The following is a 46,117-nucleotide window of genomic DNA, read 5'->3' as shown; positions in this document are numbered from 1 at the left end:
TACGGCCAACGCGGACGTGAACGCGGCATGCAACATCGCGGCTGGACGGGCCGTGACCGCGCGGGGAGGGGCGGCGTCGGTCACGCCCGCGAACCGCGAACCTCAACACTCCACACCTCCTCTGGTGGGTGTGTAGGAGTTGGAATCCCCCGCGTTCACGCGGGGGAGGACGTCAAGCGTGCGGGCTCCTTCTTCTACTCGGGCTGCTCAGGCGGACAGGACGGGCGGCTGGACACGGGCGCAGGCCCGCGACGAGCCGGGGCGCGGCTGGTGGGTCACTGGGCGAGCAGCCGGCCGCGTGCGGGCCGGTCGCCGTCCGCCCGCCGGCCCCGCAGGTAGGTCGCCAGAACGAGGCCGTCAAGCGTTCGCCCAGCGTAGGGCGTGAGCGGATGGCGGTGGTGCAGCAGGGACGGCTCGACGACGAACGTGGCGTCAGGGTCGAAGATCACAAGGTCGGCGTCGGCGCCGACGGCGATGCGTCCCTTGGTGCCGCTCGGTGCGGCGCCCGCCCCGCCGGTGCCGAGCCCCGGCGCGCCCAGCCCGACCAGGTCGGCGGGGCCGGAGCACATCCACCGGACGACGTCGACGAGGCCGTGCCCGCGGCGGCGTGCCTGGGTCCACACCGCGGCCAGGCCCAGCTGGACGGAGGCGATGCCACCCCAGGCCGTCCCGAAGTCACCGGTCTCGACGGATTTCAGCGCCGGGGTGGCTGGCGAGTGGTCGGTGACGACGCCGGCGAACAGGCCGGCGGCCAGGCCGTCCCAGAGCCGGTCCAGGTTCGCGCGTTCCCGGATGGGCGGCGCGCACTTGAAGACGGTCGCGCCGTCGGGGACCTCCTCGGCGGTGAAGGTCAGGTAGTGCGGGCAGGTCTCGACGGTCATGGGCAGGCCGGCCTCGCGGGCGGAGACGACGTCGTCGAGCGCCTGGGCCGCCGCCAGGTGCAGGACGTGCAAACGCGCGCCTGTCGAGGCGGTGAGCGCCGCGAGCGAGGCCACCGCGGCTTTCTCGGCGGCCGGCGGGCGGGAGCGCAGCCAGCTGGCGAACGTGCGGCCGGCCGCCTCAGGCGCCTCGGCGAGCACGGAGGGCGACTCGGCGTGGACGACGGTGAGGGCGTCCATCCGGGCGGTGTGCCGGGAGGCGGCGGCGAGCACGTCGAGGCTCACGTGCGGGAACTCCTCGACCCCTGAGGGTGCCAGGAACGCCTTGAACCCGAACACTCCGGCGTCGTGCAGCGCGGCGAGGTCGTCGAGCCGGCGGGCGTCGGCGCCGATGATCCCGCCCCAGAAACCGACGTCGACGGCGACCCGGCCCTCGGCCGCCGCCCGCTTGGCGGCCAGCGCGTCCAGCGAGGTGGTGGGGGGGATCGAGTTCAGCGGCATGTCGATGATCGTCGTCACGCCGCCGGCCGCCGCGGCCCGGGTGGCGCTGGCGAAGCCCTCCCACTCGGTCCGGCCGGGCTCGTTGACGTGGACATGCGTGTCGACCACGCCGGGCATGAGCACGAGGTCGCCGAGATCGGTGACGGCGACGCCGGATGGCACCTCGCCCGGCGCGGTGACCGCGGTGATCCGGCCGTCGACGACGTGGACGGCCGCGGTGCGCTCGCCGTCGGGCAGTACGACCCGACGCGACCGGATCACCTCGACGGCGTCCGGCGGCGTCGCGACACCGGCCTGCCCACCACTCATCCGCTCATCCGCGTTCCATCTCCCCAGGCTGCCTTATTCCCCAGATACGGAGCACCGCCCAGCGGATCGACCGGATCCGCGAGATCGACGAGGTCCACCGGGCGGACCGGTACCCGGCGCAGGTCCCGCCCGACCGCCGCCCGGACGGCGGCGAGGACCGCGGCGGTCGCCGTGCAGGTCGGGGTCTCCCCGACGCCCTTCACCCCGTAAGGCGCGTCCGGCTGCGGGTGGGTGAGTGCCACGAAGTCCAGCGCGGGGACGTCCGCCGTGGTGGGCAGCAGGTAGTCGTGCAGCGTCGGGTTGGTCACCACGCCGTCCACGGTCACCAGCTCCTCCATCACGGCCAGGCCGAGTCCCTGTGCGGTGCCGCCCTCGACCTGCCCGCGCAGCGACAGCGGGTTCAGCACGGTGCCGCAGTCCTGCGCGAGCGCCATCGACACGACGCGGACGAGCCCGAGGTCGAGGTCGACGTCCACCACGGCCCGGTGCGCCGCCGCGGCGAAGGCCACGTGCGGATCGCCCTGACCGTGCGCGTCCAGCGCGGTGGTGCGCCGGTGGTGGAAGGTGTGCTCGGCTTCGACCGGTCCCGCGGCGAGCGCCTCGGCCAGCGTGAGCCGGGTCCCCGTCTCGGCGCCGACGATCTCACCCCCGGTGATCACCAGGGCGCGCCGGGGTGCCTCGACGACCTCCGGCGGCAGGCCCAGCCGACGTGCCACCCGGGCCAGCAGCCGGTCGACCACCGCCACGCACGCACCGCGCACGGCGCCGCCGCTCATCCAGGTCTGGCGGGACGCGCTCGTCGACCCGGCGCTGCCCACCCCGGTGTCGGCGGGGCGCAGCACGACCTCGTCGACACCGAGCTCGGTCCGCGCGATCTGCCCGGCGACCGTGACGAACCCCTGCCCGACCTCGGCACACGCACTGTGGATCGTGGCGACCGGCCGGCCGTCCGCGTCAAGCTCGAGCCGCGCCCGCGCGGTGGAGGAGTCGTCGAAGCCCTCGGAGAACAGAAGGTTCTTGTAGGCCAGGGCGTATCCGACGCCGCGGCGGACGCGGGCGAGGTCCGCGTGCGCGCCGCGCCCCCCGGGACGGGCCGTCACCGGCGAGGCGGCGGTGAGCGCCGCCGGCAGCGGGCGCGCCGCGACCGCCTCGATCGCCTCCCGCGCCGGCAGCGGCGGCCCGAGGACCTGACCGGTGGGCAGGACGTCGCCGGGCCGCAGTGCGTTGCGCACCCGCAGCTCGACCGGGTCCATCCGGAGGCGGTCCGCGAGCCGGTCCATCTGCGCCTCGTGTCCGATCGTGACCTGCGGGACCCCGAACCCGCGCATCGCCCCGCACGGCGGGTTGTTGGTGCGCACGACGAGCCCGTCCAGCCGCGCGTTCGGCACCCGGTACGGCCCGGCGGCGTGCGTGACGGCGTTGGCGATCACCGCGGGGGACGACGACGCGTACGCCCCACCGTCCATGACGATCCGCGCGTGCACGCTGATCAGGTCACCCGCCTCGGTCGCGGTGTGGCGGAACCACATCCGGGCGGGATGGCGATGCGGATGGCCCAGGAAGGACTCGACCCGGTCGTAGGCGATGCGGACCGGCGTCCCGGTGGCCCGGGCGAGCAGCGCGCCGTGGACCTGCAGCGTGACGTCCTCGCGGCCGCCGAACGCGCCGCCGACGCCGGCGAGCTCGAGCCGGACCAGCTCCTCGGGCAGCCCCAGGCAGGCGGCGATCTGTTCGCGGTCGGAGTGCAGCCACTGGGTGGCCAGCCACATGTCGACGCCCCCGTCGGCGGCCGGCACGACCAGCGCCGCCTCCGGCGCGAGGAAGGCCTGGTCCTGCATGCCGACGAGGTAGCTGTCCTCGACGACCACCGGGCCGGCGGCGTCGGGATCGCCGTGTCTCAGGGTGATCTCACGGAACACGTTGCCGTCCGGGTGGAGCGGTTCGGCACCCGGCCCGGCGGCCACCTCGGGATCGACGAGGGGCGGCAGCGGCTCGTACTCGACCTCGACGGCCGCCAGCGCGCGCCGGGCGGTCGGCGCGTCGACCGCGGCGACGGCGGCGACCGGCTCGCCGGCGTAACGGGTCTCGGTGGCGGCGAAGACCGGCTGGTCGGCCACGATGAGGCCGTAGGTCGCCACACCGGGGACGTCCACCGCCGTCACCACCGCGGCGACTCCCGGGATGCGCAGGGCCGCGGCGGTGTCGACCCGCCGGATGCGCGCCCGCGGGTGGGGCGAGCGCAGGGTCCGGGCGTGCAGCATGCCGGGGGCGCTGAGGTCGCCGGCGTAGACGAACGTCCCGCCGGCCTTGGCCAACCCGTCGGGACGGAGCACCGACCCCCCGACGCCTCGCGCCCGGCCGGTCATGCCCACCCGGGCGGGCCGCCCCGCCCCGCCTGGACGGCGCGGACCGCCGCGAGGATGCGGCCGTACCCGGTGCACCGGCAGATGTTGCCCGCCAGTGTCTCCTGAATCTCATCCTCGTCGGCGCCCGGTCGGCGGGCGAGCAGGTCGGTGACCGCCACGACCAGGCCTGGGGTGCAGAAGCCGCACTGGACCGCCCCGTGCGCGACGAAGGCGGCACGCACCGCGGCGGCCGGCCCACCCGGGCCCAGCCCGGCCACGGTGACCACGCGGGCGTCGGCGGCGTCGGCGGCGAGGACGGTGCAGGCCGTGACCAGCCGGCCGTCCAGCAGCACCGAGCAGGCCCCGCACCGGCCCTGCTCGCAGGCGTCCTTCACGGAGGTGACGTCGAGCCGCTCCCGCAGGACCGTCAGCAGCGACTCCTCGAGCCGCGCCCCGGTAACGGCGCGCCGGGCGCCGTCGATGCTCAGGTGGTAGGAAAGCCGGCGCTCCCCGCCCAGGGGACCAGGCACGCCGCCGCTCACGGGGCGCTCTCACGCCGCGGCGCCGACCGGGCCGTGAGGCATCGAGCGAAGGCCCGGGCGGCCAGCACGCCGGCCGCGTGCACCCGGTACTCCAGGGGATGGCGCGGGTCCTCTCCCAGCGGCGGCGCCGCGCGGACACCGGCCGCGGCCAGCTCACCGAAGCGCCGTGCCAGGGCGGCCGGGGCCGTCCCGGTGGACCAGTCGACGTCGGCGGCGGCCAGCCGCTCGGCCTCGGCCACCCGCCACGGCCGGGCAGCCACGCCGCCCACGGCGCAGCAGACCCGCTCGCGGACCCGGTCGACGAGCAACGCGCAGGACACCAGCGACGGGAACGCGGCCTGCCGGCCACCGATCTTGAGGTAGGTCTGCGGGCCGCTCGGGCGGGGCACCCGGACCGCCGTCACCAGCTCGCCCGGCAGGCGGCCGGCGCTCAGGAAGTCGTCCAGGCCCGCGGCACGCGACCCGTCCTCGGAGGTGAGCAGTACCTCGGCCTGGGCCGCGGTGAGGAACGTGAGGAGGTCGCCGCGCGGGTTGGCGGAGCCGAGCGCCCCGCCGACCGTCCCGCAGTTGCGGATCTGGACGGACCCGACCACCCGGGACGTCGCCGCCAGGCCGGGCGAGAGTGACCATCCGGCCAGCTCGGTGTAGGTGACCCCGGCGCCGATCGTGAGGGTGTCCGCGCCTGCCCCGCGCACCCGCAGCTCCAGCACCCGGCGCAGCGCGACGATCGCCGCCGGCGGGCGCGTCCCGGTGCGCAGCGCGGGCACCAGATCGGTGCCGCCGGCCAGCAGCTCGACCGGCCGGCCCGCCCGTGCCTCGGCGGCGAGGGCGGCGACGGCCTCGCCGACCGTCCCGGGCCGGTGCAGAGCGGTGGACGGACCGCCGGGCGTCGTCATGGGCCCGACGATAGTGGTGGGACGTTACGTCGATGTTCAACGAACACTGCTCTACGTATCTTTGTGTTCACTGTTGAGAGTCGCCGGAGGCGACCCGGTACGCACGGACGACGACCACCCCTCGAAATGTCACGGAGTGACACACATCGGGCGCCCGCCCGAAACCCCGGATCGCTTCGGTGATGGGATGGCGCCGAGAACCGGAGCCGACCGGAGTCGACCGGAGCCGAGACCGGAGCGAAGACAGGGACGGATACCGGAGCGGGAGATCTGACCGCCGGGAGGCAAACTCGATGACCGGTCGCCTGACCAACACCGACCCGGCGCTGCGGCACGGCTGGCACCCGGTCGCCCGGTCGTCCGAACTCGCCGACGAGCCGATCGCCGTCCGGCTGCTCGGCGAGCCGTGGGTGCTGGCCCGGCTCGACGACCAGGTGGCGGCCTTCGCCGACCGGTGCCCGCACCGGCTCGCCCCGCTGTCGGCGGGACGGGTCGAGGGCCACGAGATCATCTGCGGCTACCACGGATGGCGGTTCGTCGCGTCCGGGGAGTGCACCGCGGTACCGGCGCTCGGCCCGGGGATACCGGCGCCGCGGCGGGCCCGCGCCATCCCGCCGTGGGGGGTGACCGAGCGGCACGGGCTGGTGTGGATCGCGCCCGCGGAGCCGTTCGCCGACATCATCGAGCTGCCGGAGGCGGCCGAGGACGGGTTCGACGACGCCTGGCTGCCCGCCGCGCGCACGACGGCCTGCGCCGGCCTGCTCGCCGACAACTTCCTCGACACCGCGCACTTCCCGTTCGTGCACGCCGCCACCATCGGCGCCGGCGAGGAGACCGTCGTCGCGCCGTACCGGGTGGACGCCGACGGCGACGGCTTCCTGGTCCGGATGGACCAGGAGGTCGCCAACCCGGAGGATCCGGGGGTCGCGGCCGGGCTCCGCCCGCTCATCCAACGCCGCACGTCGACGTACGTGTACCGCCCGCCGTTCATGCTGCGGCTGCGGCTGGAGTACCCCGACGCCGGGATCACCAACACGATCCTGTTCTGCCTGCAGCCCGAGAACGCCGCCGCGACCCGCGTCTACACCCGCATCCTGCGCGACGACCTGGACGGTGATCCCGCCCGGCTGGCCGAGGCCGTCCGCTTCGAGCAGGCGGTGCTCGACGAGGACCTCGCCCTGCAGGAGCGCTTCACCGTCGACGGACTCCCGCTGATCTCCGGGGACGGGGGGACGGCCGCGGAGGTCAGCATCCGCGCGGACGCGGCTGGCGTGGCGCTGCGCCGGGTGCTGGCCGCTGTCGTCGCCAGGGCAGCCCGCAGCTCTCCCACCAGGGCAGCGGATATCCGACACTGAAGCCGGCACGGCGGACGACGGCACCGACCTACCATGTGATCAGGCAGGTGGCCGACGTGACAGTGGCCGACATGAAGGGGGCCGACGTGACAGTGGCCGACTTCGCCGCGAGCGTCTCGGCGGCGAGCTGGGACGACCTTGACCCGCGCGAGTTCGACCGGTTGCGCCGGCTGGTCGGTGCCGCCGGGGGCCGCGGCGACAGCACGCTCGCCGCGATGTCGGACGAGCAGATCGCGCGGTCACTGGGCGTCGCGCTGGTCGAGGACGGCCGCACCCACCTCTGCGCGGGGGCGGTGCTGCTGTTCGGGCAGCCCGAGGCGCTGCGGGCGCACGTGCCGAACCACGAGGCCGCCATCCAGGTCATCGGGCCGGAGACCGGCGAGCCCACGGACGGGATGAACGACTTCTTCCGCTGGCCGCTGCTGCGTCTCACCGAGGAGCTGCTGGCCCGTTTCCGGGCCCGCAATCCCGAGCGCGAGATCCGTTACGAGCTGGTGCGCACCGGCGTGCCCGCCTACGCCGAGCAGGCGTTCCGCGAGCTGCTCGCCAACGCCTTCGTCCACCGCGACTACACCGCGCCCGGTGCCGTCCACGTGCAGTGGACCGGTGAGGGCGTCGAGATCTCCAGCCCCGGTGGCTACGCCGACGCGGTGCGCGACCCCGCCGCTCGGCTGCTCGCGCGGCCCCCGCGGCCGCGCAGCCCGCTGCTGGCGGACGCGTTCCGCCGGGCGGGGATCACCGACCGCTCCGGACGGGGGATCCGCCGGGCGCACGCCGCCCAGCTCCGCAACGGCCTGGCCGCGCCGGACCACACCGGCTCGACCGCCGACACCGTGGTCGCCGTGTTGCCCAGGCAACCCGCGGATCTCGCGTTCGCGCTGTTCGCCGTCGGCCGGGAGTACGGCGGACGTCCGCTGGCGCTGCCGGACCTGCTGGTTCTCACCGCCGGGCTGGGCGGGCGCACGCTGCGGACGGCCGACGTCGCCGAGCTTCTCGGCACCGACAAGGACCGGGCACGCCGGCACCTGACGGACATGGTTCACAACGGCCTGATGGACGTCGCCAGCGGAGGCGGCGTGCGGATCTGGGTGCCGTCCGCCCAGGTACGCCGCGCGCTGCGGGATGACGCGAGCCAGCTGCACGCGCGTTCGCCGCGCCCCGCGGGGCGCGGCGAACGCGCCGGGTCCACGACGGCGGCCGCGGACGCGCCGCGCGGCTCCGCGACGGCCAGCGCAGGCGCGCCGCGAGGGTCGGCAGCCGCGGCGCACCCCGCGCTGCGGGGCTGGGCCATCCCGGAGGGCGGCCCGGCGCTGCCGGCGCGGCGCGTCTCGGACGGCTGACCACCGCGTCAGGGCCGGACGTACAGCTCCCTACCGAGCTGGGCGATCAGACGAAGCGGCGAGGCGAGCCGGCAGCCGAGGTCGCGGGCCGCGGTGTCGACGGCCGCGAGCTGGCCGAGCACCGCCTCCCAGGGGGCGTCGCTCATCAGGCCCGCCACCGGCAGCGGGCAGGCGGCCAGCACCCAGCCGCGCTCGACGACGACGAACCCGCCTCCCATCCCCTCCAGCGCCCGGGCCGCGGTCAGCATGTCCGCGTCGCCGGCACCGACGATCACCACGTCGCCGGGGGCGGCCCCGGCGGTCGTTCCCAGCGCCCCCCGGGTGAGCCCGAGGCCGCGAACCATCCCGACCCGCACACGGTCGGCCCGGCCGGACCGGTCGAGCACCGCCGACTTGAGCAGGTCTCGGGACGGGTCGGCGACGACGACACCGTCACGCAGGGTCGGTTCCACCCGGGTGACGGTCACCCGCGGCGGCTCCCCGCCCGCGCCGAGCGGCCCGAGCCCGACCGAGGACGCCGAGACCCTCGAAACCCCGATCGGGGCCGCCGGGCTGGTGGCGACGGCGGGGGCCCGCACGTCGACGATGGTGAGTCGGGTGTCGCGCCGGCCGCTCCAGTGCATGCAGGGTGAGGTGAACGAACCGGTGTAGAGGCCGGCGGGCAGGCGCACCGAGGATGACGCCCACATCGGGGCCACGTCGAAGTTGTCGAACAGCGCGCGGCCGCGCTCGGCCGCGATCCGCCCACCGGCCACCACGACGTCCGGGGGGAGCCGCGCGGTCAGGTCCTGCACGATCTGCAGGTCGGCGAGCCGGGCCGGAGCGATCGAGCCGAGCACGTGGTCGAGGCCGAAGGCGCGCGCGGGGGTGAGGGTGGCGTCCCGGACGACACGGACGGCGGCGCCGCCCGCTCGGATCTCCTCCCGTACCCGGTCGTCGAGGTGATCGGAGATCAGACCGCCACCCACCGGCGGCATCTCGGCTCCGGCGGGCCCGCCGACGAGATGGGCGGCGCCCGGCAGGAACGCGGCGGGCCCGGCGCTCCCGATGAACGGGCCGGGCACCCCCGTCAGCGGGCTCACCTGCCGGGGGACGGCACGCGCGACGTCCACGGCCTCGACGGTGGCCTGGTGCGGCGCGGTGGCCTCGTACGGCGTGGTCGCTTCATATGGCCCGGTGGTGTCGTAGGGCGCGCTGCCCTCGTGCGGCGCGGCGGGACGGGACGGGCCGGCGAGCCCGTCGCGGGTGCCGGCGGGGCCGCGGGGCAGGACACGCAGCGGTGTGCCGGTGCGCAGCACGAGCGAGCGGCCGCGCGGGCCGTGGATCTGCTCGATCTCGGCGAGGTCGGTCAGCACCGTCACCGTGCCGCGCGGGACGACGAGCCGGGCGAGCTCCCCCGGGCCGAGCAGCGTCCGCTCGACCGACGCGCGGGCGTCGACGTAGGCCGGGAGCACGAACCGGCCGGCCGCGTCCAGGCTGCGGCGGGCGCCCACGGCGCTCGGCCGGGTCACCGCGGCGATGTAGCGGCCGGCGATGAGAATGTCGCGCCGCATCATCTCGCCGGACTGGACGACGAAGACCACCCCGCCGCGGATCGCGAAGTCGGCCTCGGCGCGGCCGGTGGCGATGTCGCGCAGCCGCTCGAGCTCGTCCGGGGTGGGGGTGAGGGGCTCGCGCAGCGGAGTGGGCACCGTCACCGGGCGGGGGGCCCGGCTGCCGCGCGCGGCGCCGGCGCGGCCGGGGACGGGCGTCGCCCGGCGGCGGCCGGGCACCCGCGCCACCGCGGGCGCGGCGAGCGGCGGAAGCGACCGCAACGGCCCGGCAGGCACCACCCCCGGCGCGGCCGGCCCTGGTGTCACCGGCACGGGTGCGGCCGGGAGCGCGTGGGAGGGGACGGCGTCGACCGTACGGTCGACGTCCCGCTCAGCGGTCATGACGCCCTCCGGAACTCACCGGTCGACGCCGCCGACCGCCCGGCCACGGACCCGCGCAGCGAGCCCCGCAGCGGCCGGGCCGACCTCGACCCCGCCACGACGCGACCACACCCGCACGTTCCGACGCATTGCTGTACAACCGCATTCTCGTACGGGAGCGACACGTCGCGTGGTGGGGTGTCAGGAAGCAAGCAGTGCCAGGTGCGCCACATCACAGCCCGTGACCTGCGGTTGCGCACTCGGACGGCCGCCGGCTGCCCGCCGCGGGGTGCCACGCCGCTCACCCGCGCCGGGTCGGGCCGGGCCCGTACCGGGCGAGCACGACGGCCTCGGCGAGGCCCACCAGGGCGTAGACCGCAACACTGGCGGCGGTGATCACGACCACCGAGGCCCACACCCCGCCGTAGTCGAACGTCTGTTGCGCGCGTTGCATGAAGTAGCCCAGGCCCTTGCCGGTGGCCAACCATTCCGCGAGCAGCGCGCCGATGATCGCGCCAGGTACCGAGATGCGCGCCGAGACGAACAGCGCGGGCAGGGAGCTCGGGAGCGCCACCTTGCGCAGCACCGTGAACGGCCCGCCGCCGTGGGCGACGACGAGGTCGGCGGCGGCCGCGGGCCCGGAGCGCAGCCCGAACACCAGGTTCACCAGGGACGGGAAGAACACGACGATCCCGGCGATCACCGAGACCGCCAGCAGGCCGCGGCCGAAGACGAGGGTGAGCAGCGGTGTCATCGCGACCAGGGGCACCGAGCGCAGCATCATCGCCACCGGCATCAGCGACTGCTCGACCGCGCGGTTCAGCACGAACGCGACGGCCACGCCGAGCGCGGCGAGGGTGCCGGCGACGTAGCCGACCGCGGCGTCGCCGAGGGTGTGCCACAGGCCGTCCAGGATGACGGAACGGTTCTGGGCGGCGTCCGGCTCGGTGAACAGGTACTTCCAGACCGCCCCGGGGTCCTTGGCGACGAGGGCGTTGAGGTCGAAGACCTCGATGAAGGCGTACCAGAGCCCGACGATCACCGCGGTGGACGCGACGACCGAGAGCAGGGTCCGCCCGGCCCGCGCGGCAATCGCCCCCGCCACCCGGCTGCCACGGCCGCCGGACGATGCGGTGTCCGGCGTCACGGTGCTCATCGGGCGCCTCCAGGGTTACCGCGGGGGGCCCAGGGCGTCAGCAGCCGGGCCAGCAGCGCGGTCAGGGCGTAGCCGAGACCGGCGATGGTGGAGGCGACCAGGGCCAGCGCCCAGGTGCGCGGCACCTCCAGTGCCTGCTGCGAGTTGACCATGGCGATCCCGAGGCCGCGGTCGGCGCCGAGGAACTCGCCGATGATCGCACCCAGGATCGCGGCCGGCGCGGCGATCTGCAGCGCCGCGAAGGTGCTCGGCAGGGCTGCGCGCAGCCGGACGTAGCGCATCTGGTGGACGACGCCGCCGCCGCTGGCCCGGATCACGTCGAGGCTGGCCGGGTCGGCCGCGCGCAGGCCGAGCAGGGTGCCGACCAGCGTCGTGAAGAACACCGAGATCCCGGCCAGTGCCTTCTGCGGCGTGCTGCCGTCGAAGACCGTGGTCAGGATCGGGCCGATCGCGATGATCGGCAGGCAGTAGGAGGCCACCCCGATCTGGAGCAGCACCCGCTCGACGACGGGGACGCCGAAGAACAGCACCGCGAGGCCGATCGCCAGGCCGTTGCCGACGAGCCAGCCCTGGGCCGCGATCGACACGGTCGACCGGGCGGACGTCCAGAGCAGGCGATGGTCGTCCCCCAGGGCACGGACGACCTCCCAGGGCGTGGGCACGACGCTTCCGCGGTCGAGCAGCGTGACGGCGAGCAGCCACCACACGGCGACCAGGCCGACGACGCCGATCGTCCCGCCGAGCCACGCGGGCCGGGTCATCCGGCCTCCCCTGCCGTCGGGCCGGTACCGGCGAACAGGAGCGTGGACAGCTCGTCGTGCAGCTCGTGGAACCGGGCGGTGCGCAGCATCTCCGGGGTGCGCGGGCGCGGCAGGTCGATGTCGACGCGCGCCGCGATGCGCCCGGGGCGGGCGGTCATCACCGCGACGGTGTCGGAGAGGATGACCGCCTCGGGGATCGAGTGGGTCACCAGGATGGTGGTCGTCGAGCGTTCACTCCAGATGCGCAGCAGCTCGAAGTTCAGGCGCTGGCGGGTCATGTCGTCGAGGGCGCCGAACGGCTCGTCGAGCAGCAGCACCTTGGGCTGCACGACGAGGGCGCGGGCGATCGCGACCCGCTGGCGCATGCCGCCGGAGAGCTGCGCGGGCCGGGCCCGCTCGAAGCCGGTCAGCCCGACGAGAGCGATCAGGTCGCTGATGACCTTGCGTTCGGCCTTCAGGCCGCTGACCTCCAGCGGCAGCCGGATGTTCGCCTCGACCGACCGCCAGGGCAGCAGGGCGGCGTCCTGGAAGGCGATGCCGAGGTGGTGCGCCCGGCGGGCCACCGACGGCACCTCGCCGTGCACCAGCGCCGTCCCGGCCGTCGGGGCGTCCAGGTCCGCCAGGATCCGCAGCACGGTGGACTTGCCGCAGCCCGAGGGGCCGATCAGGGTCATGAACGAGCCCTCCGCCGTCGCGAGGTTGACGTCGTCGAGGGCCACGACGCGACCGCGGCCCATGCGGAACTCCCTGCCGAGCCCGGTCACGCTCACACCGGACCCGTCGGGCGCGGCCGGCGGGGTCGGCGGGGTCGGGGCAGAGGCGGGTTCCGGTGTGGGCGTGGCCGATGTCGTCATACGAGATCAGGCTTCTCCTCGTAGAGCTCCTTGATGATGGACAGGTCGAACAGCTCCTCGGCGGTGATGCTCACGCCCGCGATCCCGAGGGTGTCGATGTTCTCCTCGACAAGCTTGTCGGTGACCGTGAACAGGCCGTTCGCCTTCGTGTCGGCGGTGAGGATGAGAGCGTTCTGGTCCTTGCTCTCCAGGGTCTGCTCCTCCTCGTCCAGACCGAGGTCCTTTCCGTAGACGGTCGCCGCCAGGTGCGCGCCGAGCGCGGGATCGGCCAGCGAGTCCTTCCATCCGCGGATCTCGGCGGTGAGTGCGGCCTTGATCTTGTCCCGTTCCTTGTCGATGGACTCGGTACGGACCATGTAGGTCTCGGAGACCAACGGGTAGTTGTGGTCTGCGAGCAGGAAGGTCGTCACCTCGAAACCCTTGACGCGCAGCAGGTTCGGTTCGTTCGTGACGAAGGAGAACCAGCCGTCCACGGTGCCCGTGGTGAGCGGGAGCGGGTCGAACTCGACCGGCACCTTTTCGATCGACTTCGGGTCGATCTTGTTCGCCTTGAGGAACGCCGTCCACACACTCTCATTGGTCGCCTGCACGCCAATCCTCTTGCCGATCATCTCCTGGGGGCCGGCGATGGGCTTGTCCGCCATGGAGACGATCGCGAACGGGTTCTTCTGGTACTGCGCGCCAACGATCTTGATCGGTGCGCCGTTGAGGATGGCGTTGCCGGTGATGTCGGGGGCGGAGATGCCGATGAACGCCTTGCCGGTCGCGACGTCGGTGTCCTGTGGCGTCGCGGACGGGCCGCCGGCGATCATGTTGACGCCGGAGAAGCCGGCCGCCTTGTAGTAGCCCTTCTGATCCGCGATGTAGGCACCGGCGAACTCGGTGTTCTTGATCCAGGAAAAGCGGATGTCGAGGACACCGAAACCGCTGCCGGACGAGCCGCCGTCACTGCTGTCATCACCGCACGCGGCGAGCAGGCCGCCGCCGCCGAGCGCGAGCAGCGCCGCCCCGGCCGTCGCCCCCATTCCCCCGCGCAGGAACCCGCGTCTGCCGAAACCCGTGCTGCTGCCTGTTGCCACCGAACCCCCATCGAACGCGCCCGCGACACCCCGTTCAGCCGTTCCCATCCGACCTGCCAGGCGGTTCCACGGACGCTAGAAAGCAGGAGTATCGGACCTATCGCGGTCACGTGAACAACCAGTTACCAGGCATCGGGACCCACGGTTCCCGGGACATCGGGCCATTTCACGATCCGGGCCACCGAATCCGAAAACGGGGAGATCACCGACGTCATCTCGGCGGCACCGGCGAGAAACACCGACGAAAAGGGAAACCGGCGGGCGGGCGCACCGGCCGGTCGAAATGACGATGTCCGCAAACCGGCGGCCGGGCCCCGCGCGAAGACGGCACGAAGTGGGCGCGAAGGGACGTCGACAGGGCTGGCACGCGGCCGGGGCGCGGGTGGTTCGGGCCGGCGGGCGGGTGCGTGTAGGCTTCGCGCTCGTGCTGCTGAGCCCGCATGAACAGGAACGCCTGCTCATCCATGTGGCGGCCGGACTGGCCCGGGAACGCCGCGCACGCGGGCTGCGCCTCAACTATCCGGAGGCGACCGCGCTGCTCACCTCGTTCCTGCTCGAGGGCGCGCGGGACGGGCGTACCGTCGCCGATCTCATGGCGGCCGGGCGGGGCGTGCTGACCCGCGACGACGTCATGGAGGGCGTGCCGGAGATGCTGGCCGAGGTCCAGGTCGAGGCCACCTTCCCGGACGGCACGAAGCTCGTCACCGTCCACCAGCCGATCCCTTGATCCCCGGCGACCCCTTGATCCCCGGCGAGATCGTCACCGCGCCCGGCACGGTGCGGCTGAACCCGGGCCGGCCGACCCGGGTGCTGGTCGTGCGCAACACGGGCGACCGGCCCGTCCAGGTCGGGTCGCACTACCACTTCGCCGCCGCGAACCCGGCTCTCGACTTCGACCGCGAGGCCGCCTGGGGCTACCGGCTGGCCGTCGCGGCGGGCACCGCCGTCCGGTTCGAGCCCGGGGTCGAGCGCGAGGTCGAGCTGGTCGCCCTGGCCGGTGCCCGGGTCGTCCCGGGGCTGCGCCCGGAGTGGGCCGGCCCGCTCGACGGTGGCCGCGGTGACCGTAAGGGGAGCGGGGAGTGAGTGAGCTGGAGCGGTCCCGGTACGCCACCCTGTACGGGCCGACGGTGGGCGACCGGATCCGCCTCGCGGACACCGACCTGTTCATCGAGGTCACCGACGACCTCAGCCGCGGCCCGGGCGGCACGGCCACCGGCGACGAGGCGGTGTTCGGCGGCGGCAAGGTCATCCGCGAGTCGATGGGCCAGGCCCGCGCCACCCGCGCGCAGGGCGCACCCGATCTGGTGATCACCGGTGCGGTCGTGCTCGACCACTGGGGAGTCGTCAAGGCCGACGTCGGCATCCGGGACGGACGGATCAGCGCGCTGGGCAAGGCCGGCAACCCCGACACCATGGACGGCGTCCACCCGGATCTGGTGATCGGCCCCGGCACCGAGATCATCGCGGGCAACGGGAAGATCCTCACCGCGGGCGCGGTCGACACCCACGTCCACTTCATCTGCCCGCAGCAGGTCCCCGAGGCCCTCGGCACGGGCGTCACCACGCTCATCGGCGGCGGCACCGGGCCGGCGGAGGGCACCAAGGCGACGACCGTCACCGCGTCGCCGTGGAACCTGCACCGGATGATGTCCGCGATGGACGGCTGGCCGGTCAACGTCGCCCTGCTCGGCAAGGGCAACACGGTCAGCGAGGACGCGATGTGGGAACAGCTGCGCGCCGGCGCGGCCGGCTTCAAGCTGCACGAGGACTGGGGCACCACCCCGGCGGCCATCGACGCCTGCCTGCGTGTCGCCGATGCCTCGGGGGTGCAGGTGGCGCTGCATTCCGACACCCTCAACGAGGCCGGATTCGTCGAGGACACCCTCGCCGCGATCGCCGGCCGGGCGATCCACGCCTACCACACCGAGGGTGCCGGCGGCGGGCACGCGCCGGACATCATCACCGTCGCGTCGTTCCCGAACATCCTGCCGTCGTCGACGAACCCCACCCGGCCGCACACGGTCAACACCCTCGACGAGCACCTCGACATGCTGATGGTCTGCCACCATCTGAACCCGTCGGTGCCCGAGGACCTGGCGTTCGCGGAGAGCCGCATCCGGCCGTCCACGATCGCGGCCGAGGACATCCTGCACGACCTGGGCGCGATCTCGATGATCGGCTCGGACTCGCAGGCGATGGGCCGCATCGGCGAGGTCGTCACGCGGACCTGGCAGACCGCGCACGTCATGAAACGCCGCCGCGGCGCGCTGCCCGGCGACACGGTCGCCGACAACAACCGGGCCCGGCGCTACGTCGCCAAGTACACGATCTGCCCGGCGGTGGCGCACGGCCTGGACGCCGAGATCGGGTCGGTGGAGGCCGGGAAGCTGGCCGACCTGGTGCTCTACGAGCCGGCCTTCTTCGGGGTGCGGCCGTCGCTGGTCCTCAAGGGCGGTTTCATCGCGTGGGCGGCGATGGGCGACGCGAACGCCTCGATCCCGACCCCGCAGCCGGTGCTGCCGCGGCCCATGTTCGGCGCCGCCCCCGGCCCGGCCGCGGCGAGTTCGCTGATGTTCGTCGCGCCCGCGGCGCTGCAGGACGGCCTCGACGAGCGGCTGGGCCTGGCGAAGCCGATGGTCGCCACGGCGGACGTCCGCCGGCGGGGCAAGGCGGACCTGCCGGAGAACACCGCGACGCCGGACATCCGCGTCGACCCGGACACCTTCACCGTGCGCATCGACGGCGAGGCGGTGGAGGCGGCTCCGGCCGCCGAGCTGCCCATGGCCCAGCGGTACTTCCTCTTCTGATCCTGCCTCTCATCCAGGGCCGGCGGCGCCCGCCGGGGATGGCGCGCGGCCGGGTTCTCGGACCTCCGGGGGGCTTGACCCACGGCCGCCGCCGTGCCCGCAGCCTGTAGTGGTCCCGTCTCGGCGTGTCGCCGCCGGAACGCGGGGCCGGTCGGGAATCATGTGCTGTGCCGCCCCTGGCCCGGCTCACGAAAGGCACCCCGATGGACGCGACCACGCCCCGAAAAGCCCGGGCCCGGGCCACCGTGCCCATCGTCGCGCCGACCAACTACAACGACTTCTCCCAGCCGGTGGACCGCCTGCGCGACGGCATTCCCATGCTGGTGGATCTCGAGCACGGCGGCGAGACCCTGGAACGCCGGTTCCTCGACTTCGCCGCCGGCGCCGTCTACGCCCTGGCCGGGCACATCGAACGGATCGCCCCGCACGCCTACCTCGTCGTACCGGCGGGCGTGGAGCTGCCCGCCGAGGACGTCCACCACCTGCGGGAGACGTACCTCGGGCGCGGCCACAGCACCGCGCCCGGCATCAGCGTGCGGCGTTCTTGACGAACTGCGGGCGGTAGGACGACTCATCCCCGGCGAAGTACGAGCCGCGCACGTGCCGGCGCACGGCCGAGTCGTCGGTCGCCCGTGCCGCCGCGTGCCAGGTGTAGGCGTCGTGGAGCAGGACGTCGCCCCGGTCGGCGTACACCGCGATCTCGCCGGGGACCTTCTCGAACCCGAGCGGCATCTCGAACGGCGGCGGCGTGTCGGTGTACCCGCCGGCCGGGCGGGCGTCGGCCGGGACAGCCACACCGTTGATGTTGCGGTACGGGGCGGGTGTGGCCCACTGGTGGCTGCCGGGCACCATCCGCAGGAAGCCGTTCGCCGGGCTCGTCGCGTCGATGTGAATGGTGAACGCCAGCCCGGGCCAGACGTCCAGGCTGGGCATCGCCTGCCAGTCGGAGTGCCACCCGATGCGGCTGTAGCCGGACTCGCGGCCCGGGCGGGCGTCCTGGTAGATGATGCCGGCCTTGTCCGAGTCGTTCAGCCAGATTCCGGGGCCCGCCCCGGGACCGATCAGGTTACGGACGACGTCCACCAGCACCGGATGGGCCGCCGCCGCGCGCACGGACGGCGCGAGCTCCTCGACGTGCTCGACGTAGTTGACGAAGCGCGCGGCCTTGCCGGCGTCGTCGAGGTACTGGGTGGAGCCGTGGCGGGCGGGAAGAGCACCGGAGAGCACACCGGCCTGGGCGGCGGCGCACTCGGTCTCGATCTGGGTGGTGAGCGGCTCGCCCAGGACGCCGCGGAGGATCACGAACCCGTACCGCCGGTAGAACGCCACGATCTTGTCCAGATCAAGCCCGGCGGCCGTCACCGGCGGGTCGGCGTCCGTGGGCCGGAAGGCCCCCAGCTCGGCGAACGGGGTGAGCACGGACGATCCCATCGGTTGCCTCCAGCGGCACGTCAGGCGGATGCCTGACGATGTTGGTCAGATGCCTGACCGTGTGGGCGGTGCCTGACGGCGTGGGCGAACGTCTGACGGTGTAGTCAGCGGCGACCGGACCGGCGCGAGTCGGAGCTGCCGCCGGTGCCGCTCGAGCTCGACGCCCGCCGCTCGCACTCCCACTCGTGGTCATCATCATCCCATTCGGCCACGTAGCCGGCCCGGCAGCTGGGCTTCGGCGGGCGGTCCGAGCAGGCGGCCAGTCCTGAGGACAGTCCCAGGACCGTGACCAGGGTGAGCGCGACTCGGGCGCGGATGCCCCCGAGCCGCGCGGGTCGCCCCGAGCTCAGAACAGACACGGTTATCCCCCATCTCCGACGCGGCCGGACTGCTGCCGGCCGCACTTCAGGCCTGCCGCCGGCTCCGCGGCGACGGCCGCAAACGCTGCCATATCCGGGAGCTCACGATGGTGGATCTGTCGCCGACGTGACCTGCTGCCGGACCCGGTCCGGCGGTCGATTGCGACGGCGCGCGCGATCCGGACCGGCGGCCCGGGCCGGGGGCACAGGGCGTGGTGGGCAAAGATAGGTGGATGGACGCGGACCCACCGATGACAGGTCACGTGGAGGCACGGGCAGCGCTGCTGCTCCTGGCCGACGGGCGTCTACCCGCCGGCGGGCATGCCCACTCCGGAGGCGTCGAGGCCGCCGTGCTCGACGGGAGCATCACCGGGCTCAGGGACCTCGCCGAGTTCCTTCGCGGCCGCCTCGCGACGTCCGGGCTGCTCGCCGCGTCCTTCGCGGCGGCGGTGTGCCGGTCGGTCCGTGCGGCCGGCCCCGCTACCGAGCTGGCGGCGGACGTCCTCGCCGTCTTCGAGGCCGAGGTCGACGCCCGCACGCCCTCGCCCGCCCAGCGGGCCGCCAGCCGCGCGCAGGGCCGTACCCTGATGCGGGTGGCCCGCGCGGCCTGGGCGGTCCCGGCGCATCCGGCGGCGCCACACCACTGTGTGGCGCTCGGCATCGTCGCCGCCGCGGCCGGGCTCGAGCCGCGGGACGCGGCGCTGGCGGCCGCCCACGCGTCCGTCAACGGCCCGGCGACGGCGGCCGTCCGCCTGCTCGGGCTCGACCCGCTGGCCGTCACCGGTGTCCTCGCCGAGATCGCCGCCGAGGTCGACCGCATCGCGGCGGCCGCCGACACGGCGTCGGCGCTGCGCGCCCCGGAGCGCCTGCCCGCCGGGAGCGCGCCCCAGCTGGACCTGCTGGCCGAACGGCACCGCACCGCCGAGGTCCGGATGTTCACCTCCTGATGGAGCCACCGGGTCAGCGGGCGGCGGGCCGCGCGCTGGCGGCGAAGGCCGCCGCGGTCAGCTCCCGGAAGCAGCGCAGGGCGCCCTCGCCCTCCAGATGACCGGAGATCTCCAGGCTGACCGCGCCGTGGGCGGCGGCGTGCAGGAGACGGGCGACCGGCTCCGGATCGTCGCCGCCGAGCAGCCCGGCGGCCATCGCGTCCCGCACCGCGTCGACGAGGACGGCCAGGCTCGCGCGCGCCACCTCCAGCGACTCCGGGCCGGGCTCGTAACCGGGCACGGCCCGCTCGAACATGACGGCGTAGAACGACCGGTCGGTGAGCGCGCTGCGCCGGTAGGCGTGGGCCAGCTCGTGCAGGCGGACGAACGGGTCGGCTGCCACGACGGCCTCGAGCCGGGCCCGCAGCCGCTCGAACCCCTCCCGGTAGAGCGCGTCGGCCACGCCGTCCTTGCCGCCGAAGACCGTGTAGAGCACGGTGGTCGACGCGCCGATCGCCGTGGCGACACGCCGCATCGTCAGCGCCTGCGGGCCGGCGCTGACCAGCAGCTCGGCGGCCGCCTCGATCGCCTCACGCCGCAGCGCCTCCCCCGCCACGGCACGGGAACGGCGGACGGCGCCGTCCGCGACGCTCACCGGTCCACCCGCGGGCGCCGCCCGCCACCGCAACCCGACCCGGCCGCTTCGACGGGCGGGGGCGGTGCGGCGCCGGTCTCCTCCGCCTGCCAGTCCGGGAGCGGGCGGTAGATCGGGACGCCGTTCGCCTCCAGCTCGGCCCGCAGGTCGAAGTACTCCTGGCCGAACGGGTCGGCGCCGCGCAGCCGCATCGTCCCGCGCCGGATCGCCACCTGGTGGGGCGCCAGCCGACCCGCCTTCTCGAGGTAGACCGCCGCTGCCTCGATCTGGCCGGCGCGGTACAGATGGATCCCGATGGCGGCGGCCAGCCGGGCGCGCTGGTCGTCATCGGACGGCGGGCGCAGGTGCCGACGGACGTCCTCGGCGCCGAGCCCCGGTCGCCCGGTCGTCACCCATCTGCGCAGCGCCGCGAGCGCGCGGGCGGAGTCGATGCCGTTCATGGACCGGAAGGTGTCCGTCGCGGTCTGCGTGTCAGGCGGCCGGACGAGGCGGCCGGCCTCGTCGATCCAGAACACGGTCGGGACGTTGGTCAGGTTGTAGCGCCCGGCCAGCACCCCGTCGGTGTCGATCAACGCGGGATGGTTTCCGCCGGCGGCGTCGATCCACTCCCTGGCGGCCGCCGGGTCCGCGTCCAGCGCGACCGTGACCAGGGTGAACCCCTGATCGGCGAGCTCGTCGTGCTGGGCCGCCCAGGCCGGCAGGTCGTAGCGGCAGCCGCACCAGGACGCCCAGGCGACGACGGCGACCTTGCGCCCCCGCAGGTCCGACAGCGCGGTCAGCCTGCCCTCCAGGTCGGGCAGCGCCACGTCAGGCGCGACACCGGCGTCGGGGGCTCCGCCGTCGAGCAGGCCGCGCAGCTCGTGGCTGGCCGCCGCCGGGCCGAGCGCGGCCACCCCCCGCGCCGCGTCGACCATGGCGAGCCGCCCGGTCAGCCCGGCGAACTCGGCGACGTCGATCCAGTCCTCCGCGCCGAGCCCCCGCTCCCCCGCGCCGAGCCGCCGCGCGGCGACGGACGCGGGGATGCAGACGTCGCCGCGGCACCACCCCTGTGGCCGCAGGCGCCACCCGAGCAGCCCGCCGCCCTCGGCCGGGCGGACGAGCACCCGCCCCGACCGGCCCGGGCCACCGGGCTCGACCCGCGCGTGCAGCAGGCTCGTTCGCCCGGCCTCCAGAACCGTCACATCCATTGTCTCGATCTCGTCCACCCATCGACCGTAACGCCGTTCCCAATAAAAAACAACGTTATCGATCTTCCGTTTCCATACTGTCGCAGCACGGGGCTACGCTGCGCAGGCCGGGCTGTGGTGCCAGCCCGGGGCGCGCGTGACTGCGCCGATCAGCACAGACCAGCGCCGACCAGCAAGACCCAGCGAGACGAGGAGCGACCGGTGCACCTGGAACACGATCGGCCTCTCGGCGGCGGGGGCGCGCCGGCCGCGTCCGGGGGCGCGGGCCCGCGCTGGCAGAGCCCGCCGGGCACGCCCGCCGGGCCGGCGCCCACCGACCGGGCCCTGCGGGTGGGGGTCGGCGGCCCGGTGGGAAGCGGGAAGACGGCCCTGGTGGCCGCGCTGTGCCGGGCGCTGGCCGGGCGGATCAGGCTCGGCGTGGTGACGAACGACATCTACACCACCGAGGACGCAGACTTCCTGCGCTCGGCCGGGGTCCTCGACCCGGGGCGCATCCGCGCGGTGGAGACGGGATGCTGCCCGCACACGGCGATCCGCGACGACATCACCGCCAACCTCGACGCGGTCGAGGATCTCGAGTCCGACCTCGGCCGGCTCGACCTCATCCTGGTCGAGAGCGGTGGCGACAACCTGACCGCGACGTTCAGCTACGGCCTCGTCGACCGGCAGATCTTCGTCATCGACGTCGCCGGCGGCGACAAGGTGCCCCGCAAGGGCGGGCCGGGCGTGGCCGGCAGCGACCTGCTGGTCGTCAACAAGACCGATCTCGCTCCGCTCGTCGGCGCCGACCTGGCCGTGATGGCCCGGGACGCGGCCGCGATGCGCGGCGGGCGCGCCGACCGCCCGGTGCTGTTCACCAGCCTCCGCTCCGACGCGGGAGCCTCGGACGTCGCCGACTGGGTCCTCGCCCAGCTGCCGTCGCCCGCCCGCCCGCAGTGAACTCGCCCGCAGTGAACTCGTCCGCAGCGAGCCCGCCCGCGGTCAGCCCGCACGTGGCGCCGTCCCGCACGACCGTTCGGGCGCGCGCCGCGCTCCAGGTCGAGCTGGACGGCGGCGGGACGGCCAGGATCACCGAGCTGCGCGCGGCGGTACCCGTGCTGCCGCGGCGCACCGGCGGGTCGGGGCGCGTCGTGGTGGTCCACCTTGTGGGTGGTGCGGGTGGCCCGCTCGCCGGCGACGACCTGGGCCTGGACATCGTCGTCGGCGCCGGGGCGCACCTGGTGGTGCGGTCGGTGGCCGCGACCGTGGCCCTGCCCGGCCACGGCGCCGGGCCGTCGACGTTCGCGCTGCGGGCCCAGGTCGGGCCGGCCGCGACGCTGTCGTTCCTCCCGGAGCCGACGGTCGTCGCCCGGGGAGCCCGCCACCGGATGACCACCGAGATCATCCTGGCGGCGGACGCGCGGCTGCGGTACCGCGAGGAGATCATCCTTGGCCGCTTCGGCGAGCCGGGCGGCGACCTCGAGACCTCCCTCCGGGTGGACGTCGACCAGGCACCGGGCCCGGCGCCCACCACCGACGCCGGTACCGCCCCCGATCCCGCCCCCGGGCCGCGGAGACGGCCGCTGCTGCACCAGGAGCTGCGGCTGGGCCCGCACGTCCCGGGGGTGGCCGGGCCGGCGGTACTCGCCGGCGCCCGTGCCGTCGGGTCAGTCCTGGTCGCCGGGCCGGCAACCGGTCTCGAGCCGGTCACCGCCGCGGTAGGGGACAGTGTCGCCCTGATGCCCCTGGCCGGACCGGGGGTCCTCGTCTGCGCGCTGGCGGACGACGCCCTCGCCCTGCGCCGCCGTCTCGACTCCCTGGCCGGCGTCCTGACCGGCTCCCTGGCCGACCCGCTTCCCGGCGGGAGCTGAGTAGGTGCGCCCCTTCCAGGCGGCGCCCCGGCCGGCGCGGTGCCGCCGGGCCGAGTCCATGGTCATGGCCAGGTAGAGGGCCGCGGTGAACGGCAGCGCGAGCGAGGAGAGCACGGGCTGGTCGTAGTACCGCAGCATCGGTCCGAACGTCGTGATCATGACCGACCAGGCGAGCAGCCCGGCGGCGGCCACCGCCACGTTTCCGGCGGCGATGCCGGCGATGGTCGCGACGACCGGGGCGACGAAGACCAGGCCGAGCCCGAGAACCGTGCCCACGAGTAGCAGCGGCGACCAGAACAACTGCGCGTAGGCGGTGCGCGCCACCATGTGCCACAGGTCCGCCAGCCGCGGGTACGGCCGGTGGCTGGAGACGTGGTCGGCGAGCCCGAGCCAGGTCCGCCCGCCGGACTTCTTGATCACGCGGGCCAGCGCGACGTCGTCGATCACCGCGTCCCGGATGGCGTCCAGCCCACCGGCGTCGGCGAGCGCCCGGCGGCGGACGAGCGAGCATCCCCCGGCGGCGGCGGCGACCCGCGAGTCCGGGTCGTTGGACCACCGGAACGGGTAGAGCATCGCGAAGAAGTAGACGAAGGATGGCACGATGAGGCGTTCCCATCCGGTGTTGACCCGCAGCCGCGCCATCTGCGAAACGAGATCAAGCCGGCGGGCCGTCGCCGCCCGGACGAGCTCGCGCACCGAGCTCGGATCGTGCGCGATGTCGGCGTCGGTCAGCAGCAGGAACTCGGGCGCGCCGGCCGCGGCGATGCCGTGCCGCAGCGCCCAGAGCTTGCCCGTCCAGCCGGCCGGCGGCTCGCTCGACCCGATGACGGTGAGCGCCACCGCCGCCTCGGGACGGGCCGCCGCCGCCCGCGCCGCCAGCTCCCGGGCCAGCTCGCCCGTCCCGTCGGTACTGGCGTCATCCACCAGAATGATGCTCAGGCACCCGGGATAGTCCTGCGCGAGCAGTGAGGGAAGCGTGTCGGGAAGGACGTCCGCCTCGTCACGCGCGGGGACCACGGCGACTACCGCCGGCCACTGTTCCGGTGGCGGTCCGTCGCCGGCGGGCAGCCTTTGATCGGTCCGCCAGAAGAATCCTCGGAACAGCGCCAGGAAAATCCAGGACGCGAGCGAGATCAGCGCAATCACCAGCAGTGGAAGCACGCCAGGGAGGATGCCACACAGCCGGCGCCGCCGGTATCCGAAGAAAGAATCGAGGGGTACCCGCCCGAATAATGTGGCAGGATGCGGCGAGCCGGGTCCGTCAGGCTTCCAGCCGATATCCCATCCCACGTACGGTGGTTATACAGTCCGCGCCGATCTTGCGGCGTAGATATCCGACGTAGACGTCCACGACGTTACTGCCCGGGTCGTAGTCGTAACCCCAGACCGCGGAGAGCAGCTGTTCGCGGGCCAGTACCTGGCCGGGGTGGCGCAGGAACATCTCCGCGAGCACGAACTCCCGGGCCGTCAGGTCGACCGTCCGGCCGCCCACCTGGGCCCGGCGGGTACGCAGGTCGAGGCTGACCCCCCGGACCCGCAGGACGGTCGCCTCGGGCGCCCGGTCCGGCCGCAGCCGCAGCCGGATGCGCGCCAGCAGCTCCTCGAACCGGAACGGCTTGGACATGTAGTCGTCGGCACCGCCCTCGAGGGCGGCCACGGTGTCACGCACGCCGTCGCGCGCCGTCAGGACCACCACCGGCACGTCCACCCCGGCTCCGCGCAGCCGCCGCAGGACGGAGAAGCCGTCCATGTCGGGCAGGCCGAGATCGAGCACGACCAGGTCGGCCTCGCCCCGCAGCGCGACCTCGAGCGCGGACGCGCCGTCACCGACACAGACCGGCAGGAACCCGTTCGCGCGCAGGCCCTTCTCGATGAAGGAGGCGATCCGGTACTCGTCCTCGGCGATCAGCACCCGGTTGGCCATCTCAGTCCCGCCCCCCGGCCACAGCCCCGGCCCGGCCCGCGCCGCCTTGGCCGGCACCTGCCCGTCCCGCGCCGCTTTGGTCAGCCCGTCCCGCGCCACTCTGGCCGGCACCTGCCCGCGCCGTACCGGCCGGGCCACGGCGGGGCACCGTCAGCTCGAAGGTCGCTCCCTCGCCGGGCCCGCCGAGGACCTGGACGTCCCCGCCGTGCGCCACCGCGATCGCCCGCACGATCGCCAGGCCGAGCCCGGCGCCCTCGGACGTCCCGCGGCCCGGCCGGCCACGGGCGAACCGCTCGAAGATCCGGTCCCGGTCCTCGGGGGCGACCCCTGGACCCGAGTCGGCCACCCAGAAGCAGACCACGCCGGCACGCGGCCGGCAGCCGAGGCGCACCTCGTCACCCTCGCCCGTGTGCTGCACGGCGTTCTGCGCCAGTTGGACAAGCGCCTGCGTGATCCGGTGGCGGTCCATCACGGCCGTGCCCGAGCCGGCTTCCGCCAGCCGCCACCGCCGCGGCGCCAGCGCGCCGACCCTCGACAGCAGATCGTCGGTGAACGCGACAAGGTCGACATCCTCGACCCGCAGGAAGTCGGGCTGCCGGGCCTTCGCCAGGGTCAGCAGGTCGTCGACCATCCGGCTCATCCGGTCCAGCTCGTCGGTGACCAGGGCCACGGTCTCGATGCGCTCCGCCGGATCGTCGGAGAGCAGCTCCAGGTGCCCGCTGATGATCGTGATGGGGGTGCGAAGCTCATGGCCGGCATCATCGACGAACGCGCGCTGGGTCGCGAAGGCGTCCTCCAGGCGGTCGAGCATGCTGTTGAAGGTGCGCGCCAGTTCGGCGATCTCGTCCCGGCCCGCCACGGGGATGCGCCGGGAGAAGTCCGTGTCGCTGATGGCCTGGGCGGTGCGCCGCAGCTCCCGCACCGGCGCGAGCACCCGGCCGGCCACCAGCCACCCGCCGGCACCGGCCAGAGCCAGGGCCGCGAACCCGGCGATCGCCAGCACCCGGACCACCTCCTGTACCTCGGCCCGCTCGCGGTCCACGAAGACGGCAGCGGCGAACACGCCCCGCTCCGGGGCCCCCGCCACCTGGACCGGGACGGTGGCGAACCGCACCTCACCCGCCGGCGTCGTGATCGTCCCGTACCGCGGCTGCGGGCCCGCGACGAAGGCCGCGACCACCCGCGGGTCGTTGTCCAGCCGATAGACAGGCTCCTCGGCGCTGCGCCGGAACGGCCGGCCGTCGACGAGCGCGAGCATGGTCTCGTTGGACCCCGGGATGGTGCGCTCCAGGTGCGCCTCGAGCAGCTCGCGCACGTCGGAGAAGGGCCGGGACGTCCGCGGGTCGACGCTGGCGGTCGCGAGGCGGCGCAGCTCGGCGACCTGGCGGGCCAGGCCCCGGTCGACCCGCTCGTCCGCCCTGGCGAGGAGTACCTCGCGCGAGACCAGCACCGACCCGGCGAGCGCGACCGCCACCAGCAGCACCTGCCAGCCGAGGATGTGCAGGCGTGCGGAGGTCGCGACATGGCGCACGACGCGGCGCGTCCGGGACAGCCTCACGACCTACCAGCCTGGTCGACGGATCCCCCGGCACGCATGTGCGCTGGATGAGAATCTCCTCATCTCGACGGCGACGGCGTGGCCGGGGCGGACGGCGCCGGCCACGCCGTCGCCGGTACCGACGAGACCTCGGTGGTCACCGGCTCGCGCCCTGGGGCCGGCTCCGGCTCCGCGGCCTGCGCGGGGTCCGCGCTCGGTACGTCCGCCGGCAGCGGGCGGTACGTCACCGCGGGGACCCCGGTGGGGTCGGCGAACCCCTCCGCCCCGGGTCTGAGCCGGCCGGCCTCGACCATGGCCGCGAGCCGGCGCCGGGCAGCCAGGTCGCTCTCGACACGCGGCGCGGGCTCGGTGGGAACGGGCATCGCGGACGGCGGGCTGGGCGATGCCGAGACGCCCGCCGGCAGGAGGATCGGTCCGCCGAGGTCGGGTGGCGGCGGGAGGCTTCCGCCGGTCACGGCGACCCCGAACCCGGGCGCGGCGATCGCGGCCGCGACGACAACCGCCAGCACGACACCGGGGACGGCGACGAGCAGCCGGCGGACGACGTCCGCGGAGGTGACACGGGCGGGGGTGATCCGCCGGTGCCGCCGGTCCCGCCGGATGGGCCTCACGGTGACTAAGGCTAACGGGGGTCTCCGGCTCCCGGCGCGGGCCGGGCTCCACGGCCGATGAGAAGGGTCTCACCCGCGTCTCACCGCGAGCCCACGATCGGCGACGAGTGTCGCTTGCGCGCCGCGGGCTCGCCGCGGCGCGCAGGCACCGAAGCGAGGTCACAACTCCATGGGTCACATCGCTCACGATCACGCGGCGCGGGGACGCCAGGCCGCCACCCGCCCGGCCGCCACCCGCCGCACCGCGGCGCCCGGGTCCAGGCTGCTGGGCGCGGTCGGGCTGGCCGCCGCGCTCGCCGGCGCCGGCGCCACCGGCACAGCGTCCGCGGCCAGCACCCCGGCCGTGCCGACACCGGCACAGTCCACGCCGTCCGCGGCACCCGCGCCGTCCGAGACACCCGCGCCGTCCGAGACACCCGCGCCGTCCGACGCACCCGCGCCGGTCCCCGCTGTCCCGGGCGACCCGACGGCGCCGTCCGCCGTGCCCGATCCCACGCGGCCGGGTGCCTCCTCGGTGCAGGGGGCGCCCGTCCCCGACTGCGAGCACCTGCCGGCGACGGTGACCCGCGAGGAGCTGATCGAGCTGCGCCGGCGCTGTGACGCCGCGGCGGCCCGGGACGGCGACTCCGCCCTTCCCGCCGGCGGGATCGACACGGGGGCCGGCGGGACCGCGCGCACGGCCGCCGCGCTCGGCACCGGCGGGGCGGGCCAGGCCACCGCGGCCCGGGACGAGAGTGGGCAGGGGCCCGGGCTCGCGCTCGCCGCGGGCGGCACCGGCATCGGGGCACTGGCCGGTCTCGGCGTGCTGACCGGCCTCGGCGCGCGGCGGCGCCGGGCGCGGGCCGAGATCTGACCAGGGCCCGGTCCGGAGACGGATACCGGATCGAGACCCGGGGCGGGACCGGGCCGTTCGGGCGGCGGGGGCGGCGGGGGCGACGCGCGTTGCTGCCGGCCGCGGCCCTCGTGCTGCTGTTCCCCTGGTCGGTGTCCTGCGGGCCACGACCGGACCGGCCTGCCTCGACGCCGGCGACCCCGCCCGCGGCCGCCGACCGGTCGACGCCGCCAGCGGTGACGTCATCCACCGTGGGCACGGGCACCGGAGCCGGCACGGGCACCACGGCCGGCACGGGCGCGGGTTCGACCCAGGTCGCCGACCCGGTACGGGTCCGGATCCCGGCCATTGCCGTCTCGGCGCCCGTCGTGCCGTTGTCCCTCGACGGTGGCGGGCGGCTGCAGGCACCAGACGGGTTCAGCGAGACCGGGTGGAACGCCGCCGGTCCCGAACCGGGTGAGACGGGCACCGCGGTGATTGCCGGCCACGTGGACTCGAGGACGGGCCCGGCGGTCTTCTTCCGCCTGCGGGACCTCGCCCCCGGGGACCGGGTGGAGGTCGAGCGAGCGGACGGGTCGTCCGTGGTCTTCGTGGTACGCAGGCTGGCCCGCCTCCCGAAGGACGCAGTGCCCGCCGACGTCTACGGCTCCACGGGGGCGCCCGCGCTGCGGCTCATCACCTGCGGAGGTGTCTTCGACCAGGCCCGTTCCAGCTACCGGGACAACGTCGTGGTGTTCGCCGACCTGGCCTGACCAGCGGCCGGGCGGGAGTCGGGCGGCCCGCTGCCGACCGCTCCCACCCGGCCCCGGGAGCGCAAGCTCACACCCCTGCGGGGGAGAAATCGGCGCGGGCCACTCCCCAGGACCCCCCACCTCATGCTTTACTAAAATTTAGTTGTAACAACCAATCAACAGGCGAACCAGTGACCAGGGGAGCAGGCCACGTCGACCTCGATGACGCCGCCCCCCGGCTTGCCGCCGGGCGGCCAACCGCACGCCGTGACCCGCGCACCGGGATCGGACCATGACTCAGCCGAGGAGCGGCGCCAGCGCCGGGCCAGCCCGGCAGGCCTGACCCACCGCGAGACCATGCGGGCCCTCTCCGGCCTGCTGCTGGCCCTGTTCGTATCGATGATCTCCTCCACCATCGTGACGAACGCGCTGCCCAGGATCATCTCCGACCTGCACGGCAGCTCAACCAGCTACACCTGGATGATCACGGCGACGCTGCTGGCGATGACCGCCACCACGCCGATCTGGGGCAAGCTGGCGGATCTGTTCAACCGTAAGGTGCTGGTCCAGACGGCCCTCGGGATCTTCGTGGGCGGATCCCTCCTGGCCGGGCTGTCGACGTCCACGAGCATGCTCATCGCGTTCCGCGTGGTGCAGGGCGTCGGCGTCGGCGGGCTGTCGGCGCTGGTCCAGATCGCGATAGCCGCGATGATCGCGCCGCGTGAACGCGGGCGCTACAACGGCTACCTGGGCGCGACCTTCGCCGTGTCGACCGTCAGCGGCCCGCTCATCGGCGGCGTGATCGTCGACATCCCAGGCCTGGGCTGGCGCGGCTGCTTCTACCTGAGCCTGCCGATCGCCATCGTCGCGTTCGTCATTCTCCAGCGGACGCTGCGGCTGCCCACCGTGCGCCGCGAGATCTCCATCGACTACGCGGGCGCGACCCTGATCGCCGCCGGCGTGAGCGCCCTGCTGATCTGGACGTCGCTGGCGGGGTCGAGCTTCCCGTGGGCGTCCGCGCAGACAGCACTGCTGCTCGGCGGGGGGCTGACGCTGCTCGCCGTGGCCGTCTGGGTCGAGACGCGCGCCACCGAGCCGATCGTCCCGCTGCGGCTGTTCCGTAACCGGACGATCGTGCTGGCCGTGGCCGCGAGCGCCTGCCTCGGCACCGTCATGTACAGCGCGAATCTGTTGTTCAGCCAGTACTTCCAGCTCGGCCGTGGGGAGAGCCCGGTGCTGTCGGGGCTGCTCACGGTGCCGATGGTGGGCGGACTGGCCGTCTCGTCGCTGGTGGTGGGAGGTGCCATCAGCCGCACCGGCTACTGGAAGCGCTACCTGATCGCCGGCACGATCCTGATCGGGACGGGCCTCGTCCTGCTGAGCACAATCAGTGAGCACACGAACCTCGTCGCGGTGTCGGTGTTCGCGAGCCTGGTGGGAGCCGGACTGGGCATGACCCAGCAGAACCTGGTGCTCGCCGCGCAGAACTCCGCCGACGCCGCCGATCTCGGGGTGACCAGCTCCACAGTGGCGTTCTTCCGCAGCGTCGGCGGGACGAGCGGCGTCGCGGCACTCGGCGCGCTACTCGCCCATCGCGTCAGCGTGTCGTCCGTCTCCGGACTGCGCTCGCACGGCCTGCCGGCCGACACTCTTGGGGACGGCCGCTCCGTGCCCGATCCCACAGCGCTGCCCGGCCCGGTCGCCGACGTCGTGCACCACGCGTACGGGCTCGGAGTGTCCGACGTGTTCCTCGCCAGCGCGCCACTCGCGCTGCTCGCGCTGGTAGCGGTGCTGTTCGTGCCGGCCACACGGCTGCGTTCCAGCGCGGGGGTTGCGGGCGGCGAGCGTGTAACGCCCGAGCGCGCCCACCCCGGAGGGGCCGTGACGGACCTCGACGAGGATGTGGAACGGACCGCGTGGCGGGCAGCCGCCGGTGTCTCGGCCGAACCTGCACCATAATCAAGGGGTGACACGCAGCCGTCGGCCCGAACAGACGGCCGATACCCGACAGGCACTGCTGGCCGCGGCAAGGCGCCGGTTCGCCGAACAGGGCTATGCCGCGACCGGCACCGAAGAGATCGTCGCGGACGCGCGGGTCACCCGGGGAGCTCTTTACCATCACTTCCGCGACAAGGCTGACCTGTTCCGCACGGTCATGGAGCAGGTCGCGATGGAGGTCGCGGAGCAGCTGGTCGCGGGTGAGCTGGCCCGCGGCGCGGAGCTGCCCAGCGACGCCTGGACGCAGCTGCGCACGGGCTTCCAGTCGCTGCTGGACATCTCCACCACCGACAGCGACTTCCAGCGCATCGTGCTCATCGACGGCCCGGCTGTCCTCGGCAACGACGCCTGGGACCAGCTCGTCGAGCAGCACGGCTACCGCCTGCTCTCGGAATGGCTCGAGCGGGCGGTGGCCGAGGGCCGCATCGACCCGTTGCCGGTGGCACCGCTGACCAGGCTCGTCGCGGCGCTGCTGTCCGAGGCGAGCCTGTACACCGCGCGGGCGGCGGATCCCGACCGGGCCCGCACCGATGTCGGGATCGTGCTCGACCGTCTCCTGCGCGGCCTGGGCCGGCGCGGCGGCGACCTGGCCGACCAGCCCGCTGTCAGCGCCGGCGCTCCTCCCGCGTCCGACTGACCGACCGACTGACCGACCGACCGACGGCGACAGCACGACGGACCGCCGAGATCCGGCGGCCGCTACGAAGACACCCGGCCGCCTACCGCTGTCCCGCGGGCACGTCCCGCGGGACAGCACGACGGCCCCGCGGGACAGCACCGCAGTTCGGCATCGGGTGCGGTAGGTATCGGGTGCGGTTGGCCTCGGGTACGGAGAACGACAAACGCCGCCCCGACCCGTTTCCGGGTCGGGGCGGCGTTGTCGTCAACGCGCCGATCTGGGTGTCAGGCACCCATCCGCGCGGCCCGGATGGACTCCTTGAGCGAGCCCATCGTCGCCAGCACGGCGGACGTCTCGTAGCCGCAGTGCGCCATGCAGTTGGCGCAACGCGGGTCCTTGCCGCGACCGTAGGCGTCCCAGTCCGTCGTCTCGACGAGCTCCTTGTAGGACGTCACGTACCCGTCCGACATCAGGTAGCAGGGCTTCTGCCAGCCGAACAGCGAGTAGCTCGGAATCCCCCACGCGGTGCAGGAGAGCTCCTTCTTGCCCTCGAGGAAGTCCAGGAAGACCGGCGAGTGGTTGAGGCGCCACTTCTTGCGCCGACCGTCGCCGAACACCTTCGAGAACATCTGCCGGGTCTCCTCGACCGCGAGGAAGTGCTCCTGGTCAGGAGCCTTCTCGTAGGCGTAGCCCGGCGAGAGCTGGATCTGGTCGACCTTGAGGTCGTCGTTCAGGAAGTTGATGATGTCGATGACATCCTGCGGGCTGTCGTTGTTGAAGAAGGTCGAGTTGCTGCCGACCTGGAAGCCCGCGGCCTTGGCCGCCTTGAAGGCCTCGATGCACTCGTCGAACGTGCCAGGCTTCTCGACGATCGCGTCGTGACGCTCCTTCAGCCCGTCGATGTGCAGCACGAAGGTGAAGTACGGCGACGGAGTGAAGTTCTTCAGCTTCTTACGGAGCAGCAGCCCGTTGGTGCAGAGGATGACGAACTTCTTGCGCTTCACGAGGGCGTTGACGATCTCATGCATCTGAGGGTGCATCAACGGCTCGCCGCCCGCGATCGCGACGACGGGCGCGCCACACTCCTCGACTGCGGCGAGCGCGTCCTCGACGCTCATCCGCTGCTTGAGGACGGATGCGGGGTGCTGGATCTTGCCACAACCCGTGCAGGACAGGTTGCAGGCGAACAGTGGTTCGAGCTCCAGAACGAGCGGAAAGTGCTTCCGGCGGAGCAGCTTCTGCTTCGCCAGATACGTTCCAACGCGGAGTGAGTACCGCCAGGCGACAGCCACGGCTCACGCCCCCCTTTCGTCGGCCGCTCAGAGGCGACCCGAGGTCTTGGGAAGACCATACAGTGTGTACGTACAGGCTGCATGTGGATCAGCGAATGAGTTCTGGCACACACCACGGGCAAACAGGGGGCAGTCCCGGCGAGTGTGTCCTCGAGAAGTCCGGCAGCCGACATGGCGAACACCGGCCATAGACCGGGGATCTCGAACGCGCTACTGGCGGTAACCATGACCAGGGCATTTACCGGGCTCTGGTCACCCTGCGCGAATTGACTCCGGCACCCGGTCCGCTAATCCCGGAGGAGGCGGCGGGCCGTTCCCGGTGGGTCGCCGGATGAGTGGCTTCCGGCGCCGGCGGTCCACTCTCCGGGCTGACATTCACGCGACACGTACGCGGCCGAGCACATACCCGAACGGGCCGTCCGCCCCGTGGCGGTGTCAGGAATTGACCGCACGGCGCGCCCGATGTCAGGAACAGGCCGACACCGCCGACGGCCCGGGTTCGGATGAACCCGGGTCGTCGGCGCTGGAACTGACGCGTGCCTGCCTGACCGCGCGTCATCTCCGTTCGGAGAGCGGTCGACGGACCTCCTTCGGCAGGTGGAAGGAGATCGACTCCGAGCCCACGGAACGGACCGACACCGACGCCGACCCCAGCCCCGACAGTGCCGCCGTCAGCTCCTCGACGAGCAGCGGCGGCGCGGAGGCCCCGGCGGAGATGCCGACGGTCCGCACCCCCTTGAGCCAGTCGAGCTGGACGTCCTCGACGCTCTCGACGAGGTGCGCGGCGACGCCGTCCCGCTCGCTGACCTCGACCAGCCGGCGCGAGTTCGAGCTGTTCTCCGACCCGACGACCAGGACGAGCTCCGCCTCGGCGGCCACCCGGCGAACCGCGTTCTGCCGGTTGGACGTCGCGTAGCAGATGTCGGCCGAGCCGGGGCCGACGACGGCCGGGAAGCGGTCGCGCAGCGCGTCGACGACCTCCTCGGCCTCGTCCACGGCGAGCGTGGTCTGCATGAGGTAGGTGACCCGCTCCGGGTCGGCGACCTCGAGGTCCTCGACCGCGGCGGCGGACTCGACCAGTTGGATCCGCCCCGGTGCCTCGCCGAGCGTCCCGTCCACCTCCTCGTGGCCGGAGTGCCCGATGAGCAGGACGGTGTCGCCGCGCGCGGTGAACCGCCGCGCCTCGGCATGCACCTTCTCCACCAGCGGGCAGGTGGCGTCGATGACCGCCAGGTCGCGCTCGCCCGCCTCGTCCCAGATCGCGGGGGCGACCCCGTGCGCGGAGAAGACCACGGTCGCGCCGGGCGGGACCTCGTCCAACTCCTCGACGAAGACCGCGCCGCGGCTGGCCAGGTCGGCCACGACGTGGGTGTTGTGCACGATCTGCTTGCGGACGTAGACCGGTGCGCCGTGGATCTCCAGCGCCCGTTCGACCACCTCGATGGCGCGCTCGACCCCGGCGCAGAAGGCGCGCGGCTCGGCGAGGAGCAGCCGACGGCTGCTGACCGCCTCCACCCACGCGCGGATCGCCGGGCCGAGCTGGTTGATCGTGCGCAGCCCGGCCACCCCGCGCCGGACCAGGTCAATCCGGCCCAGCGGCTGGTCGGGGGTGTCCACGATCACCCGGATCACCGCGAACGGGCGGGTGCCAGCACCGGGGGCGAGGGCGGCGGACTCCATGTCCACGGCGATGGCACCGGTCGCGGCCAGCTCGGCGCGGGCCGATCCGACCGCCACCTGGGCTACCGACACGACCGGTCCGACGTGCACCCGGAGGCCGGCACGGCGCAGTTCACCGGCCAGCAGCGGGGCGGTCGGGCAGGTCCCCGTCACCGTGCCGTCGGCGAGGCGCACCTCGCTCGCGACGACCACGTCGCCGGGCTTCGTCTCGACGGTGAGCCCACCGGCGAGACCGACGACGGCCACCGCGTCCGGCCGGGCATCGCGGACCACGCGGTTCGCGCGGTGCGCCTTGTCCGGGCCCATCCCGGTCCGCACGATCACGGTGCCGGGCGGCAGGTCGGCCCGGCCGATCGCGAATCCCTCGAGACGCAGCGGGGCGGCGACGACGAGACGCGGGGTGCGGGGCGCCGGCTGGACCGGCGACCCCTTCGCGCTCACCGTGCGTACCCGGGCCGCGGCCACGGCCCCGTTCGGGGCCGGGCTCACCGCCGCAGGCACCGCCCGGGTCACCAACGGGCTCGCGGCCGAAGCCGCCCCCCGCCGCGACCCGACCGACGGCAGCGCCGAACCGGCCCGCGACGGCCCGCCGGCCGGCGGCACCGCGCCGGCCTGCTCGGGGATGGCCGCCCTCGGCACCGCGGCCGCGGGCACCGCGGCACCCGCGGGCACCACCGGTGCCGCCGGTACCACAGGCACGACCGGCGACGCGGGCGCGACGGGCGACGCGGGCGCGACGGGCCGCACGGCGGCCGGGCCGAAGCCCGGCGATCCGAGGCTCGGCGCCGTGGCGTCGCGCGGGGTAACGGTGGGCGAACCGCCGTGGTCGGCGTCGCCCCCGTTGTCTGCTGCCGGGATGCTCATGACGTCGACCTGCCGGTGAGGGTCACGTACCGACCGAGTGCCGTCACGGGAAAGACCAGCCGGTACAGGTGATAGTTGATGGAGAAGTCCCAGGGGAAGCCCGTGCCGGTGAACTGCGGCTCGTCCCAGGTGCCGTCGGGGCGCTGGGTGTCGCAGAGCCAGCGCACGCCGCGTTCGACCGCCTCCCACTCGGCGGTCCCGGACGCCGGTTCGGCGGCCAGCAGCGCCAGCAGCGCCCAGGCGGTCTGCGAGGCCGTCGGCTCGCCGCGCCCGATCCACTCGTCGTCGCGGTAGGAGCGCAGGTCCTCGCCCCAGCCGCCCTCCGGCGTCTGGTGCTCGACGAGCCAGTGCATCGAGGAGACGATCGCCGGGTGCTCCGCGCTGACACCCGCGGAGATCAGCGCGGGCACGACCGCGCCGGTGCCGTAGACGTGGTTCACGCCCCAGCGGCCGAACCACGACCCGCCGGCCTCCTGGTTGTCCAGCAGCCAGCGGACCCCGCGCTGGGTGATCGGGTGGTCGGAGCGACCCAGCAGGGCGAGCATCTCGACCATGTGCGCGGTGACGTCCGCCGACGGTGGGTCGACCACCTCACCGAAGTCGCAGAACGGGATCTTCGTGACCAGGGTGCGCACGTTGTCGGCGTCGAACGCCGCCCAGGCACCGTTCGACGAGCGCATGCCCACCGACCAGTCGACGCCCCGCTCCGCGGCGGCGCGCAGCCGGGCGGCGAGCTCCGGGTCCGCGGCCGAGCCGGGGCCGGAGCCGTCGGAGTGGTCCACCGGGCCGTGACCGTCGCCGAGCAGGCGGCGGATGGCGATGACCACCTCGGCGGTGTCGTCGACGTCCGGGTAGAAGTCGTTGTCGAACTCGAACGCCCAGCCGCCCGGCGCGAGGGTGGGACGGCGCACCGCCCAGTCACCGGCGACGCGCACCTCCTCGTCGGCGAGCCAGCGACCGGCCCGGACCATAGCCGGGTGGTCACCGCCCAGACCGGCGTCCGCGAGCGCGACGACGGCCAGCGCCGTGTCCCAGACCGGCGACTGGCACGCCTCGATACGGCGCACCGTGCCCTCCGGTGTCTCCTCACGGATCGTGAACCGGTCGAGGGCGCGGAACGCCATCGAGATCACCGGGTGGTTCAGGGGGTAGCCCATGAGGTGCAGGGCCATGATCGAGTAGACCATCGGCGGCTGGATGCCACCCCAGCAGCCGTCCGCCTCCTGGCGGGCGATCACCCATTCGGCGGCGCGGCGCAGCGCGAGCCGGCGCAGCGGCTGGAAGGGCCGCTTCTCGTAGCGGTGCAGCACGGAGTCGAGCCGCTCGAACGCACCGGCCCAGCTCCGCAGCGGCGCCCTGGCCGCCTTGGGCGCCGGGACTCGCAGCTCGTCCAGGGTGAACCCGAACGAACGCACCGGCCGCAGCGAACCGACGATCGTCAGCGCCACCACGGTCTGGCGAGCCCAGCAGGCGAAGTCGTAGATGTTCAGCGGGAACCACGGCGGAAGGAAGGTCATCTCCGCCGGCAGCACCGGGACGTCGTCCCAGGACCACTCGCCGAACAGCGCCAGCCAGATCCGGGTGAACACCCGGGACGCGGCGATGCCGCCCGCGGAGCGCACCCACTCGGCGGCGGAGCGCATGTGCGGGGCGTCCGGGTCGTCCCCGGCGAGCCGCAGCGCGACGTAGGCCTCGATGGTGGTCGAAAGGTCGGACGGGCCGCCGTAGAAGGTGGCCCAGCCGCCGTCGGAGAGCTGTTGGGAACGGATCCAGCGTCCGGTCTCAGTGGCCGTCGACGGGGTCAGGATGCCGAGGAACTGCCGAAGCATGAGGTCCTCGGCGTCCATGGTGACGTTGGTCTCCAGCTCGCCCTTCCACCAGCCCTCCTCAGCCTGCAGGGAGAGCAGATGGTCGCGGCCACGGCGCATCGCGCCCACCACCGGGTCGACCGGCGTGCCGGTCGACCCCGTGCCGGTCGACACCGAGTCGATCGACAGCGAGTCGGTTCGCACTGCGCCGGCGGTCTCGAAGGACCCGGCGTCCACCGACGGCCGTGCCACCGACGGGTTCGGGATCTTCGGGCTCTGCGCCGCGGCCGTCGGGGCAGCCGAGGACTGGTCCGAGGTCAGGCTCATCGACGACTCCCCTCGTCGTATATGTACTGGTCGTGCGGATGACCGCCGGGCGACCGGCGGGCGGGTACTGCCACCTCGCTCCCCCTCAGCGATCTCGTTCGGTCACGAACCGCGCCATCGCCAGCAGCTCCGCCTCGGCCGACGCCGGGATCGAGATCGAACGCAGCGCGTTCTCACACGCCTTGAGCTGGCGGTCCGCCTCGGCCGTGGTCCAGTCGCGGCCACCGGCCCGCTCGACCAGGGCCGCGATGCGGTGCAGGTCGTCCTCGGAGGCCTCACCCTCCTCGGTGAGGAAGGCCCGCAGCTCGTCGGCGTCGTCTCCGCCCGCCTCGAGCGCGACGACCACCGGCACCGACTTCTTCCGCGAGCGCAGGTCGTTGAGCACCGGCTTGCCGGTCACCGCCGGGTCGCCCCAGATGCCGAGCAGGTCGTCGATGAGCTGGAAGGCGGTGCCCAGCCGCGAGCCGTACTCGGCGAGGCCGTCGACCACCTCGTCGGGCGCGCCGGCGAGGACCGCGCCGAGGGAGGCCGAGCAGGCCAGCAGGGCACCGGTCTTGCCGTCCTCCATGTGCAGCGTCTCGGCCACCGAGACGTCCGAGCGGCTCTCGAAGAGGAGGTCCTCGGCCTGCCCGCGGACCAGGTCCTGGACGCCGGCGCCGAGGATCACCGCGGCGCGGCGGCCGGGCTCTCCCTCGACCTCGAGCAGGACCTGGGTGGCGAGGCCGAGCAGCGCGTCGCCGGCGAGGATGGCTCCGTCGGCGCCGAAGACCGTCCAGGCGGTGGCCCGGTGGCGGCGCTCGCGGTCGCCGTCCATCAGGTCGTCGTGCAGCAGCGAGAAGTCGTGCACCAGCTCGACCGCGACCGCGGCCGGCAGGCCGACCTCGGCCGGGGCGCCGGCCGCCTCGGCGGAGAGCAGGGCGAGCGCGGGCCGGACGAGCTTGCCGCCGTTGCCGGGCACCGGCTCACCGGCCGCGTCCACCCAGCCGCGGTGGTAGGCGACGACGTGGCGCAGCCGGGGGTGGAGCCGGTCCACCGTGGCGCGCAGCGCGGGCACCGCCAGGGCGCGCCCGCGCTCGATCGCTTCCGGAACCGTTGTGGTCATACCGGGAATCCCCCCGTGGACTTAGACGTCTCTGTCTGGGCCGTCGCTGTGTGTGGCGTCGCTGTGTGTGGCGCCGCCGGTTCAGCCGCTGTCGCCGCGGCGCTGACCGTCCGCACGTCCACGGTGCCTGCCTCCGTCGCGACGGCGGAGGCCGGGGTGAGACCTTCGATGTCCCCAGAACGGGTCGGTGCCTCGCCGCGCGACTCGCCGCGTTGCCCGGGCGGACCGTGACCGACCACAGACAGTGCGCTTCCAGCTACCCCCATGCCTGCGAGCGTCTCACGGGCCGCAGCGATCCCGCTACGCACAGCGCCTTCCATGGTCGCCGGCCACCCGGTGTCCGTCCACGTGCCGGCCAGCGCGAACCCGGGCAGGCTGGTCGCCTGACCCGGGCGCAACCCGAGCGAACCGGGCGCCTGCCGGAAGGTCGCGGTGCGCTCCCTGGTCACGAACACCTCGAGCAGCTCGGCGGCCCGGGCGGCCGGGAACAACCGACGCATCTCCTCGACGAACAGCTTTCGCAGGTCGTTCGCGGGCTGGTCGACCCATTCCTCCGCCGCCGACTGCGACAGCGCAAGGTACTGCGCCCCGGGCGGGCCCACCTCGGCCAGGCCGGAGGAGACCGTCCGGTCGAAGATCCACTGGATGGACGAGCCGACGACCGCGAGCATCGGACCGTCGAGCACCGGCCGATCGAAGATCATGTGCACGTTGATGATGGGCGAGACGCCGAGCTCGCGCAGCTTCGCCGGGTCGACGCCGGAGCCCTCGGGCAGCAGGCCGGCGGCGGCCGGCGGCGGAACCGCCAGCACCACCCCGTCCGCGACCAGGACCTCGCCGCCGTCCAGAGTGACCTCCCAGCCGGCTGCCGACCGGGTGATGGCCCGGGCCTTGGTCGCCGTGCGGACCGTGCCGCCCACCGCCTCCAGTGCCCGCACCGCCGCGTCGCCGTGCAGTTGCTGCAACGGGGCCTCGGGCCAGCCCAGGTCACCCGCATCGGCCCCGTCGAGCAGGCCGGTGCGGACCACCTTGGCGGCCAGGCCGAGTGAAGCCTCGGACGCCGGCGCGTTGAGGGTCGCGACGGTCAGCAGCTCCCAGAGGGCCTCGGTGGCCGCGGCGCTCTGGCCGTGCCGACCGAGCCAGCCGCCGAAGGAGTCGCCGTCCACCGAGGGGTCGCGCTGGTCGAGGCGGCCGATACGGAAGGCCGCCAGCGCCGCGCGGATCCGGTCGGCGGGCGGGATCGCCCGATACCCCAGCAGGGCCGGGGCGAGGTGCAGCGGAGCCGGCAACGGCACCCTGGTCCGGCGCAGCCTGGTCCGGGTCAGCGAGCCGGCGATCAGCACCTCGACGTCCAGCCGCGGCTGCAGCGTGGTGAGGTGCGTCACCCCCAGCCGGGCCAGCAGCCCGCGGTAGGCGGTGCAGCACCGCATGAACACGTGCTGACCGGTGTCGATCCACAGCGTGCCGTCCTGGAACTTGCGCTGGAACGAGGTCGTCGCCCCGCCCAGACGCGGCCGGGCCTCCAGCAGCACCGCCTCGGCGCCCTCGTCCGCCGCGACCAGCGCGGCGGCGATACCAGCGAGGCCGCCGCCGACGACGACCACCCGCCGTCCCCGCGCCGCCGCACCGGTCCCGGCCCGATCTCCCGGCCGGTGACCCGGCCGTGTGTCCCCCCCGGCGCTCATGCCGCTCTCGCCTCCGATCTGCCGGCGAGGCTGCGGGCGGCCACGACCGCCTTCTCCCAGCCCGGCAGTGACAGCCGGCGTTCCAGGACCGCGGTGGGGTCCTGCCGGATGCGCCGGTTCAGGCGCAGGTAGATCCCGGCCATGGCACCGCAGCAGGCGGCGCTGCGCCGGTCGAGCAGGCCGAGCAGCGCCAGGCCCCGTGTGTACCACTCGTCGGCGCGCGCGGCGCAGTCGCGCAGGTAGTCCACCAGTGCGTCCTCCGGCCCACCGAGGCGCCCGGCCGGGCTCACCACCAGGGTGACGCCGGCCTTCTCCAACTCCGTCGAGGGCAGGTAGATGCGGCCGTTGAGGAGATCTTCGCGGACGTCGCGCAGGATGTTGGTCTGCTGGAGCGCCACGCCGAGCGCGTCGGCGATCTCGGCCGAGCGGGCGTCGCCGGCCGACCCGTCCACGCCGAAGATGCCCAGCGAGAGCCGGCCGATGGTGCCCGCCACCAGCCGGCAGTACCCGACCATGTCGTCGAACGTCTCGTAGGGGACCCCGTGGACGTCGCTCTCGACCCCGTCGGCGAGCTCGATGAAGGCTTCCATCGGGACGGGGAAGCGGCGGGCGGTGTCCGCGAGCGCCACCATCACCGGGTCGGAGCTGTTGATGTCCAGCACGCGGACGTCGGCGCGGACCTTCTCCAGGCCGGCGAGCTTCTCCTCATCCGGCAGGTCGCCGTCGCCGATGTCGTCGAGGCGACGCGCCAGGGCGTACACCGCGGACAGCGCGCCCCGCTTCTCGGCCGGCAGCAGGCGGATGCCGTAGCTGAAGTTCCGCGCGGCCTCCCGCGTCAACGCCTCGCAGGAGGCGTAGGCCTCGGCGACGGTGGAGCTGCCCGGGACACCCGCGCTCATCTGGCACCCTCCGGGACGTCGACGTCGGATCCGGCGGGCGCCGGAGCCGGGACGGCACTCGCCACCGCGGCGCCCCCGCCGGGGGCGGTGGCGGTGGGGGGAACGGTGCCGCCGGGAACAGGGCCGCTGGAACCGGTGCCGCCAGCAGCGGCGGCACCGGGAGCGGTAGTGCTGGGAGCGGTAGTGCTTGAAGCGGTGGCGGCGGTGCCGGCGGCGCGGGCGGCCGCGGCCTGCCCGGGCACCAGCGACCGGGCCCACGCGGCCGCGGCGAAGGCCGCCATCCGGGGCTTGGGGGCCTTGGGCGCGCCGCCGAGCATGTCGTAGTCGGCGCGGCGGATCGCGTCGAGCGCGGCCCGGCCGCCCCCCACGAATCCGGCCATCGCCAGCCGCAGCCGGCCACCGACCAGGTTCACCAGCGGTGCCCCCTGGTCCAGCAAGGTCCGGGCCCGGGCCACTTCGAAGGCCATCAGGTGCCGCACCGCGGGCGAGGCGACCGGCGCGGCCAGGTCGGCCTCGGTCACCCCGAACGCGTCCAGGTCCTCCAGCGGCACGTAGATCCGGCCGGCCGCGAGGTCCTCGGCGACGTCCTGGACGTGCTCCGCGAGCTGCAGCGCGGTGCAGATGCGGTCGGACAGCGCGATCCGCGCCGGAGTCGCCAGACCGAACACCCCGAGCACCATGCGGCCGATCGGATCCGCCGAGAGGGTGCAGTACTGCACGAGGTCCTCGTAGGTGTCGTACCTGGTGACGATCTGGTCCTGCCGGTTGGCCTGCACGAGCCGCCGGAACGGCTCGGCCGGCAGGTCGCAGGCCCGCACGGTGTGCGCGAGCCGACGGTGGACGGGCAGCTTCGGCTCGCCGCCCGACCAGATCAGCTCAAGGTCGGCGGCAAGCTCGTCGAGCAGCGCCAGACGGTCGCCGGGGGCCTCGTCACCGATGTCGTCAACGAGACGTCCGAAGACGTACAGCGCGTTGAGGTGATCCCGGGTCGCGGCGGGCAGCAGCCGCGAGGCGACCGGGAAGTTCTCGGCGGGCGCGGCCAGCAACACCTGCTCGGTGGGCGTGGTGAGGTCGGTCGTGCCGGGGTGGGCAGACGGTCGCGGTGGGCCGGTTCGGGCGTCGATTGCGGTCATACGCCTCTCCTTAACGTGGCGGTCTGCGCTCCGGGTGCGCGGTGCGGTGTGCGTCGTGTGCGTCGTCCGTGCGGTGGTGGCACGTGCCGGTCATGGCGCGTGCTGCCGCCGGTACGCGCCGTGTCGCCGCCAGCCGCCTCCGGTGACCGGGCGGGCACCGGCCGGATGGGCACCGGCCGGGTTGCCGCCGCGAGGGCCGGAGAAGGCCCGGTCCCGATGGCGGAGCCCGGTCGTTGTGACGGAGTCCGGTCTCGGTAGCGTGACCGGGTCACCCGGTTCGGTGGCCCATCCCGGCTCCGCTCCGGATCCCGCCGCCGGCTCCCCGCCGCCGACGCACCCACTCGATCAGGTGACGACGCGACGAGCCACTCGACAGGCACCTCCGGGGACCTCCCAGGTTGTGTTCGACGGCGACCTGGTCAGCATGTCGGTCAGGCGGAGCGCGAACCCGAGCGGTGGTCCACCCGGGCAGAGCACGCCATGGTCAGGGGCGCGGCGGGCGGCATTCCCGGAGTCGGGTGCCCGGGGCAACGGGCACACCTCCCGGTCCGCGGACGGACCCGCCCCCGCCGCCGGTGAGACGGCGGCGACGGGCCGCGCCGCGGCTGCCGCCTCGCCGCCGATGGGGGTGCCACCGGCGGCGACTCAGTAGTCGACCTGCTCACTCACCTCCCGGGCCGGCCTCGGGCTCATCCGAAGACACCGGCCAGGCGGCGGTACAGAGAAGGAGCCGCGCCGTGCACGCGCGCGGCCGCGGACAACCACCGTGGCACCCATACTTCGGCGTCTCCCCGACCGGCGGCAGCGATCATGCGCTGCGCCACCAGACCGGCCGGGATGGGACGCGGCCACCGGCGCACATACGGTGCGCCACGCCGGTGGAAGAAGGGGGTGTCGACCACTCCCGGTAAACACAACGTCACGCTGATGCCACGTCCGGATACTTCGGAGCGAAGCGCATCAGCGAAGCCGATCATCGCCGCCTTCGTCGCCGAGTACACGACCTCACCCCGCACGCCGAGCGCACCGGCGACACTGCCGACCAGGAGGATTCGCCCCTCCCCGCGGTCGAGCATCGCCGGCAGCATCGCCCGGACCAGCATCATCGGGGCCAGGATGTTCACGGCGACGAGATCATTGATGGCGGACGGGGGCATCACGTCGAACGGCCCCGCGGCCCCCAGGCCCGCCGAGCAGATCACCAGGTCCACGTCGCCGAGCAGCTCCGCGGCGCGGGAGGCCACCGTGACCTCGGAGCCGGGACGTGCGAGGTCCACGGCGATCCGATGGCCCTGCGTAGCGGCCGCCACCTCGTCCAGGGCCGGGCCGTTCCGCCCGACCAGGAGCGATCGGCAGTTCTGGTCGGCGAGCAGGAGCGCCGCCTCCCGGCCGATGCCGGAGCTGGCTCCGGTCACCACGGCTGTCCGTGGCGGCCATCCCCCCGGCGAGGCGGATCGCGCACCGCTGGACACGACGGTCAGGCCCCCCTCGCGGGCAGCTGCGCGGGGCCGGGTGTTCACGGCCCACCACCTCGGGTCACACGGTCCCCCCCGTGGTCCCGTTCCGGCACAGGTTTCACGTCACCTACTGCTTCCGTTTATGTCGCCCTCCACCATCGGCGTTCCACGTGTGACGGGATCAGACCTGCGCTCCCGCCCACCGCCGGCTCGCTTCGAGCGGCTCCACCATTTCATCGTCCCGAGGCCGGGTCGTCCATCGTCAGATGGACGACATCGGACCTTGCTCCCTTACCACACATTCCTGAGACCAGCGGCAGACCAGATGCGGATTCACCTCACCGAAGCCACCAGTCAATTCCACCCTGGTTTTCGGCGTGGAATGACACAGCATTGACATCTACCGGACATCGAGACGTAGCTCACGCCCGCGGGAGCCACCACATCTGCCGACCATCGGCTACACCCTGCCGTCAGTCCGAACCGATCGCCACCGGATCACCGATGGCGACTCCGGCGAAGGTGTGTGCCGGTGCCTCCACTGCGTGTGTGTATGCCCCGCCCGGGTAGTAGACCGGGCAGGCCGACGGATCGTCGCCCGAACACGGCGTCATCTCCCGCACGCTGACAACCCTACCGTCTCGGACAAACATGATCGAAAGAGGCAGCAACGTCCGGAACATGTAGAAGCCGGACGTCGTCTCACCGCCAAAATCAAAGATCATGCCGTGGTCGGGCGGAAGCCAGGTTCGATACATCAGGCCACGGCGCCGCTCGTCGTCACTGTCGGCGACTTCTGCCGTGACCGTCCGGTCGCGAACCCGCACGGTGACGGTCTCGGTGACCGCCTCCGGTGCTCCCGCGCCCGCCGCGTTCCGGGCAGCCACCCCGGGGGGCTCGGGCACCGGCACGCTCCCGGCACCCGTGAGCCCGGCGCACGCCGCCACGGAGGCCGCCAGGGCGACCACCGCCAGCACACCGGCCGCCTGTCGTCCGGCCGACATCCGGCCAGCCGACGTCCCGCCGGCCGACGGCCCGTCGGGGTTGTGACGCGGGGGGACGACGTGCCCTCCGGGCGCGTCGTCCCGCCTCCCGTCACCGCGCGGGCGGGTCCACGGGCTGCTCGGATCCGAGCGCGGCAAGAGCAGCCTCCACGATCACACGCTGAAGTTCTGTCGGCAGCAGCGGCGCGAGTGGGGACAGCGCACCGACGCCGCCCGGAGCGCGGACACCCCTGTCTCGTGCACGGGTGTCAGTCGCGGTGCGCACCGAGCGGGCGTCGCCGACTGTCTGGATGCCGTCCGCCGCGGGAGTGCCCGGCTGCGATGCCGGGTCCGCCGCGCCGTCCGGAACAGCCGCGCCGCCGCATCCAGTAAAGCTGCTCAGGGCCCGGATGCCACGCGCGATCCCCACGCCGGTGGTGGTGACGCTGGTGGCACGCCCGGCACCGGCGGCCTCGGGCCCGCCCGCGGCGCCCCGGACCCGCTCGACGGCGGTGCCGAGGACACCGCTCTGGATGCACCCGAGCGCGCAGCGGGCCCGCAGCATCCGAGCCGGGGTGGGATCCGGCCCGGCGATCGCCCGGACGATCACCTCCTGCTGGGAGGTGATGTCGTCCTTTCCGATTCGCCGGTGCAGCACCGACGGATCGTTCGCGAAGGCGCAGAGCACTCCCCCGGTCTCCACCAGCAGGGCGACCATGCCCTCGAGGATCGCCCGCGGCGGCGGTGCCGGATCCTGGCGGGCGAGCTCGACCAGTTGCTCCAACCTGGAGACGAACGGGGAGATCAGCGCGTCAAGGATCGTTTCCTTGGACGAGAAGTGGTAGTAAAGCGCGGCCTTCGTCACTCCGAGTCGCTCAGAGATGTCGCGGACCGAGGTGCCCGCATACCCTCGTTCCGCGAAGAGCTCCACAGCGGCCGACAGGATCCGCGCTCGAGTGTCCACCCCCTGCGGACGCACGTGCCCAGCGACCACCAGCTCTGCACCCCCAGAGGACGAGTCAGCCGCGAATGTTACTCTGACTCCTACCTACTGAACGATCGGTAAGTTGGCGGGCGGCCAGACCCCCCGATCAGGTCCACGACGAACGCCGCCGCCGATCAGTAGGCCGAGTGGCAGACCAGCCCAGACCGGCACAACCAGCATCTCCGAGGGGAAATCGTGGCAACGCTCGCGCGCTGGTGCTTCCAGCACCGCCGGCTCGTCCTGTTCCTGTGGATCGCCGCCCTCGTGGGGCTGACGGCGCTCGGCCGGGTGACGGGCAGCGACTACAAGGACGCCTTCTCCCTGCCTGGGACCGACTCCCAGAAGGCCATCGACATCCTCGAACGCGACTTCCCGGCGCAGTCCGGCGACAGCGCGTCCATCGTGCTGCACGCCCGCACCGGTGCGCTGAGCGATCCCGCGGTCGAGCCCCGGGCGACGGAGATGTTGGCGAAGATCGCCGACCT

Annotated in this window: 41 protein-coding genes and 1 pseudogene (1 of these 42 running past the window's edge); 15 read left to right on the top strand and 27 right to left on the bottom strand. The window is 73.8% G+C overall.

Annotation, left to right across the window (positions count from 1 at the left end; translation table 11 throughout):
- Positions 1-275: 275 nt before the first annotated feature.
- The 4 genes from allB to AC559T_RS12305 are packed head-to-tail and all read right to left on the bottom strand — an operon-like array spanning position 276 to position 5,471.
- Positions 276-1,688, bottom strand: a complete 1,413-nt coding sequence (gene allB / locus AC559T_RS12320; protein ID WP_498868781.1) for an allantoinase AllB — start codon at positions 1,686-1,688, stop codon at positions 276-278.
- A complete protein-coding gene (gene pucD / locus AC559T_RS12315) occupies positions 1,685-4,054 on the bottom strand; it encodes a xanthine dehydrogenase subunit D (RefSeq protein WP_498868780.1) in 2,370 nt (789 codons plus the stop codon). Before pucD ends, allB begins: the two co-directional genes overlap by 4 nt.
- Positions 4,051-4,575, bottom strand: a complete 525-nt coding sequence (locus AC559T_RS12310) for a (2Fe-2S)-binding protein (RefSeq protein ID WP_235015103.1) — start codon at positions 4,573-4,575, stop codon at positions 4,051-4,053. Before AC559T_RS12310 ends, pucD begins: the two co-directional genes overlap by 4 nt.
- Positions 4,572-5,471 carry an FAD binding domain-containing protein gene (locus AC559T_RS12305; RefSeq protein WP_112109350.1) on the bottom strand — a complete coding sequence of 300 codons (900 nt, stop codon included), beginning with the start codon at positions 5,469-5,471 and terminating at the stop codon, positions 4,572-4,574. Before AC559T_RS12305 ends, AC559T_RS12310 begins: the two co-directional genes overlap by 4 nt.
- A 293-nt stretch (positions 5,472-5,764) precedes the next feature.
- Between AC559T_RS12305 and AC559T_RS12300 the strand changes: the two genes are divergently transcribed.
- Positions 5,765-6,826, top strand: coding sequence for a Rieske 2Fe-2S domain-containing protein (locus tag AC559T_RS12300; RefSeq protein ID WP_498868779.1), 1,062 nt, complete (start codon positions 5,765-5,767; stop codon positions 6,824-6,826).
- Between the two features lie 47 nt (positions 6,827-6,873).
- On the top strand, positions 6,874-8,166 hold the full coding sequence (locus AC559T_RS12295) for an ATP-binding protein (protein ID WP_498868778.1): 1,293 nt from the start codon (positions 6,874-6,876) through the stop codon (positions 8,164-8,166).
- 8 nt (positions 8,167-8,174) lie between these two features.
- On the opposite strand, the gene AC559T_RS12290 is transcribed toward AC559T_RS12295, so the two are convergent.
- The 5 genes from AC559T_RS12290 to AC559T_RS12270 form a co-directional block, all read right to left on the bottom strand.
- The gene (locus AC559T_RS12290; protein WP_498868777.1) at positions 8,175-10,100 is read right to left on the bottom strand and encodes an adenine deaminase C-terminal domain-containing protein; all 1,926 of its coding nucleotides are present in this window, start codon (positions 10,098-10,100) and stop codon (positions 8,175-8,177) included.
- 280 nt (positions 10,101-10,380) lie between these two features.
- Positions 10,381-11,235, bottom strand: coding sequence for an ABC transporter permease (locus tag AC559T_RS12285; protein ID WP_498868776.1), 855 nt, complete (start codon positions 11,233-11,235; stop codon positions 10,381-10,383).
- On the bottom strand, positions 11,232-11,996 hold the full coding sequence (locus tag AC559T_RS12280; RefSeq protein ID WP_112109346.1) for an ABC transporter permease: 765 nt from the start codon (positions 11,994-11,996) through the stop codon (positions 11,232-11,234). Before AC559T_RS12280 ends, AC559T_RS12285 begins: the two co-directional genes overlap by 4 nt.
- On the bottom strand, positions 11,993-12,850 hold the full coding sequence (locus tag AC559T_RS12275) for an ABC transporter ATP-binding protein (protein WP_498868775.1): 858 nt from the start codon (positions 12,848-12,850) through the stop codon (positions 11,993-11,995). Before AC559T_RS12275 ends, AC559T_RS12280 begins: the two co-directional genes overlap by 4 nt.
- On the bottom strand, positions 12,847-13,875 hold the full coding sequence (locus tag AC559T_RS12270) for an ABC transporter substrate-binding protein (protein ID WP_498868784.1): 1,029 nt from the start codon (positions 13,873-13,875) through the stop codon (positions 12,847-12,849). Before AC559T_RS12270 ends, AC559T_RS12275 begins: the two co-directional genes overlap by 4 nt.
- 478 nt (positions 13,876-14,353) lie before the next feature.
- Between AC559T_RS12270 and AC559T_RS12265 the strand changes: the two genes are divergently transcribed.
- The 4 genes from AC559T_RS12265 (at position 14,354) to AC559T_RS12250 (ending at position 17,284) form a co-directional block, all read left to right on the top strand.
- Entirely contained in the window at positions 14,354-14,656 is a 303-nt protein-coding gene (locus AC559T_RS12265; RefSeq protein WP_026239939.1) for an urease subunit gamma, read from the top strand.
- A gap of 14 nt (positions 14,657-14,670) precedes the next feature.
- Positions 14,671-15,012 (top strand): urease subunit beta, encoded by a 342-nt coding sequence (locus AC559T_RS12260; RefSeq protein ID WP_071060462.1) that lies wholly within the window; start codon positions 14,671-14,673, stop codon positions 15,010-15,012.
- On the top strand, positions 15,009-16,736 hold the full coding sequence (locus tag AC559T_RS12255; protein ID WP_071060396.1) for an urease subunit alpha: 1,728 nt from the start codon (positions 15,009-15,011) through the stop codon (positions 16,734-16,736). The genes AC559T_RS12260 and AC559T_RS12255 overlap by 4 nt, the downstream gene beginning before the upstream one ends.
- A gap of 203 nt (positions 16,737-16,939) precedes the next feature.
- Positions 16,940-17,284 (top strand): cell division protein SepF, encoded by a 345-nt coding sequence (locus tag AC559T_RS12250; protein WP_071060395.1) that lies wholly within the window; start codon positions 16,940-16,942, stop codon positions 17,282-17,284.
- On the opposite strand, the gene AC559T_RS12245 is transcribed toward AC559T_RS12250, so the two are convergent.
- Both AC559T_RS12245 and AC559T_RS12240 read right to left on the bottom strand, forming a co-directional pair.
- Complete coding sequence (locus tag AC559T_RS12245) at positions 17,265-18,167, bottom strand: phytanoyl-CoA dioxygenase family protein (protein WP_498868774.1); 903 nt, start codon at positions 18,165-18,167, stop codon at positions 17,265-17,267. The genes AC559T_RS12250 and AC559T_RS12245 overlap by 20 nt on opposite strands.
- A gap of 104 nt (positions 18,168-18,271) precedes the next feature.
- Positions 18,272-18,526 carry a hypothetical protein gene (locus AC559T_RS12240; RefSeq protein ID WP_498868773.1) on the bottom strand — a complete coding sequence of 85 codons (255 nt, stop codon included), beginning with the start codon at positions 18,524-18,526 and terminating at the stop codon, positions 18,272-18,274.
- Positions 18,527-18,777: 251 nt separating this feature from the next.
- Between AC559T_RS12240 and AC559T_RS12235 the strand changes: the two genes are divergently transcribed.
- Positions 18,778-19,473, top strand: a complete 696-nt coding sequence (locus AC559T_RS12235) for an urease accessory protein UreF (protein WP_248832504.1) — start codon at positions 18,778-18,780, stop codon at positions 19,471-19,473.
- A 13-nt stretch (positions 19,474-19,486) separates the two neighbouring features.
- Here AC559T_RS12235 and AC559T_RS12230 read toward each other — a convergent pair whose 3' ends face one another.
- Positions 19,487-20,107, bottom strand: coding sequence for a TetR/AcrR family transcriptional regulator (locus tag AC559T_RS12230; protein ID WP_498868772.1), 621 nt, complete (start codon positions 20,105-20,107; stop codon positions 19,487-19,489).
- Positions 20,104-21,312: a redoxin domain-containing protein gene (locus AC559T_RS12225; RefSeq protein WP_498868771.1), complete on the bottom strand. Its 1,209-nt coding sequence runs from the start codon at positions 21,310-21,312 to the stop codon at positions 20,104-20,106. Before AC559T_RS12225 ends, AC559T_RS12230 begins: the two co-directional genes overlap by 4 nt.
- Positions 21,313-21,495: 183 nt before the next feature.
- Here AC559T_RS12225 and ureG point away from each other — a divergent pair, with 183 nt between their 5' ends.
- Both ureG and AC559T_RS12215 read left to right on the top strand, forming a co-directional pair.
- On the top strand, positions 21,496-22,233 hold the full coding sequence (ureG, locus tag AC559T_RS12220) for an urease accessory protein UreG (RefSeq protein WP_020463153.1): 738 nt from the start codon (positions 21,496-21,498) through the stop codon (positions 22,231-22,233).
- 11 nt (positions 22,234-22,244) lie between these two features.
- Positions 22,245-23,144, top strand: a complete 900-nt coding sequence (locus tag AC559T_RS12215; protein WP_498868770.1) for an urease accessory protein UreD — start codon at positions 22,245-22,247, stop codon at positions 23,142-23,144.
- Between the two features lie 39 nt (positions 23,145-23,183).
- Here the strand turns inward: AC559T_RS12215 and AC559T_RS12210 are convergent.
- The 4 genes and pseudogenes from AC559T_RS12210 to AC559T_RS12195 form a co-directional block, all read right to left on the bottom strand.
- Positions 23,184-24,290 (bottom strand): annotated as a pseudogene (locus AC559T_RS12210) (glycosyltransferase); the annotation flags it as partial.
- Positions 24,291-24,405: 115 nt separating this feature from the next.
- On the bottom strand, positions 24,406-25,068 hold the full coding sequence (locus AC559T_RS12205) for a response regulator transcription factor (protein ID WP_498868769.1): 663 nt from the start codon (positions 25,066-25,068) through the stop codon (positions 24,406-24,408).
- 1 nt (position 25,069) lies between these two features.
- Complete coding sequence (locus AC559T_RS12200; RefSeq protein ID WP_235015097.1) at positions 25,070-26,626, bottom strand: sensor histidine kinase; 1,557 nt, start codon at positions 26,624-26,626, stop codon at positions 25,070-25,072.
- Positions 26,627-26,685: 59 nt separating this feature from the next.
- The gene (locus tag AC559T_RS12195) at positions 26,686-27,237 is read right to left on the bottom strand and encodes a hypothetical protein (RefSeq protein WP_498868768.1); all 552 of its coding nucleotides are present in this window, start codon (positions 27,235-27,237) and stop codon (positions 26,686-26,688) included.
- A 169-nt stretch (positions 27,238-27,406) separates the two neighbouring features.
- On the opposite strand from AC559T_RS12195, the gene AC559T_RS12190 reads away from it, so the two are divergent.
- The 4 genes from AC559T_RS12190 (at position 27,407) to AC559T_RS12175 (ending at position 31,435) form a co-directional block, all read left to right on the top strand.
- Positions 27,407-28,090, top strand: a complete 684-nt coding sequence (locus AC559T_RS12190; RefSeq protein ID WP_498868767.1) for a hypothetical protein — start codon at positions 27,407-27,409, stop codon at positions 28,088-28,090.
- 215 nt (positions 28,091-28,305) lie between these two features.
- Positions 28,306-28,821, top strand: a complete 516-nt coding sequence (locus AC559T_RS12185; RefSeq protein ID WP_498868766.1) for a class F sortase — start codon at positions 28,306-28,308, stop codon at positions 28,819-28,821.
- 246 nt (positions 28,822-29,067) lie between these two features.
- A complete protein-coding gene (locus AC559T_RS12180) occupies positions 29,068-30,759 on the top strand; it encodes an MFS transporter (protein ID WP_498868765.1) in 1,692 nt (563 codons plus the stop codon).
- Positions 30,760-30,766: 7 nt separating this feature from the next.
- Positions 30,767-31,435 carry a TetR/AcrR family transcriptional regulator gene (locus AC559T_RS12175; RefSeq protein ID WP_020463162.1) on the top strand — a complete coding sequence of 223 codons (669 nt, stop codon included), beginning with the start codon at positions 30,767-30,769 and terminating at the stop codon, positions 31,433-31,435.
- Between the two features lie 266 nt (positions 31,436-31,701).
- On the opposite strand, the gene hpnH is transcribed toward AC559T_RS12175, so the two are convergent.
- Both hpnH and ispH read right to left on the bottom strand, forming a co-directional pair.
- On the bottom strand, positions 31,702-32,709 hold the full coding sequence (gene hpnH, locus AC559T_RS12170) for an adenosyl-hopene transferase HpnH (protein WP_018503788.1): 1,008 nt from the start codon (positions 32,707-32,709) through the stop codon (positions 31,702-31,704).
- 555 nt (positions 32,710-33,264) lie between these two features.
- Entirely contained in the window at positions 33,265-34,830 is a 1,566-nt protein-coding gene (gene ispH / locus AC559T_RS12165) for a 4-hydroxy-3-methylbut-2-enyl diphosphate reductase (protein WP_498868764.1), read from the bottom strand.
- On the opposite strand from ispH, the gene AC559T_RS12160 reads away from it, so the two are divergent.
- A complete protein-coding gene (locus tag AC559T_RS12160) occupies positions 34,790-35,272 on the top strand; it encodes a hypothetical protein (protein ID WP_498868763.1) in 483 nt (160 codons plus the stop codon). The two genes, ispH and AC559T_RS12160, sit on opposite strands and share 41 nt — an antisense overlap.
- Here AC559T_RS12160 and shc read toward each other — a convergent pair.
- From shc to AC559T_RS12120, 8 genes are all read right to left on the bottom strand, one after another.
- Complete coding sequence (gene shc / locus AC559T_RS12155; RefSeq protein WP_498868762.1) at positions 35,250-37,388, bottom strand: squalene--hopene cyclase; 2,139 nt, start codon at positions 37,386-37,388, stop codon at positions 35,250-35,252. The genes AC559T_RS12160 and shc overlap by 23 nt on opposite strands.
- A gap of 85 nt (positions 37,389-37,473) precedes the next feature.
- Complete coding sequence (locus tag AC559T_RS12150; RefSeq protein ID WP_020463166.1) at positions 37,474-38,490, bottom strand: polyprenyl synthetase family protein; 1,017 nt, start codon at positions 38,488-38,490, stop codon at positions 37,474-37,476.
- Positions 38,487-40,175: a hydroxysqualene dehydroxylase HpnE gene (gene hpnE / locus AC559T_RS12145; protein WP_498868761.1), complete on the bottom strand. Its 1,689-nt coding sequence runs from the start codon at positions 40,173-40,175 to the stop codon at positions 38,487-38,489. Before hpnE ends, AC559T_RS12150 begins: the two co-directional genes overlap by 4 nt.
- Positions 40,172-41,074: a presqualene diphosphate synthase HpnD gene (gene hpnD, locus AC559T_RS12140; protein WP_020463168.1), complete on the bottom strand. Its 903-nt coding sequence runs from the start codon at positions 41,072-41,074 to the stop codon at positions 40,172-40,174. The genes hpnE and hpnD overlap by 4 nt, the downstream gene beginning before the upstream one ends.
- On the bottom strand, positions 41,071-42,207 hold the full coding sequence (gene hpnC, locus AC559T_RS12135; RefSeq protein WP_498868760.1) for a squalene synthase HpnC: 1,137 nt from the start codon (positions 42,205-42,207) through the stop codon (positions 41,071-41,073). The genes hpnD and hpnC overlap by 4 nt, the downstream gene beginning before the upstream one ends.
- A gap of 689 nt (positions 42,208-42,896) precedes the next feature.
- Complete coding sequence (locus tag AC559T_RS12130) at positions 42,897-43,625, bottom strand: SDR family NAD(P)-dependent oxidoreductase (protein ID WP_083390780.1); 729 nt, start codon at positions 43,623-43,625, stop codon at positions 42,897-42,899.
- A gap of 512 nt (positions 43,626-44,137) precedes the next feature.
- Complete coding sequence (locus AC559T_RS12125; RefSeq protein WP_498868759.1) at positions 44,138-44,668, bottom strand: DUF192 domain-containing protein; 531 nt, start codon at positions 44,666-44,668, stop codon at positions 44,138-44,140.
- A 91-nt stretch (positions 44,669-44,759) separates the two neighbouring features.
- The gene (locus tag AC559T_RS12120) at positions 44,760-45,611 is read right to left on the bottom strand and encodes a TetR/AcrR family transcriptional regulator (protein ID WP_255565781.1); all 852 of its coding nucleotides are present in this window, start codon (positions 45,609-45,611) and stop codon (positions 44,760-44,762) included.
- A gap of 216 nt (positions 45,612-45,827) precedes the next feature.
- On the opposite strand from AC559T_RS12120, the gene AC559T_RS12115 reads away from it, so the two are divergent.
- Positions 45,828-46,117, top strand: partial view of an MMPL family transporter gene (locus tag AC559T_RS12115; protein ID WP_498868758.1) — the 5' portion only. Its footprint extends 1,969 nt past the window's final position; only the first 290 of its 2,259 coding nucleotides appear in the window; its start codon is at positions 45,828-45,830; the stop codon falls past the right edge of the window.

The organism is Frankia sp. Hr75.2 (assembly GCF_949319125.1).
Lineage (GTDB): Bacteria > Actinomycetota > Actinomycetes > Frankiales > Frankiaceae > Parafrankia > Parafrankia soli.
This window is presented reverse-complemented; position numbering and strand designations above follow the sequence as displayed.

Excerpts from the sequence above, each read along its gene's own strand:
- allB (WP_498868781.1), bottom strand. The coding sequence starts at position 1,688 with ATGAGTGGTGGGCAGGCCGGTGTCGCGACGCCGCCGGACGCCGTCGAG.
- pucD (WP_498868780.1), bottom strand. The coding sequence starts at position 4,054 with ATGACCGGCCGGGCGCGAGGCGTCGGGGGGTCGGTGCTCCGTCCCGAC.
- AC559T_RS12305 (WP_112109350.1), bottom strand. The coding sequence starts at position 5,471 with ATGACGACGCCCGGCGGTCCGTCCACCGCTCTGCACCGGCCCGGGACG.
- AC559T_RS12300 (WP_498868779.1), top strand. The coding sequence starts at position 5,765 with ATGACCGGTCGCCTGACCAACACCGACCCGGCGCTGCGGCACGGCTGG.
- AC559T_RS12290 (WP_498868777.1), bottom strand. The coding sequence starts at position 10,100 with ATGACCGCTGAGCGGGACGTCGACCGTACGGTCGACGCCGTCCCCTCC.
- AC559T_RS12285 (WP_498868776.1), bottom strand. The coding sequence starts at position 11,235 with ATGAGCACCGTGACGCCGGACACCGCATCGTCCGGCGGCCGTGGCAGC.
- AC559T_RS12280 (WP_112109346.1), bottom strand. The coding sequence starts at position 11,996 with ATGACCCGGCCCGCGTGGCTCGGCGGGACGATCGGCGTCGTCGGCCTG.
- AC559T_RS12275 (WP_498868775.1), bottom strand. The coding sequence starts at position 12,850 with ATGACGACATCGGCCACGCCCACACCGGAACCCGCCTCTGCCCCGACC.
- AC559T_RS12270 (WP_498868784.1), bottom strand. The coding sequence starts at position 13,875 with ATGGGGGCGACGGCCGGGGCGGCGCTGCTCGCGCTCGGCGGCGGCGGC.
- AC559T_RS12250 (WP_071060395.1), top strand. The coding sequence starts at position 16,940 with ATGGACGCGACCACGCCCCGAAAAGCCCGGGCCCGGGCCACCGTGCCC.
- AC559T_RS12245 (WP_498868774.1), bottom strand. The coding sequence starts at position 18,167 with ATGGGATCGTCCGTGCTCACCCCGTTCGCCGAGCTGGGGGCCTTCCGG.
- AC559T_RS12235 (WP_248832504.1), top strand. The coding sequence starts at position 18,778 with ATGACAGGTCACGTGGAGGCACGGGCAGCGCTGCTGCTCCTGGCCGAC.
- AC559T_RS12205 (WP_498868769.1), bottom strand. The coding sequence starts at position 25,068 with ATGGCCAACCGGGTGCTGATCGCCGAGGACGAGTACCGGATCGCCTCC.
- AC559T_RS12190 (WP_498868767.1), top strand. The coding sequence starts at position 27,407 with ATGGGTCACATCGCTCACGATCACGCGGCGCGGGGACGCCAGGCCGCC.
- shc (WP_498868762.1), bottom strand. The coding sequence starts at position 37,388 with ATGAGCCTGACCTCGGACCAGTCCTCGGCTGCCCCGACGGCCGCGGCG.
- AC559T_RS12150 (WP_020463166.1), bottom strand. The coding sequence starts at position 38,490 with ATGACCACAACGGTTCCGGAAGCGATCGAGCGCGGGCGCGCCCTGGCG.
- hpnE (WP_498868761.1), bottom strand. The coding sequence starts at position 40,175 with ATGAGCGCCGGGGGGGACACACGGCCGGGTCACCGGCCGGGAGATCGG.
- hpnD (WP_020463168.1), bottom strand. The coding sequence starts at position 41,074 with ATGAGCGCGGGTGTCCCGGGCAGCTCCACCGTCGCCGAGGCCTACGCC.
- hpnC (WP_498868760.1), bottom strand. The coding sequence starts at position 42,207 with ATGACCGCAATCGACGCCCGAACCGGCCCACCGCGACCGTCTGCCCAC.
- AC559T_RS12125 (WP_498868759.1), bottom strand. The coding sequence starts at position 44,668 with ATGTCGGCCGGACGACAGGCGGCCGGTGTGCTGGCGGTGGTCGCCCTG.